General features: G+C 61.5%; 44 protein-coding genes, 2 pseudogenes and 1 riboswitch (1 of these 47 only partly in view). Of the genes and pseudogenes, 33 read left to right on the top strand and 13 right to left on the bottom strand.

Annotation, left to right across the window (positions count from 1 at the left end; translation table 11 throughout):
- On the top strand, window positions 1-209 hold the 3' portion of the coding sequence (locus tag ACL0K2_RS16075; protein WP_045163894.1) for a 23S rRNA (adenine(2030)-N(6))-methyltransferase RlmJ. Its footprint begins 634 nt before the window's first position; the window shows 209 of its 843 coding nt (coding positions 635-843); its start codon lies beyond the left edge, outside the window; it ends in the stop codon at window positions 207-209.
- Between the two features lie 94 nt (window positions 210-303).
- Here the strand turns inward: ACL0K2_RS16075 and ACL0K2_RS16080 are convergent, their stop codons facing one another.
- Entirely contained in the window at window positions 304-1,278 is a 975-nt protein-coding gene (locus tag ACL0K2_RS16080) for a serine/threonine protein kinase (RefSeq protein WP_045163893.1), read from the bottom strand.
- Between the two features lie 69 nt (window positions 1,279-1,347).
- On the bottom strand, window positions 1,348-2,055 hold the full coding sequence (locus ACL0K2_RS16085) for a ComF family protein (RefSeq protein WP_413043018.1): 708 nt from the start codon (window positions 2,053-2,055) through the stop codon (window positions 1,348-1,350).
- 84 nt (window positions 2,056-2,139) lie between these two features.
- Between ACL0K2_RS16085 and bioB the strand changes: the two genes are divergently transcribed.
- The 10 genes from bioB to ACL0K2_RS16135 all read left to right on the top strand — a co-directional run bounded on the left by bioB (window position 2,140) and on the right by ACL0K2_RS16135 (window position 14,432).
- Entirely contained in the window at window positions 2,140-3,195 is a 1,056-nt protein-coding gene (gene bioB / locus ACL0K2_RS16090) for a biotin synthase BioB (protein WP_045163891.1), read from the top strand.
- An 84-nt stretch (window positions 3,196-3,279) separates the two neighbouring features.
- Window positions 3,280-4,461, top strand: coding sequence for an 8-amino-7-oxononanoate synthase (bioF, locus tag ACL0K2_RS16095; RefSeq protein ID WP_413043019.1), 1,182 nt, complete (start codon window positions 3,280-3,282; stop codon window positions 4,459-4,461).
- On the top strand, window positions 4,454-5,176 hold the full coding sequence (locus ACL0K2_RS16100; protein WP_413043020.1) for an alpha/beta fold hydrolase: 723 nt from the start codon (window positions 4,454-4,456) through the stop codon (window positions 5,174-5,176). The genes bioF and ACL0K2_RS16100 overlap by 8 nt, the downstream gene beginning before the upstream one ends.
- A complete protein-coding gene (gene bioC, locus ACL0K2_RS16105) occupies window positions 5,173-5,997 on the top strand; it encodes a malonyl-ACP O-methyltransferase BioC (RefSeq protein ID WP_413043021.1) in 825 nt (274 codons plus the stop codon). The genes ACL0K2_RS16100 and bioC overlap by 4 nt, the downstream gene beginning before the upstream one ends.
- Window positions 5,994-6,677, top strand: coding sequence for a dethiobiotin synthase (bioD, locus tag ACL0K2_RS16110; protein WP_413043022.1), 684 nt, complete (start codon window positions 5,994-5,996; stop codon window positions 6,675-6,677). The genes bioC and bioD overlap by 4 nt, the downstream gene beginning before the upstream one ends.
- A gap of 95 nt (window positions 6,678-6,772) precedes the next feature.
- Complete coding sequence (locus ACL0K2_RS16115; RefSeq protein WP_413043023.1) at window positions 6,773-7,030, top strand: hypothetical protein; 258 nt, start codon at window positions 6,773-6,775, stop codon at window positions 7,028-7,030.
- A gap of 227 nt (window positions 7,031-7,257) precedes the next feature.
- A complete protein-coding gene (locus tag ACL0K2_RS16120; RefSeq protein WP_239611163.1) occupies window positions 7,258-9,063 on the top strand; it encodes a phenylacyl-CoA dehydrogenase in 1,806 nt (601 codons plus the stop codon).
- A gap of 150 nt (window positions 9,064-9,213) precedes the next feature.
- Window positions 9,214-10,518 carry a GGDEF domain-containing protein gene (locus ACL0K2_RS16125; protein ID WP_413043024.1) on the top strand — a complete coding sequence of 435 codons (1,305 nt, stop codon included), beginning with the start codon at window positions 9,214-9,216 and terminating at the stop codon, window positions 10,516-10,518.
- 108 nt (window positions 10,519-10,626) lie between these two features.
- Entirely contained in the window at window positions 10,627-12,420 is a 1,794-nt protein-coding gene (locus tag ACL0K2_RS16130) for an acyl-CoA dehydrogenase C-terminal domain-containing protein (RefSeq protein WP_045163883.1), read from the top strand.
- Between the two features lie 233 nt (window positions 12,421-12,653).
- The gene (locus tag ACL0K2_RS16135) at window positions 12,654-14,432 is read left to right on the top strand and encodes an acyl-CoA dehydrogenase C-terminal domain-containing protein (protein WP_413043025.1); all 1,779 of its coding nucleotides are present in this window, start codon (window positions 12,654-12,656) and stop codon (window positions 14,430-14,432) included.
- A 392-nt stretch (window positions 14,433-14,824) separates the two neighbouring features.
- Here ACL0K2_RS16135 and msrA read toward each other — a convergent pair whose 3' ends face one another.
- Together msrA and ACL0K2_RS16145 are read right to left on the bottom strand one after the other, a co-directional pair.
- On the bottom strand, window positions 14,825-15,472 hold the full coding sequence (gene msrA, locus ACL0K2_RS16140; protein WP_045163881.1) for a peptide-methionine (S)-S-oxide reductase MsrA: 648 nt from the start codon (window positions 15,470-15,472) through the stop codon (window positions 14,825-14,827).
- A gap of 99 nt (window positions 15,473-15,571) precedes the next feature.
- A complete protein-coding gene (locus ACL0K2_RS16145) occupies window positions 15,572-18,247 on the bottom strand; it encodes an EAL domain-containing protein (protein WP_413043026.1) in 2,676 nt (891 codons plus the stop codon).
- A 111-nt stretch (window positions 18,248-18,358) separates the two neighbouring features.
- Between ACL0K2_RS16145 and ACL0K2_RS16150 the strand changes: the two genes are divergently transcribed.
- Window positions 18,359-18,886 (top strand): hypothetical protein, encoded by a 528-nt coding sequence (locus tag ACL0K2_RS16150; protein WP_230623706.1) that lies wholly within the window; start codon window positions 18,359-18,361, stop codon window positions 18,884-18,886.
- Window positions 18,887-18,992: 106 nt separating this feature from the next.
- Here ACL0K2_RS16150 and aceF read toward each other — a convergent pair whose 3' ends face one another.
- Together aceF and aceE are read right to left on the bottom strand one after the other, a co-directional pair.
- On the bottom strand, window positions 18,993-20,990 hold the full coding sequence (aceF, locus tag ACL0K2_RS16155; protein WP_239611160.1) for a dihydrolipoyllysine-residue acetyltransferase: 1,998 nt from the start codon (window positions 20,988-20,990) through the stop codon (window positions 18,993-18,995).
- Window positions 20,991-21,017: 27 nt separating this feature from the next.
- The gene (gene aceE / locus ACL0K2_RS16160) at window positions 21,018-23,663 is read right to left on the bottom strand and encodes a pyruvate dehydrogenase (acetyl-transferring), homodimeric type (protein ID WP_045163879.1); all 2,646 of its coding nucleotides are present in this window, start codon (window positions 23,661-23,663) and stop codon (window positions 21,018-21,020) included.
- 278 nt (window positions 23,664-23,941) lie between these two features.
- Here aceE and glnE point away from each other — a divergent pair, with 278 nt between their 5' ends.
- The 15 genes and pseudogenes from glnE to ACL0K2_RS16235 all read left to right on the top strand — a co-directional run bounded on the left by glnE (window position 23,942) and on the right by ACL0K2_RS16235 (window position 41,225).
- Window positions 23,942-26,887 carry a bifunctional [glutamate--ammonia ligase]-adenylyl-L-tyrosine phosphorylase/[glutamate--ammonia-ligase] adenylyltransferase gene (glnE, locus tag ACL0K2_RS16165; RefSeq protein ID WP_413043027.1) on the top strand — a complete coding sequence of 982 codons (2,946 nt, stop codon included), beginning with the start codon at window positions 23,942-23,944 and terminating at the stop codon, window positions 26,885-26,887.
- A 45-nt stretch (window positions 26,888-26,932) separates the two neighbouring features.
- A complete protein-coding gene (ilvE, locus tag ACL0K2_RS16170; RefSeq protein ID WP_045163877.1) occupies window positions 26,933-27,856 on the top strand; it encodes a branched-chain-amino-acid transaminase in 924 nt (307 codons plus the stop codon).
- Window positions 27,857-27,937: 81 nt separating this feature from the next.
- Window positions 27,938-28,972: a lipopolysaccharide heptosyltransferase II gene (gene waaF, locus ACL0K2_RS16175; RefSeq protein ID WP_413043028.1), complete on the top strand. Its 1,035-nt coding sequence runs from the start codon at window positions 27,938-27,940 to the stop codon at window positions 28,970-28,972.
- Entirely contained in the window at window positions 28,973-29,974 is a 1,002-nt protein-coding gene (gene waaC, locus ACL0K2_RS16180; protein WP_413043029.1) for a lipopolysaccharide heptosyltransferase I, read from the top strand.
- Entirely contained in the window at window positions 29,974-31,095 is a 1,122-nt protein-coding gene (locus ACL0K2_RS16185; RefSeq protein WP_413043030.1) for a glycosyltransferase family 4 protein, read from the top strand. The genes waaC and ACL0K2_RS16185 overlap by 1 nt, the downstream gene beginning before the upstream one ends.
- Window positions 31,092-31,907 carry a lipopolysaccharide core heptose(I) kinase RfaP gene (rfaP, locus tag ACL0K2_RS16190; RefSeq protein ID WP_413043031.1) on the top strand — a complete coding sequence of 272 codons (816 nt, stop codon included), beginning with the start codon at window positions 31,092-31,094 and terminating at the stop codon, window positions 31,905-31,907. The genes ACL0K2_RS16185 and rfaP overlap by 4 nt, the downstream gene beginning before the upstream one ends.
- Complete coding sequence (locus ACL0K2_RS16195; RefSeq protein WP_413043032.1) at window positions 31,904-32,641, top strand: lipopolysaccharide kinase InaA family protein; 738 nt, start codon at window positions 31,904-31,906, stop codon at window positions 32,639-32,641. Before rfaP ends, ACL0K2_RS16195 begins: the two co-directional genes overlap by 4 nt.
- Window positions 32,638-32,772 (top strand): hypothetical protein, encoded by a 135-nt coding sequence (locus ACL0K2_RS16200; RefSeq protein WP_413043033.1) that lies wholly within the window; start codon window positions 32,638-32,640, stop codon window positions 32,770-32,772. The genes ACL0K2_RS16195 and ACL0K2_RS16200 overlap by 4 nt, the downstream gene beginning before the upstream one ends.
- The gene (locus tag ACL0K2_RS16205) at window positions 32,762-34,186 is read left to right on the top strand and encodes a lipopolysaccharide kinase InaA family protein (RefSeq protein WP_413043034.1); all 1,425 of its coding nucleotides are present in this window, start codon (window positions 32,762-32,764) and stop codon (window positions 34,184-34,186) included. Before ACL0K2_RS16200 ends, ACL0K2_RS16205 begins: the two co-directional genes overlap by 11 nt.
- A gap of 106 nt (window positions 34,187-34,292) precedes the next feature.
- Window positions 34,293-36,078, top strand: a pseudogene (locus ACL0K2_RS16210) (carbamoyltransferase).
- Window positions 36,032-37,150 carry a glycosyltransferase gene (locus ACL0K2_RS16215; RefSeq protein ID WP_413043035.1) on the top strand — a complete coding sequence of 373 codons (1,119 nt, stop codon included), beginning with the start codon at window positions 36,032-36,034 and terminating at the stop codon, window positions 37,148-37,150. The pseudogene ACL0K2_RS16210 and the gene ACL0K2_RS16215 overlap by 47 nt, the downstream one beginning before the upstream one ends.
- 175 nt (window positions 37,151-37,325) lie before the next feature.
- Complete coding sequence (locus ACL0K2_RS16220; RefSeq protein WP_413043036.1) at window positions 37,326-38,147, top strand: hypothetical protein; 822 nt, start codon at window positions 37,326-37,328, stop codon at window positions 38,145-38,147.
- Between the two features lie 22 nt (window positions 38,148-38,169).
- On the top strand, window positions 38,170-39,129 hold the full coding sequence (locus tag ACL0K2_RS16225) for a glycosyltransferase (protein WP_413044481.1): 960 nt from the start codon (window positions 38,170-38,172) through the stop codon (window positions 39,127-39,129).
- Between the two features lie 53 nt (window positions 39,130-39,182).
- On the top strand, window positions 39,183-40,049 hold the full coding sequence (locus ACL0K2_RS16230) for a DUF6625 family protein (protein ID WP_413044482.1): 867 nt from the start codon (window positions 39,183-39,185) through the stop codon (window positions 40,047-40,049).
- A gap of 27 nt (window positions 40,050-40,076) precedes the next feature.
- Window positions 40,077-41,225: a glycosyltransferase gene (locus tag ACL0K2_RS16235; RefSeq protein WP_413043037.1), complete on the top strand. Its 1,149-nt coding sequence runs from the start codon at window positions 40,077-40,079 to the stop codon at window positions 41,223-41,225.
- Here the strand turns inward: ACL0K2_RS16235 and ACL0K2_RS16240 are convergent.
- Entirely contained in the window at window positions 41,150-41,779 is a 630-nt protein-coding gene (locus ACL0K2_RS16240) for a toluene tolerance protein (RefSeq protein WP_413043038.1), read from the bottom strand. The two genes, ACL0K2_RS16235 and ACL0K2_RS16240, sit on opposite strands and share 76 nt — an antisense overlap.
- 406 nt (window positions 41,780-42,185) lie before the next feature.
- Here ACL0K2_RS16240 and ACL0K2_RS16245 point away from each other — a divergent pair.
- The 3 genes and pseudogenes from ACL0K2_RS16245 to hldE all read left to right on the top strand — a co-directional run.
- A pseudogene (locus ACL0K2_RS16245) lies at window positions 42,186-42,797 on the top strand (O-antigen ligase family protein); the annotation flags it as partial.
- 261 nt (window positions 42,798-43,058) lie between these two features.
- Entirely contained in the window at window positions 43,059-44,876 is a 1,818-nt protein-coding gene (gene msbA, locus ACL0K2_RS16250; RefSeq protein ID WP_413044483.1) for a lipid A export permease/ATP-binding protein MsbA, read from the top strand.
- A gap of 156 nt (window positions 44,877-45,032) precedes the next feature.
- Complete coding sequence (gene hldE / locus ACL0K2_RS16255) at window positions 45,033-46,454, top strand: bifunctional D-glycero-beta-D-manno-heptose-7-phosphate kinase/D-glycero-beta-D-manno-heptose 1-phosphate adenylyltransferase HldE (protein WP_045163863.1); 1,422 nt, start codon at window positions 45,033-45,035, stop codon at window positions 46,452-46,454.
- A gap of 42 nt (window positions 46,455-46,496) precedes the next feature.
- Here the strand turns inward: hldE and ACL0K2_RS16260 are convergent, their stop codons facing one another.
- The 4 genes from ACL0K2_RS16260 to ACL0K2_RS16275 form a co-directional block, all read right to left on the bottom strand.
- Complete coding sequence (locus ACL0K2_RS16260) at window positions 46,497-47,384, bottom strand: hypothetical protein (protein WP_045163862.1); 888 nt, start codon at window positions 47,382-47,384, stop codon at window positions 46,497-46,499.
- 38 nt (window positions 47,385-47,422) lie between these two features.
- Window positions 47,423-48,235, bottom strand: a complete 813-nt coding sequence (locus ACL0K2_RS16265) for an aldo/keto reductase (RefSeq protein WP_413043039.1) — start codon at window positions 48,233-48,235, stop codon at window positions 47,423-47,425.
- On the bottom strand, window positions 48,232-49,407 hold the full coding sequence (locus ACL0K2_RS16270) for an NAD(P)/FAD-dependent oxidoreductase (RefSeq protein ID WP_413043040.1): 1,176 nt from the start codon (window positions 49,405-49,407) through the stop codon (window positions 48,232-48,234). Before ACL0K2_RS16270 ends, ACL0K2_RS16265 begins: the two co-directional genes overlap by 4 nt.
- A gap of 77 nt (window positions 49,408-49,484) precedes the next feature.
- Window positions 49,485-49,817, bottom strand: a complete 333-nt coding sequence (locus ACL0K2_RS16275) for a DMT family transporter (RefSeq protein WP_045163859.1) — start codon at window positions 49,815-49,817, stop codon at window positions 49,485-49,487.
- A gap of 145 nt (window positions 49,818-49,962) precedes the next feature.
- Between ACL0K2_RS16275 and waaA the strand changes: the two genes are divergently transcribed.
- Complete coding sequence (gene waaA / locus ACL0K2_RS16280) at window positions 49,963-51,234, top strand: lipid IV(A) 3-deoxy-D-manno-octulosonic acid transferase (protein WP_239611153.1); 1,272 nt, start codon at window positions 49,963-49,965, stop codon at window positions 51,232-51,234.
- Window positions 51,235-51,359: 125 nt separating this feature from the next.
- Here waaA and ACL0K2_RS16285 read toward each other — a convergent pair whose 3' ends face one another.
- Complete coding sequence (locus tag ACL0K2_RS16285) at window positions 51,360-52,817, bottom strand: TolC family outer membrane protein (protein ID WP_045163857.1); 1,458 nt, start codon at window positions 52,815-52,817, stop codon at window positions 51,360-51,362.
- Between the two features lie 196 nt (window positions 52,818-53,013).
- A riboswitch (TPP riboswitch) is annotated at window positions 53,014-53,119 on the top strand.
- 102 nt (window positions 53,120-53,221) lie between these two features.
- On the opposite strand from ACL0K2_RS16285, the gene thiC reads away from it, so the two are divergent.
- Window positions 53,222-55,102 carry a phosphomethylpyrimidine synthase ThiC gene (thiC, locus tag ACL0K2_RS16290; protein ID WP_045163856.1) on the top strand — a complete coding sequence of 627 codons (1,881 nt, stop codon included), beginning with the start codon at window positions 53,222-53,224 and terminating at the stop codon, window positions 55,100-55,102.
- A gap of 359 nt (window positions 55,103-55,461) precedes the next feature.
- Window positions 55,462-56,757, top strand: coding sequence for a putative hydroxymethylpyrimidine transporter CytX (cytX, locus tag ACL0K2_RS16295; RefSeq protein WP_413043041.1), 1,296 nt, complete (start codon window positions 55,462-55,464; stop codon window positions 56,755-56,757).
- Here the strand turns inward: cytX and ACL0K2_RS16300 are convergent.
- On the bottom strand, window positions 56,729-57,457 hold the full coding sequence (locus ACL0K2_RS16300) for a DUF3298 domain-containing protein (protein ID WP_413043042.1): 729 nt from the start codon (window positions 57,455-57,457) through the stop codon (window positions 56,729-56,731). The two genes, cytX and ACL0K2_RS16300, sit on opposite strands and share 29 nt — an antisense overlap.
- Window positions 57,458-57,671: the final 214 nt, after the last annotated feature.

Here is a 57,671-nt window from a genome sequence, read left to right on the forward strand (position 1 = left end):
GCAGCGGCGCGCCGAAACTGCTGCGCGCCGAACTCCATGTCCATCCCACCGACGAAGCGCTGCGCTTGAATGGCTCCGGTCTGGCCATCAGCAACCCACCATGGGGCCTGGAAGAGGAACTGCGCGAGCTGCTGCCGTGGCTGGCCAAGCTGCTCGGGCAAAGCGAGGGAGACTGGCGGCTGGACTGGCTGATCGATGAGAAGCAGTAGCGGCTGGAAGCGGTAAGGTGGTCGATTTTTACATCCACCGAGACTCCGCCCGGTGGGTCGGTGAAGCGTGGCCCACCCTACGCGAGCTTCCCGTTCAGAACAGCTTCAGCGGCTCTTCCTGCAGCGCGGACATCTGCTCGCGCAGGGTCAGGATCTGATTGCCCCAATAGCGCTCGGTGCCGAACCAGGGAAAGCTCATAGGAAAGGCGGGATCGTCCCAGCGGCGTGCCAGCCAGGCGCTGTAGTGCATCAGGCGCAGCGCGCGCAGGGCCTCGATCAGTGGGAGTTCGCGCGGGGCGAAGTCGTGAAATTCGTTATAGCCATCGACCAGCTCAGACAACTGTCCGAGCCGCTCGTGACGTTCACCGGCGAGCATCATCCAGATGTCTTGAACCGAAGGCCCCATGCGGCAATCGTCCAGGTCCACCAGGTGGAAGGCGTCATCCCGGGCGAGAATGTTGCCCGGGTGGCAGTCACCGTGTAGGCGGATCGGTTGGAACTCGGTGCGGGCGAACACGTCGTCGACTCGCTTGAGCAGGTCGCGGGCCACCGATTCGTAGGCCGGCAGCAGGCTTTTCGGAATGAAACCGCCGTCCAGCAGCGTGGTCAGCGAGTCGTGGCCGAAATGCTGGGTGGTCAGGGTTTCGCGGTACTCGAACGGACGGCTGGCGCTGACCGCATGCATACGGCCGAGCAGCTGTCCGAGGCGGTAAAGTTGGTCGAGATTGCCGGGTTCCGGTGCGCGACCGCCACGCCGAGGGAACAAGGCGAAGCGAAAACCGGCATGTTCGAAAAGCGTCTTGCCGCCGTGCTCCAGCGGGGCAACCACCGGTATTTCGCGGTCGGCCAACTCCTGGGTGAACTGATGTTCCTCGAGTATGGCCTCATCACTCCAGCGGCCGGGGCGATAAAACTTCGCCACGATGGGCGTCTCATCTTCGATGCCCACCTGATAGACGCGGTTTTCGTAACTGTTCAATGCCAAGACGCGGGCATCGCTGATGAAGCCGGCGCTTTCCACCGCATCGAGCACAAGATCGGGTGTGAGTGTGTCGAAAGGGTGGCTCATGGTCGGCTCCGTAAATGGGTCGGCCAGTGTATTGCACTGGCGCGTTTACACAACCGCGGCTCTGGCCGCCTAATCGCCCGGCCTTGGCGTACGCGCCAGGCAGTAAATATCGACCCGCTCGGCGCCCGCGCGTTTCAACAAGCGAGCCAGCGCTTCGGCGGTTGCGCCAGTGGTAAGCACGTCATCTATGACCGCCACATGGCGACCCACGATCTGCAGCTCGTTTGTCAGCGCAAAGGCCTGGCGTAGGTTTTGGCGCCGGCTGGCGGCATCCAGCGCTTGCTGCGATGGGGTCTCATGAATGCGCTGCAACAGCTCGCGCTGGACCGGGATATCCAGCACCGGGCTCAGCCAGTTGGCGAGCATCTGTGCCTGGTTGAAGCCACGCTGGCGCAACCGCTTGCGAGCCAGGGGGACCGGCAGCAACATGTTCGGGCGTGGCAAGCCTTCGTCGAATCGGTGCTGCAGGTAGCGCGCCAGCTGCTCCGCCAGCAAACGACCGAAAGGCCAGCGTGACTGATGCTTGAAGCGCGTAACCAGGCTGTCCACCGGAAAGGCGAAGCGCCAGGGCACGGCCACATGGTCGTAGGCGGGGGGATGCTTGAGACACTGGCCGCAGATCGCGCCGGTCGCTGGCAACGGCAGCGCGCAGATCGTGCACTGCCCGCCGAGCCAGGGCAGTTCGGCCTCACAGGGACCGCATAGTGATTGCCCGGCTTCGCAGCGCTCGTCGCAGAGCTGGCAGAATTGCTCTAATTTTAACCAGTTGTAAACCATGATTCCTTTCCAGGTTGACAGCGCCTTTGGCTTGGCTAACCATTTCGCATCCGTGCCAAAGAATTCTATTACAAGGAATGCCTCATGAGCGCCACAGCCGCTTGCGCCACGCGTCACGATTGGAGCCTCGCTGAAGTCAAGGCGCTCTTCGAACAACCCTTCAACGACCTGATCTTCCAGGCTCAGGCCGTGCACCGCCAGCACTTCGATGCCAACCGCGTGCAGGTGTCCACGCTGCTGTCGATCAAGACCGGTGCCTGCCCGGAAGACTGCAAGTATTGCCCGCAGTCCGGCCACTACAACACCGGGCTGGATAAAGAAAAACTGATGGAAGTGCAGAAGGTGCTGGAGGCGGCTGCCGAAGCCAAGGCAATCGGTTCTACCCGTTTCTGCATGGGCGCGGCCTGGAAGCACCCCTCCGCCAAGGACATGCCCTATGTGCTGAAGATGGTCGAAGGCGTAAAGGCGTTGGGTCTGGAAACCTGCATGACCCTCGGCAAGCTCGATCAGGAGCAGACCAAGGCGCTGGCGGCGGCGGGGCTGGACTACTACAACCACAACCTCGACACCTCGCCGGAGTTCTACGGCAACATCATTACCACCCGCACCTACGCAGACCGTCTGGAAACGCTGAGCTATGTGCGCGAGTCGGGCATGAAGATCTGCTCCGGCGGCATCCTGGGTATGGGCGAGTCGTTGAACGACCGCGCCGGCCTGCTAATCCAGCTGGCCAACCTGCCCGAGCATCCCGAGTCGGTGCCGATCAATATGCTGGTCAAGGTCAAGGGCACGCCGCTGGCCGACGAGCAGGACGTAGACCCCTTCGACTTCATCCGCATGCTCGCCGTGGCGCGGATTATGATGCCCAAGTCCCATGTGCGCCTGTCCGCCGGTCGTGAGCAGATGAACGAGCAGATGCAGGCGCTGGCCTTCCTCGCCGGTGCGAACTCGATTTTTTACGGCGAGAAGCTGCTGACCACCGGCAACCCGCAGGCCGACAAAGACATGCTGCTGTTCAAGCGCCTGGGCATCCAGCCCGAAGCGCGCGAAGAGCACGACGACGAAATCCACCAGGCCGCCATCGAGCAGGCACTGGTCGAGCAGCGCGATTCGAAGCTGTTTTATAACGCGGTCGTGTGAACACGGAGCTGGAAGTTCGAAGCCGGACGCATGAAGCGATTCGGCCGTGCTTCCAGCGTCAGGCTTCCAGCTTCGAGTGAATCCATGCCTTTCGATCTGCAATCCCGCCTCGTGGAGCGCCGCGCGGCCCATCTCTATCGCCGTCGCCCCCTGCTGGATACACCGCAGCAGCCGGAGGTGACGGTCGATGGCGAGGCGCTTCTGGCGTTCTGTTCCAATGACTACCTGGGGCTGGCCAGCCACCCCGAAGTGATCCGCGCGTTGCAACAGGGCGCCGAACGCTGGGGCGTCGGCGGCGGCGCCTCGCATCTGGTGATGGGTCACAGCACACCGCATCATCAACTCGAAGAAGCGTTGGCCGAATTCACCGGCCGGCCACGGGCGCTGCTGTTTTCCACCGGCTACATGGCCAACCTGGCGGCGGTTACCGCACTGGTGGGGCAGGGCGATACCGTGCTCGAAGACCGGATCAACCACGCCTCCCTGCTCGACGCCGGACTGCTCAGCGGCGCGCGGTTTTCCCGCTATCTGCATAACGATGCGGCCAGTCTGGCCAAACGCCTGGAGAAGGCGACCGGCAATACACTGGTGGTGACGGACGGCGTGTTCAGCATGGACGGTGATCTGGCCGACCTGCCAACGCTTTGTGCCACCGCGAAAGCTCGCAACGCCTGGGTAATGGTCGATGACGCCCATGGTTTCGGTTCGCTGGGTCAAACCGGCGGCGGCATCGTCGAGCATTTCGGCTTGGGCATCGCTGACGTGCCGGTTCTTGTCGGCACGCTGGGCAAGGCGTTCGGTACCGCAGGGGCCTTCGTGGCCGGCAGTGAAGAACTGATCGAGACACTGATCCAGTTCGCGCGGCCATACATCTACACCACCAGCCAGCCACCAGCGGTCGCCTGCGCCACCCTGAAGAGTCTTGAGCTGCTGCGCAGTGAGGGTTGGCGCCGCGAGCATCTGCAGCGCTTGATTGCACGCTTCCGCCGCGGCGCGACCGAGATCGGCCTGACGCTAATGGATAGCCCGACGCCGATTCAGCCAATCCTGGTTGGCAGCAGCGAGCGTGCCTTGAAGCTATCCGCTGCCCTGCGTGAGCGGGGGATTCTGGTCGGTGCGATCCGCCCGCCCACTGTGCCGGCCGGCAGCGCGCGTCTGCGCGTCACCGTCAGTGCGTCGCACAGTGAGGCGCAGGTGGAACGACTGCTGGATATCCTGGCCGAATGCTGGAATCGATTGGCCGAGGAGCCTGAAGCGGATGCGTGATCAGCTGATTTTGTTGCCCGGCTGGGCGTTCGGCCCGGCGGCGCTGCAACCTTTGTGCGAGGCGTTGGTCGAGCTCGCACCCAGCCTCGACGTCGTAGTCGAGCCCTTGCCCGAACTGAGTGCAGCGCATGCCTGGCTCGACGAGCTGGACCAACGCCTGCCGCGCGACAGTTGGCTGGCCGGCTGGTCGCTGGGCGGCATGCTGGCCTCGCAATTGGCGGCGCGGCGTGTCGATAGCTGTCGTGGGTTGATTACCATCGCCAGTAATCCCTGCTTCCGTGCCCGACCACAGTGGCCGGAAGCCATGGGTGCGGACATCTTCGACGCCTTTCACGAGGCGTTCCGGCTCGATCCCGAGGAAACCCTTAAGCGCTTCCGTTTACTCTGCAGCCGGGGCGGCTACGATCCGCGGACACTGGCTCGGCAGTTGGAGGTGAGTCAGTCCCAGTCGTCGTCGCAGGTGTTGGATGCGGGTTTGCAGTTGCTGGCGGAGCTGGACGGGCGTGGTGCGCTGCACGGCTATTTCGGCCCGCAGTTGCACCTGTTTGCCGGTAACGATGCGCTGGTGCCGGCAGCTGCCTGCGAGGCGCTGCGGCGTTGGATGCCGGGCATCAAGGCCGAGCTCATAACCGGCGCGAGCCATACCGTTGCACTGGAGCGGGCCGACGACGTCGCGGCGGCGATGGTGGCCTTCATCAAGGGCGCCTCGGCATGAGCGACTCGGTCGCGGTACAGGTGCCAGGTGCCGAATCTGCGCTGCCTGATAAGCGTCACGTGGCCGCGTCGTTTTCCCGCGCCGCGGCCAGCTACGATTCGGTGGCCGAGCTGCAGCGTGCTGTCGGCAACGTGCTGTCCGAGCGCTTGCCTGGTGATCTGCGCCCCGCGTGTTGGCTCGATCTGGGTTGTGGCACCGGCCATTTCTCCCGCGCCTTGGCGAGCCGTTTTCCCATCGCCAATGGTGTGGCGATGGACATCGCCGAAGGCATGTTGCAGCACGCGCGACCGCAAGGCGGCGCTGACGCATTTGTGGCGGGCGATGCCGAGTGTCTGCCGTTGCGCGACGCATCGGTCGACTTGATTTTCTCCAGCCTGGCGCTGCAATGGTGCGAAGATTTTTCCGCGGTGCTGAACGAGGCTCGCAGGGCGCTGCGCCGCAATGGGGTGTTCGCCTTCAGCAGTCTGTGCAGCGGCACCCTGCAGGAGTTGCGCGACAGCTGGCAGGCGGTGGATGGTTTCGCCCACGTCAACCGTTTCCGCAGTGAGCAAGCGTACCGGCGGCTTTGCGCCGCCAGCGGTTTGAGTATCCTGAGCCTCGATGTGCAACCGCAGGTGCTGCATTTCGCCGAGCTGCGCCAGTTGACCGCTGAACTCAAGGCACTTGGTGCCCACAACCTGAACCCAGGCCGGCCGGGCGGGCTTACTGGCCGGGCTCGTATTCGCGCGCTGATCGATGCCTACGAGCGCTTCCGCACCCCAACCGGGTTGCCGGCGACCTATCAGGTGATCTACGGCGTGCTGCGCAAGGATGATCGATGACAGCGTTTTTCGTGACGGGTACCGACACCGAAGTCGGCAAGACGACCATCGCCGCCGGGTTGCTGCATGCCGCTCGTCTTGCGGGGCTCAGTACCGCGGCGGCGAAGCCGGTGGCGTCGGGCTGCGAGATGACCGTCGACGGGCTACGCAACAGCGATGCGCTTGCGTTGCATGGCCAGTGCACCCTGCCGATGCGTTACGAGGAGGTCAATCCGTTCGCCTTCGAGCCGGCCATTGCGCCGCACCTGGCCGCACGTGAGGCGGGCATCGATTTGAACGTGGCGCGGCTGGTCGACCCGGTCCGGCAGATGCTGGCGCTGCAGGCGGACTTTTCGTTGGTAGAAGGGGCCGGTGGCTGGCGTGTCCCCTTGGCGGACCGCGAAACGCTTTCCGAACTGGCCGTGCAGCTCGGGTTGCCGGTGATTCTGGTGGTTGGGGTGCGCCTCGGTTGCATCAATCACGCGCTGCTCAGTGCCGAAGCCATCGAGCACGACGGGCTGCAATTGGCAGGTTGGGTCGCCAACATCATCGATCCCTCGATGTCGCGGCTGGATGAAAACCTCGCTACGCTGGCCGAACGCTTGTCAGCGCCTTGCCTGGGTCGCGTCCCGCGCCTGCCGGCCGCCTCCCCCGGCGATGTGTCGTCTTATCTTGATCTTGGGCCGCTCATTCCTGCCTGACAGGGTTCGTCGGTCCGCTTATCGCCATCCGGCACTGGCGACAACGCGTCGGCTCTGCTTCAATGGTGGCTAACTGATCGCACGGGAATCGCAACATGCAGATCAATAACAACCTCCTTTCTGTCGGACTGGGCGCATACCAGGCCGGACAGCAACGTGTCGATAACGCCGGCGCTGCGCTCGCCGCGAGCACCTTGCCGGCTGCCGAGAATTCCCAGACGGTCGCCGATGCGATCGAGCTGACCGAGCAACTGGTTCAGATGAAAGTCGGTGAGCACACCGCAAAAGCTGGCGTGCGACTGTTGCAAACGGCCGATGAAGTGCTCGGTACCCTGATCAATACCAAAGCCTGACAGCGCTGGCCGCTCTGGCCGGCGTTCTTTGCCCTAGCGGCGCTTTCTCTCTTATCTCGATATTCATGGCGCCCGACCAACGGCGTCCTGGCCCCTGCTTGACATCGTGCAGGCCTAAACGTATGTTTCAAACGCCTGTTTGACCTGCCGTGTTGGCGGTCACAATCCAAATCCAAGAGTGGCCGGTCGGTCACCTGAACCAAGAACCCACCGCTGAGGTTTACGCTATGCCTGACTACAAGGCTCCCTTGCGCGATATCCGCTTTGTACGTGACGAACTGCTCGGCTACGAAGCGCACTACCAAAGCCTGCCGGGTTGTGAGGACGCCACCCCGGACATGGTCAACGCCATTCTCGACGAAGGCGCCAAGTTCTGTGAGCAGGTGATTGCCCCGCTGAACCGTGTGGGTGACATCGAAGGCTGCACCTGGAGCGAAAGCGGCGTGAAGACGCCGACCGGCTTCAAGGACGCCTACCAGCAGTTCGTCGAAGGCGGCTGGCCGAGCCTGGCCCATGACGTCGAGCACGGCGGCCAGGGTTTGCCGGAGTCGCTGGGTATGGCGATCAGCGAGATGATCGGCGAAGCCAACTGGTCATGGGGCATGTACCCCGGCCTGTCCCACGGTGCGATGAACACGCTTCACGAGCACGGTACGCCCGAGCAACAGCAGACCTACCTGACTAAGCTGGTGTCCGGTGAGTGGACCGGCACCATGTGCCTGACCGAGCCGCATTGCGGCACCGACCTCGGCATGCTGCGCACCAAGGCTGAGCCTCAGGCCGATGGCAGCTACAAGGTGTCCGGCACCAAGATCTTCATTTCCGCTGGCGAACACGACATGGCCGATAACATCGTCCATATCGTTCTGGCCCGCTTGCCCGATGCCCCGCAAGGCACCAAGGGCATTTCGCTGTTCATCGTGCCTAAGTTCCTGCCGAACGCAGAAGGCGGCGTGGGTGAGCGTAACGGTGTGTCCTGTGGCTCGCTGGAGCACAAGATGGGTATCCACGGCAACGCCACCTGTGTAATGAACTTCGACGGCGCCACCGGCTTCCTGATCGGCCCGCCGAACAAGGGCCTGAACTGCATGTTCACGTTCATGAACACGGCGCGCCTGGGTACAGCCCTGCAGGGCCTGGCGCATGCCGAAATCGGCTTCCAGGGTGGCATCAAATATGCGCGTGAGCGTCTGCAGATGCGTTCGCTGACTGGCCCGAAAGCGCCGGAAAAAGCCGCTGATCCGATCATCGTGCACCCGGACGTACGCCGCATGCTGCTGACCATGAAGGCCTTCGCCGAAGGCAATCGTGCGATGCTCTATTTCGCCGCCAAGCAGGTCGATATCGTCCAGCGCAGCACCGACGAAGCGCAGCGCAAGGCCGCTGACGCCATGCTCGCCTTCCTCACTCCAATCGCCAAGGCGTTCATGACCGAAGTCGGCTTTGAAGCTGCCAACCACGGCGTGCAGATCTACGGCGGCCATGGCTTCATCGCTGAGTGGGGCATGGAACAAAACGTTCGCGACAGCCGCATCTCTTGCCTGTACGAAGGCACCACCGGCATCCAGGCACTCGACCTGCTCGGCCGCAAAGTGCTGATGACCCAGGGCGAAGCGCTGAAGGGCTTCACCAAGGTGGTTCACAAGTTCTGCCAGGCCAACGAGGGCAATGAGGCGGTCAAGCAATTCGTCGAGCCGCTCGCCAAGCTGAACAAGGAGTGGGGCGACCTGACCATGAAGGTCGGCATGGCCGCGATGAAGAACCGCGAGGAAGTCGGTGCCGCTTCGGTGGACTACCTGATGTACTGCGGTTACGCCTGCCTGGCCTACTTCTGGGCCGACATGGCGCGTCTGGCCTCGGAGAAGATCGCTGCCGGTGAAGACACCGACGGTTTCTACACCGCAAAGGTGCAGACTGCACGCTTCTACTTCCAGCGCATCCTGCCGCGCACCCGCACTCACGTGGAAACCATGCTGTCCGGTGCCGACAACCTGATGGACATGGACGAAGCTCACTTCGAACTGGCGTACTAAGGTTCAGGTGAAATCAAAACCGCTGCTTCGGCAGCGGTTTTTTTTGGCTTCGATAATCCAATTCGTACCGATGCTGTTCCTGCCGGGTGATTGGCTGGTCGAGTGCTGGCACAATGCTTGTCTTCTTCACGGCTATTTGCCGGAGCTGTCGTGTCTCGTCTGAACGCCGCACGCTTTTTCAGCCATTTCTATGCGCCGCTGGCGTTGTTGTTCGGTGCCTTGGTGGCCGCACGACAGCCGAACCTGAACGAGTTCTTCATCTCGCTTTTCAACGTACTGCCTACCGTCTTGCTGCTACTTGGCGGGGCGTTTTGCATCGCCTATGGGCGGCTGCGCGAGACTTGCCTGCTGCTGACGGTTTACATCGTCTATTTCCTGCTGGATTCCCAGGCGGACCATTATCGCCTCAATGGCGCGCTGTTACCTGAAGCCGCATTGACGTTCCATCTTTGCAGCCTGCTGTTGCCGGTGCTCTATGGGCTGTACGGGTTGTGGCAGGAGCGGGCTCATCTGCTGCAGGATGGCCTGGCGCGGATTGCTGTACTGTTTGCTGTGGTGGCGGTTGCGTTGGCCCTGGCGCGGCGTTTTCCGCAAGCATTGCTCGACTGGCTGATAGACGTCCGGTGGCCATCGTTGGCGGCGGACTGGCTGCAGCTGATCCAGCTAGCCTATCCGGCGTTCCTGCTGGTGCTGACCGGCTTGCTGATCCAGTACGTGCGCCGACCCAGGCCGGTCCATGCGGCTCAGTTCGTGGCCCTGATTGGCTTGTTGTTGATGCTACCGCAAATGTTCAGTCGGCCCGGCGCGCTCAACGTCATGAGCAGCCTGATGATGCTGATACTGGTGGTGGCGATCGCGCAGGAGGCCTACCAGATGGCCTTTCGCGACGAACTCACGGGACTGCCTGGGCGCCGTGCACTCAACGAGCGTCTACAACGGTTGGGACGGCAATACGTCATCGCCATGGCCGACGTGGATCGTTTCAAGGCATTCAACGATACCCACGGTCACGACGTCGGCGACCAGGTGCTACGGCTGGTGGCGAGCCGGTTGCGCAAGGTGGGTGGCGGCGGGCGTGCCTATCGTTACGGCGGCGAAGAGTTCGCTTTGGTTTTCCCAGGGCGCGATCTGCAACATTGTCTGCCTCACCTGGAGGCGGTCCGGCAGGCGGTCGAGGGTTATCCACTGCAATTGCGCGACAAGACCCGCCGGCCGAAAGCCGCCGAGCAGGGGCGGCAACGTCGCGGCGCTGGTACCGCTGGCGCAGTTTCGGTAACCATCAGCATCGGCGTCGCCGAGCGGTCGGTGACGCAGCGTACACCGGAAGAGGTCATCAAGGCGGCGGACCAGGCGCTTTATAGCGCCAAGGGCGCGGGCCGCAACTGTGTGCGGGCACATGGCGAGAACCGCCGCGGTGCGGTACGCACCTCCAAACAAGCGGTCACCGACGCCTAAGCAGTTATGACGGCGCATTCATCGTCTGCAATGTGATTGTTGAGCGGCCTGGTCTGCCGGTAGCGTGCTGCCTATAACAATGCACCGCGCTGTCTTCTGGAGAACGATATGCCCGCTTACAAGGCTCCCCTGCGCGACATGCGCTTCCTGATCGATGAAGTGTTCGACTTCCACGGCAGCTATGCTGCCAACGGCGCAGAGGACGCCACTCCGGACATGGTTAGCGCCATCCTTGAGGAGGGTGCCAAGTTCTGCGAGCAGGTTCTCTCGCCGCTCAATCGCAGCGGTGATGAAGAGGGCTGCCATTTCGACAACGGCGTGGTGACGACTCCCAAGGGCTTCAAAGAGGCCTTTGCCCAGTACGCACAGGGCGGGTGGATGGGGCTGGCCTCGGACCCGACCTATGGCGGACAGGGTCTGCCGCATTCGCTGGGACTGGTCATCGGAGAGATGGTCGGCTCGGCCAATACCTCCTTTGGCATGTATCCAGGGCTGACGCACGGCGCGATGGCCGCGATCGCTGCTCACGGCACCGACGACCAGAAACACGCCTATCTGACCCACATGACCGAGGGCCGCTGGACCGGCACCATGTGCCTGACCGAGTCCCACTGCGGCACCGATTTGGGCTTGATCAAGACTCGCGCTGTGCCTAAGGCTGACGGTAGCTACGCCATCAGCGGTACCAAGATATTCATCTCCGCCGGTGAGCACGACATGAGCGAAAACATCGTGCATCTGGTGTTGGCCAAGCTGCCCGATGCGCCCGCCGGTACCAAGGGGATCTCGTTGTTCATCGTGCCGAAGTTCTTGCCTGACGCTTCCGGCGAAGCGGGCGAGCGCAATGGTGTCGCCTGTGGTTCCATCGAGCACAAGATGGGAATCAAGGCGTCCGCTACCTGTGTGATCAACTTCGACGGCGCCACGGGCTTTCTTATCGGCGAGCCGAACAAGGGCCTGAACTGCATGTTCACCATGATGAATCATGCACGTCTTGGCACGGGCATGCAGGGGCTCTGCAATGGCGAGGCGAGCTATCAGGGCGCCGTCCAATACGCCAACGAGCGCTTGCAGATGCGCGCACTGAGCGGGACAAAATATCCAGACAAGCCAGCCGATCCGATCATCGTCCACCCGGACGTGCGGCGCATGCTGCTCACCATGAAAGCCTTCAACGAAGGCAACCGCGCGTTGGCCTATTTCACCGCACAGTTGCTCGACCAGATCCACAGCCCCGATGAAGGTCAGCGCCAGGAGGCCGAGGCCCTGCTGGCTTTTCTCACGCCGATCTGCAAAGCGTTCATGACCGACACCGGCCTGGAGGTGACCAACCTGGGCATGCAAGTGTTCGGCGGCCATGGTTATATCCGTGAATGGGGCATGGAGCAGCTGATGCGCGATTGCCGCATCGCGCCGATCTACGAAGGCACCAATGGCATTCAGGCACTCGACCTGCTTGGCCGCAAAGTCCTCGGCAGCCAGGGTAAGCTGATGCTTGGCTTCACCAAACGAGTGCATCGGTTCTGCGAGACCAACGCCGAGCATCCTCAGTTGCAGAGCTATGTGTCGCAGCTGGCCGTCATAAACCGCGATCTGGGCGAGATGACCCAGCGAATCGGCATGGCCGCCATGAAGAACGCTGACGAAGTCGGCGCAGCGTCGGTCGATTATCTGATGTACTGCGGCTACCTAATTCTCGGCTACTTCTGGCTGCGCATGGCCGTGGTTGCCCAGAGCAAACTGGAGGCGGGAGATGGCGATGCCGCGTTCTACCAAGCGAAGTTGATCACCGCTGAATTCTATTTTGCGCGCTTGCTGCCGCGTACCGCGGCGCACAAATCGGCTATCGAAGCCGGTGGTGCAAGTCTGATGAAACTGCCTGCCGACCAGTTCATTTTCTAATCCAACGGTTTGCCTAGCGCCCGCCCTGTGCGGGCGTTTTTATTGGACGTGGCCGGGAATCTTAGGCCTCAATCGGTATGCAGCGACGCCTGAAAAACAGGATGGAAGCACTGTCGTGACGAGAACCCGTTAGTCACTTTAAGACCCTTCGGGCGTCTACAAGTCTTCAGTTAGACTCGCAGAACTGCTCCGGCCAACCGGCCAGGCGACACGTTTCTGCGAGGTCCTTTTCCATGGCTGACTACAAAGCACCGCTGCGCGATATGCGATTCGTCCTGAATGAAGTCTTCGATGCCCCGAAGCTCTGGCAGACGTTGCCAGCGCTGGCGGAGGTCGTGGATGCGGAAACCGCCGAGGCGATTCTCGAGGAAGCAGGCAAGATTACCGCCAACACCATCGCTCCGCTCAATCGTAGCGGCGATGAAGAAGGCTGCCACTTGGTTGACGGGGCGGTCAGCACGCCGGCCGGTTACGCAGAAGCCTATCGTTTGTATGCCGAAGGCGGCTGGGTTGGCGTCGGCGGCGATCCGGCCTATGGCGGCATGGGCATGCCCAAGGCGATCTCGGCGCAGGTCGAGGAGATGATGAACTCCGCCAGCCTGGCCTTCGGCCTCTATCCGATGCTGACCTCCGGTGCATGTTTGTCGATCTACGCCCACGCCAGCGAGGAGCTCAAGCAGAAGTATCTGCCGAACATGTACGCCGGCATCTGGGCCGGCTCCATGTGCCTGACCGAGCCGCATGCCGGCACCGATCTCGGCATCATCCGCACCAAGGCCGAGCCACAAGCCGATGGCTCCTACAAAGTCAGTGGCACCAAGATCTTCATCACTGGCGGCGAGCACGACCTGACCGACAACATCATCCACCTGGTGCTGGCCAAGTTGCCCGATGCGCCGGCCGGCTCACGCGGCATTTCCCTGTTCCTGGTGCCCAAGGTCATGGTCAACGAAGACGGCAGCCTGGGCGAGCGCAACAGCCTGAGCTGTGGTTCGATCGAGCACAAGATGGGCATCCAGGCCTCGGCCACTTGCGTGATGAACTTCGACGGCGCCACCGGTTGGATGGTTGGCGAGCCGAACAAGGGCCTCGCGGCGATGTTCACCATGATGAACTACGAGCGTCTGGGTGTCGGCATCCAAGGGTTGTCGACCGGTGAGCGTTCGTACCAGAGCGCCATTGAATATGCGCGTGAGCGCATTCAGAGTCGCGCGCCGACCGGCCCGGTGGCGCAGGACAAGGCCGCCGATCCGATCATCGTGCATCCAGACGTGCGCCGCATGTTGTTGACCATGAAGGCCTTGAACGAGGGCGGCCGTGCATTCTCCAGCTACGTCGCGCTGCAATTGGATATCGCCAAGTTCAGTGACGACGCCGAGGCCCGTCAGCGTGCCGAAGCGCAGGTGGCATTGCTGACACCGGTGGCCAAGGCCTTTCTGACTGATATGGGCCTGGAAACCACCATTCACGGTCAGCAGATTTTCGGCGGCCACGGCTTCATCCGGGAGTGGGGTCAAGAGCAACTGGTGCGTGACTGCCGGATCACGCAGATCTACGAAGGCACCAACGGGATTCAGGCCCTGGATCTCCTGGGGCGCAAGGTAGTGGGCAGCGGCGGCGAGCTCTACAAGGCTTTCACCGACGAGATCCGCCGCTACTGTGCGACAGCCGATTCGGAGCTAGAGGAGTTCATCGCGCCGCTCAAGGCCGCCGTGGCTAATCTCGACGAGCTCACAGCCTTCATTCTCGACAGCGCGAAGAACAACCCCAACGAGATAGGTGCCGCCTCGGTGGAGTATCTCCATGTGTTCGGCTACACCGCCTACGCCTATATGTGGGCACGGATGGCGAGCGCTGCGCGGGGCAAGGAAAGTCAGGACGATTTTTACGCGAGCAAGCTGGGCACGGCGCGCTTCTTTTTCGCGCGCCTGCTGCCGCGTATCCATTCGCTGAGCGCATCGGCGCGGGCCGGTAGCGCTTCGCTGTATCTACTCGATGCAGCACAGTTCTAAACAGCTTAACCCGTGAAGGCATAATGAAATTAATTAGCCATGTTTGGGAACGATGCGCCACTACGCCAGTCATAGACCTGCATCGTTTGTAGGCAATCACTTACATGCCGAGCCATGGATCGGCTTCCTTGTAAGTGATTGCTTACAAATCGTGGTGCAAAATTGCTACTACTGGTCCTGGCGACCGAGCGGTAGTCTTTTGCGCTATGGACGCGGCGTAGGGAAGCGCATAAGAAAATACGGAAGCGTAACGGAACGACGCCAGGAAGGCGCAAGTCACGGATGTCAGGATTCAGTCTGCAAAGGCCCCGCTTCGGCGGGGTTTTCTTTTTTTACCAGCCGAGACGCCGACTGGCCAGCGTCACACTGGCCTTGCATGCGGAGCTTAATGCTCAGGCTGGCATACATACTCCTGTGCCACCGAGTCCACAGTAACCACCGGGATTCTTCGCCAGATACTGCTGATGGTAGGCCTCGGCATAGTAAAACGCTGGAGCATCGGCAATTTCCGTGGTGATACTGCCCAGCCCGTGCTTGCTCAGCTCTTCCTGAAAGCGCCTTTCGCTGGCGCGAGCCTCTTGCTGCTGGGCGCTATCGAGGCAGTAGATGGCCGAGCGATACTGGGTGCCGATGTCATTGCCCTGGCGCATGCCTTGAGTCGGGTTGTGCGCCTCCCAGAACAGCCTGAGCAGCTCCCGGTAAGTGATCTGCTGCGGATCGAATACAACCAATACGGCTTCGGTGTGTCCGGTGAGACCGGAGCAGACTTCCTCGTAAGTCGGATTTGGCGTGTGACCACCGGCGTAGCCAACAGCCGTACTCCATACGCCGGGCTGCTCCCAGAACCGCCGTTCGGCACCCCAGAAACAGCCCATGGCGAATATCGCTTGCTGCAGGTGAGCGGGAAAGGGCGGTTGTAGCGGGTTGCCATTGACGAAATGGGCCTCGGGAACAGGGACTGCCGTGGCGCGTCCGGGGAGGGCTTGTTCCGCGTCGGGTAGCGCCTGTTTGTGAACGAGAATTTGCGAACGCAGGGTCATGGTGGTCCTCAAGCCTGAATAGAAGGGCTGCTGGTAGCCTAGGCTACCAAGCGCGCAAAACCAACGCGTGGTGACTAAGGCGCTACGCGGACGAAAGGTTTAGAGCCAGTGCGGATAACGGCGCAGTGAAACGAGTAGTTGGTTGCCAGGGATGGGCTTGTCGAACAGATAGCCTTGGCCGATATCGCAGCGCTGATGGCGTAGAAATGCCAGCTGCTCGGGCGTTTCGATGCCTTCCGCGACTACTTTCAGGTGAAGGTTGCGGGCCATGGCTATCACGGCGGAGGTGATTTCGATGTCGTCCTGGCTGTCCGGAATGTCCTTGATGAAGCTTCGATCTATCTTGATCACGTCGATGGGGAATTTCTTCAGGTAACTCAATGACGAATAGCCGGTCCCGAAGTCGTCCATCGCCAATGTCACCCCGAGCGCCTTCAGGCCGATCAGCTGCTGACGCGTCTCCTCGGTGGCTTCGAGCAGCAGGCTCTCGGTCAGCTCCAGTTCCAGGCTGCCTGGGCGCAACCTCTCTTCGGACAGAATGGTAGCGATCGAACCGACCAGCTCGGGGTCGGAAAACTGCTTCGGTGAAAGGTTGATCGCGATCTGTGGCGAGCCGATACCCAGCGCAGCAAGCTGTAGGCCCATCCGGCACGCTTCACGGGCAACCCATTTGCCGATGGGAATGATCAAACCGGTTTCCTCGGCCACACTGATGAACTGATCGGGCCGGATCATGCCTTTTTCCGGGTGGTTCCAGCGCAGCAATGCCTCCAGCCCCTGCAATCGACCGCTACGCAAGCAGAGCTTGGGTTGGTAGAAGACTTCGAGTTCGTTCTGCACCAGTGCGCGGCGCAGGTTGTTTTCCACGAACAGCTTGTAGTTGGCTTCGGCGTGCAGGGCTTCGGTGAACACCTGCACCTGATTCTTTCCGTTGGCCTTGGCCTTGTGCAGGGCCTGGCCTGCATGTTTCATCAGCGTTTCCGGGTCGCGACCATGCAGTGGTGAGCAGGCAAGACCCAGGGAACCGCTGACGCTGATCAGCTGCTTGTCGACGAACAATGGCTTGTCGAGGATGCGCAGCACCTGATTCGCCAGATGCTGGCCTTCTTCCAGATCCATGTCGTCGAGTAGAAGGGCGAACTCGTTGCTGGCGAAGCGTGCCAGGACGCTGTCCCGGTTCAGGCTGTTGCGCAGACGCCGGGCGAGGCTTGTCAGCAGCTTGTCGCCGGTCTGGTGGCCCAGGCTGTCGTTGATCCGCTTGAAGTTGTCGATGTCTACCAGTAGCAGACACAGCTGGGGCTGCTTGTCGTTGGCGAAGCGCTCTTCGATGCTGCGGATGAAGAATGGGCGGTTGCCGAGGCTGGTCAGATTGTCGGTGTAGGCCAGGCGCTCGATATGTTGTTGCGCCAGCTTGCTTTGAGTGATGTCTTCATAAATGCCGATGTAATGTGTCAGTTCGCCATTCTCACCGTACACCTTGGAGATCGACAGCTGCCCCCAGTACGGTTCGAGATTCTTGCGCCGGCTGCGAAACTCACCTTGCCAGCTATTGTTTTTCGCCAAACTGGATGAAGTGTCGAAAAGCAGCTCGCTGAGGTTTTCCAGCGAGGTCAGCTCCGTGAGACGGCGTCCGCGGACCTCGTCGGCGGAAAATTGCGTGATGGCGGTAAAGCTCGGGTTGACGTAATCGACGACGCCGTTCTTATCGACCAGAATAAAGGCGCTTGCGCTTTGCTCCACTGCTCGCTGGAACAGGTGCAGGGTATGTGTGGCGCTGAGTCGCTGCTGGTTGGCCAGCACCTGCGCGTACTGATCCGCCAATTCCCCCGCGAACGCCACTTCATCGGCATGCCAGACGCGTGCGCTACCGGAATGCTCCAGGCAGAGCACACCGATGACTTCCCCTCCCACCCGTATGGTTGCGTCCAGAATGGAGGTGATGCCCCGCGGCTTGAAGAAGCCTTCGATCAATTCCTGGGTGCGGGGATCTTCCAGGACGTTGGGTACGTCGATGGCGCGGCCGCCATGCAGCGCTTCCATGTAACGAGGGCAGGCGGACATATCCAGCGCCGACGGGTATTCCTGGCTGTCGTTGTCACGCCGGTATGCGGCAATGGCTTCGAGCTGATTGCCGTTCAGGTGCCAGATCGCCGCTCGCGCGATGCCATAGGCTTCGCAAGCGGCCTGGGTGACCAATCGCGCGGCTTCCAGCTGTGGATCGGCTGAGCTATAGCGATGCCGGGCCAGACGCACGATCAGGCTCTGCTGGGCCCGTGAACGAATCATGTGCTCGAGATGTACGTCAGCGGTTTGCGAATAAACGTCTGCTGACTGATTGAGTGTCGTCGCGGGTAATTCCAGAGCAGGCAGCACGTCAGCCGAACGTGGCTCTACGACCAGATAGCCCCGGAGCAGCTCGCGGCCATACTGCTGGCAGAGTTCGCCGATCTCCAGGAGATCCAGCACGCCGTTAGCCGAATGCAGGCAATAGCGGATGGAATAATGACCCTGGGTGGCCAGTTGAGCCTGGACGATATCGTGCGTTCTTAGCCGCACTGCCGGCTCCATCAGGCTGGCGTAGGGCGAATCTATCAATGAGCACAGCTCGTGGGCCGGCAGACCAAAGTGGCGCTCGCAAGCGGGATCCAAGTAAAGCAATGCCCAGCTGGATTCGTTCAAACGCTCGAAACGCAGCATCCCGAGCCTGGAAGGCACTGGCAACTGCGTCACAACCTCGGTCGCCAAACGGCTGGCGGCATCGGTATGTATTTTCATCGAGCGGTTTGCTTCCAGTATGCTGCGGGAGTCGCCTCGCAAGCCGCAGATCACGGCGCTTCCTGGGCGAAACGATGGCTAAATAATATTAAGCTACAGCAAGGGTGCATCATGCGACAGGGACTGACAAGCCTGCTTTCGAAGTTACTGTTGATCTCGTTTTTTCTGGGTGCCAGCGTACCGCTGCAGGCCGCTGAAACGGGCACTTTCGGCTCCGAGGAGGCGACAAAATATCTGGCGGAGCTGAAGGCGCTCTATCTTACTTCGGATGAGCGGAAAGCCCTGCTCGCGCACAGTAATGCCTTGCTGGAGACCCACACGTTAAAAGCGGCGTACCAAGTCGGACAAGCCCATCCGCAGGACCTGAGTTACCGTTTGAGCCTGGGGGCTCCCGGCGAACTGCGTATCCGCGAAGAGCGGCGCGATGCGTCTGGCAATGTCGCCGTGCGTAATCGCAGCCTTTCGGTTTTCGGAATGGATCCCTATTTGCAGTATCAATGTCCACCACAAGGCATCGTTTGTTCGTTTACCAGCCCAAACGGTGGCGAGCCCTGGTTGACCATACTGCGCGATTCCAAAGGAGCCGAGGAGCTAGCCAAGGCACTGTCCTTTCTGTTTCGCAATTTGCAGAAAGGCTAGGCCGCTCTCCAGAAGCAAGAAGCCTCAAGTTTTGAGGCTTGAGGCTTGAGGCTTGAGGCGTTGATATGAACAGCCCCGTCGGGCAGGGCTGTTCAGTACCAGGCGATCACAGCAGCATCGTGCGGATATCCGCCAACAGCTCGGACAGGCGCTTGGTGAAGCGCGCCGCCGCGGCGCCGTTGATGACGCGGTGGTCATAGGACAGCGATAACGGCAGCATCAGGCGGGGCTGGAAGGCCTTACCGTCCCACACTGGCTGCATGGTTGCCTTTGAAACGCCCAGAATCGCCACTTCCGGTGCATTGACGATCGGCGTGAAGCCGGTACCGCCAATGTGGCCGAGGCTGGAGATGGTGAAACAGGCGCCCTGCATGGCATCCGGGGACAGCTTCTTGGTGCGGGCCTTCTCGGCCAGCTCCGCCGCCTCGCCTGCCAGCTGCAGCAGACTCTTCTGGTCGACGTTCTTGATGACCGGTACCAGCAGGCCGTCCGGTGTATCCACCGCAAAGCCGATGTGCACGTACTTCTTGCGAATCACTGCCTTGCCGCTAGGTGCGAGCGAGGCATTGAATTCTGGAAGTTCCTTGAGCAGGTGAGCACAGGCCTTGAGCAGAAGCGGCAGCACCGTCAGCTTGACGCCGGCCTTCTCCGCGACCGATTTCTGCGCAACGCGGAAGGCTTCCAGCTCGGTGATGTCCGAGGACTCGAATTGGGTCACGTGCGGTACGTTCAGCCAGCTGCGATGCAGGTTGGCGGCACCCACCTGCATCAGGCGGGTCATCGGTACTTCTTCGATTTCGCCAAACTTGCTGAAGTCGACCTCAGGAATCGGCGGGATACCCGAACCACCCGCGGCGCCTGCTGCTGGGGCCTGCTTGGCCTTGTTCATCATGGTCTTGACGTAGGCCTGAACGTCTTCCTTGAGAATCCGCCCCTTCGGACCGGTGCCCTGGACATCGGCCAGCTCGACACCGAATTCACGTGCGGTCATGCGAACCGCGGGGCCGGCGTGAACCTTGGCGCCGGCTTTGCTTGGGCCGCTTACCGTCGGCGCTGGCGTCGCGGCAGCCTTGGCTTCCGGTACGCCCTGCTTGTTCGGCGCGACCGCCTGCTGCTGTGGTGCAGCCTCCTGCGGCTTGGCTTCGGATTTCTTCGCAGGGGCTGCGCCTGCCACCTTGAGTGTCAGGATCAGGTCGCCTGTCTTGGCTTCGTCACCGACCTTGATCGACACAGACTCCACCACGCCCGCCTTGGGCGCCGGAATTTCCATGCTGGCCTTGTCGGATTCGAGTGTGATCAGCGACTGGTCCGCCTCGACGCTGTCGCCGGCCTTGACCATGACTTCAATGACATTGGCGCTGCCGCTGGAGCCGATGTCCGGAATGCGAACCTCTTCCACGGACTCGCCCGCAGGTTCTTCGGCTGCTTGTTCGGCTGGCTTCTGCTGCTGGCTTTGCGCCTGAGCTGCCGGTGCGCTGCTCGCTGTCGCCGGCTTGCTTGCAGCTGCACTCTTGAGGATCAGGATCAGATCACCGGTGCCGACCTCATCGCCGATCTTTACGGAAATGCTCTCGACCACGCCGGCCGCGGGAGACGGAATCTCCATGCTGGCTTTGTCTGATTCGAGAGTGATCAGCGGCTGCTCGGCGTCGATGGTGTCGCCGACGTTGACCGAAATCTCGATCACACTGGCTTTGCCCGAGGAACCGATATCCGGGACCTTGATCTCCTGCGATTCACCCTCGTTGGCGGAAGCTGATGGATTGTCATCGCCGGGAGGGGTAGCCGCTTCGGCTTCATCGGCCGGGCCGCCGGCTGCTGCGCCAGCCGGCTCGGCAGCGGCTTGCGCCGGTGCTTCGCTGCTCTGACCCTCTTCGCTTTCCAGCTCCAGCAACTCGTCGCCTTCCTTCAGGCGGTCGCCCAGCTTGACCTTCAGACTCTTCACCACGCCGGCCTTGGGCGCGGGGATCTCCATGCTGGCCTTGTCGGATTCGAGCGTCAGGATGCTCTGGTCGGCTTCGATACGGTCGCCGACCTTGACGAACAACTCGATAACTTCACCCTCACCGCTGCCGATGTCGGGTACGCGTATGGTTTCACTCACAATAGGTTCTCCTGTGCGCACGCAGCATCAGCAATCCAGCGGATTGCGCTTCTCGGGGTCAATACCGAACTCGGTGATGGCTTCGGCCACGACCTTGCGTTCGATGGCCCCGCGATCGGCGAGTGCCTGCAGTGCGGCGACGGCGACCCAGCGACGGTCGACTTCGAAGAAGTCACGCAACTTGGCGCGCGAGTCGCTGCGGCCGAAGCCGTCGGTGCCCAGCACCTGGTACTCGCGAGAAGGTACCCACTGACGGATCTGGTCGGCGAACAGCTTCATGTAGTCGGTCGAGGCCACAACCGGGCCTTCGCGGCCTTCCAAGCACTGCTGGACGTAGGTCTTGCGCGGCTCTTCGGTTGGGTGCAGACGGTTCCAGCGATCCACGGCCAGGCCGTCGCGGCGCAGTTCGTTGAAGCTGGTGACGCTCCAGACATCGGCGCCGACGCCCATCTTAGCGAGGATGTCCACAGCAGCGCGTACTTCACGCAGGATGGTGCCCGAGCCCAACAGCTGCACACGGTGCTTGAAGTCGCCCTTGGCTTCTTCGAGCAGGTACATGCCCTTGATGATGCCATCCTCGACACCCTGCGGCATGGCCGGCTGCTGGTAGTTCTCGTTCATCACGGTGATGTAGTAATAGACGCTCTTCTGCAGCTCCATCATCTCGTGCATGCCGTGATGCATGATCACCGCCAGCTCGTAGCCGTAGGTGGGGTCGTAGCTGCGGCAGTTGGGGATGGTGCTGGCGAGGATGTGGCTGTGGCCGTCCTCGTGCTGCAGGCCTTCGCCGTTGAGCGTGGTGCGCCCGGACGTGCCGCCCAGCAGGAAGCCGCGAGTCTGTGCATCGCCCGCCGCCCAGGCCAGGTCGCCGATACGCTGGAAGCCGAACATCGAATAGAAGATGTAGACCGGCAGCATCGGCTGGTTGTAGTTGCTGTAGGCGGTACCGGCAGCCATGAAGGAAGAGAACGCGCCGGCCTCGTTGAGACCTTCCTGCAGGATCTGCCCGTCCTTCTCTTCGCGGTAGTACATCACCTGATCGCGGTCGACTGGCTCGTACAGCTGCCCTACCGGCGAGTAAATGCCCAGCTGACGGAACATCCCCTCCATGCCGAAGGTGCGCGCCTCGTCCGCGAGGATCGGCACGATGCGTTTGCCGAGGTCCTTGTCCTTGACCAGTTGCGACAGGATCCGGCCGAAAGCCATGGTGGTGGAAATTTCACGCTCGCCGGAACCGTCGAGGACGGCTTTGAGGGTTTCCAGCGGCGGTGTCGGGATGCTGAAGCTCTTCGGCCGGCGCTGCGGTAGCGAGCCACCGAGCTTTTCGCGGCACTTGCGCAGGTACTTCATTTCCGCGCTGTCTTCGGCTGGACGGTAGAACGGCAGTTCTTCGAGCTGCGAATCGTTGACCGGGATATCAAAGCGATCGCGGAATTTCTTCAGACTGTCGATATCGACTTTCTTGGTGTTGTGGGCGATGTTCTTCGCCTCACCGGCACCGGTGCCGTAGCCCTTGATGGTCTTGGCCAAGATGACTGTCGGCTGGCCCTTGTGGTTGACCGCCTGATGGTAGGCCGCATAGACCTTATAGGGGTCGTGACCGCCACGGTTGAGCTTCCAGACTTCCTCGTCGGACATGCTCTCGACGCGCTTGAGCAGTTCCGGGTCGGCGCCGAAGAAATGCTTGCGCACGTAAGCGCCGTCTTTGGCCTTGTAGTTCTGATATTCGCCATCGATTGCCTGGTCCATGCGGCGCTGCATGCGACCATCTTCGTCGGCGGCGAACAGCGGATCCCACAAGCGGCCCCAGACGACCTTGTTGACGTTCCAGTTGGCGCCTTTGAACACGCCTTCCAGTTCCTGGATGATCTTGCTGTTGCCGCGAACCGGGCCGTCCAGGCGCTGCAGGTTGCAGTTGATGACGAATACCAGGTTGTCGAGGTTTTCGCGGCCGGCCAGGGAGATGGCGCCAAGCGTTTCCGGCTCGTCGCACTCTCCGTCACCGATGAAGCACCAGACGCGCTGCTTGCCTTTGGGAATGAAGCCGCGGTTTTCCAGGTACTTCATGAAGCGTGCCTGGTAGATCGCAGTGATCGGCCCCAGACCCATGGAAACGGTCGGGAACTGCCAGAAGTCGGGCATCAGATGCGGGTGCGGGTAGCTCGACAGGCCTTTGCCATCGACTTCCTGACGGAAGTTGAGCATCTGGTCTTCGCTCAGGCGGCCTTCGAGATAAGCGCGGGCATAGATACCGGGGGAAGCGTGGCCCTGGTAGTAGATCAGATCGCCGCCGTGCTCCTCGGTAGGAGCCTGGAAGAAGTAGTTGAAGCCGATGTCGTACAGCGTCGCGCTGGAGGCGAAGGTGGAAATGTGTCCACCCAAGTCCGGGTCCTTCAGGTTCGCACGCATCACCATTGCCAGTGCGTTCCAGCGGACCAAGGAGCGAATGCGGCGCTCCATGAACAGGTCGCCGGGCATCTTGGCTTCGCGGGTGACGGGGATAGTGTTGCGGTACGGCGTGGTGATGCCATAAGGAAGTGGCGTGCCGCTGCGGGTGGCCAGTTCCCCCATCCGGGTCATCAGATAGTGGGCGCGGTCTTCACCTTCGCGGTCGAGTACTGACTCGAGGGCGTCCAGCCATTCCTGGGTTTCGACGGGATCGAGATCTTGCATGGCTTGCTCCAGGGCGGAAAGGCTTCCAGAATCGGTTGCCTGCTTCGCGGCCGGCTTTGTGGGCCGGTGCGTATATGTTCTTGGATGTTTGGCCGGGGGTAGGGCCGGGCTCTGTAGTTTTACTACAAAACAACGGTTGATTCAGCCCCCTGCAACATTCTTTCGTAGTAAAACTACATCTCAGCGGTTCGGCCTGACTCGCTGGCGCCGGCGGAAACTGCTCTAGTACGGGCGCCTCCGCTTCTCCAGCAGCCAATCAAGGCATTAAGGAACTTTTTATGAGCCTGCCAGTACTGGTTGCATTGCCAACGTCGCTCCAATCTTTGGTCACCCGTGCCGAGGAGACGTTCCTCAGTGCGGTTCACGACTCACCGGCGCAGGCGAAGCAGCAATTCGCCGCTTGGCCGTCAGCGCGTCGCGAGGCATTTGGCCGGGTCTGTGCGGCCAGTGACTTCGTCAGCGAACAGGTTAGCCGAGATCCCGGCATGCTGCTGCAGCTGGCCGAGGCCGGGCTGTTGGAGCGATCACTGCAAGGCGCGGAAATGCGCACGACACTTGCCGAGATACTCCGCGAGTGCGCCGACGAAGACAGTCTGGGGCACGAACTGCGGCGGTTTCGCAATCTGCAGCAGGTGCGGATCATCTGGCGCGATCTTACGCGTCAAGCGGATCTGGCCGAGACGTGCGGCGATTTGTCCGACATGGCCGACGCCTGTATCGATCTCGCCTACCAATGGCTTTATACGCGCCACTGCGAGCAGTTCGGGGTGCCGACCGGACGGCGCAGCGGTGACGCGCAGCAGATGGTCATCCTCGGCATGGGCAAGCTGGGTGCGCGCGAGCTCAATCTGTCCTCCGATATCGATCTGATCTTTGGCTATCCCGAAGGGGGCGAAACAGTCGGTGCCAAACGGTCACTGGATAATCAGGAGTTCTTCATCCGTCTCGGCCAGCGACTGATCAAGGCGCTGGATGCGCCGACTCTGGACGGCTTCGTCTTTCGCGTGGACATGCGTTTACGGCCTTACGGCTCCTCGGGCTCGCTGGTGCTGAGCTTCAACGCGCTGGAGCAGTACTATCAGGACCAGGGCCGCGACTGGGAGCGTTACGCGATGATCAAGGCGCGGGTAGTCGCCGGTGATCAAGGGGCCGGCAAAGAGCTGCTCGATATGCTGCGGCCGTTCGTCTATCGGCGTTACCTCGACTTCTCCGCCATTGACGCGCTACGCAGCATGAAGCAGCTGATCCAGCAGGAAGTCCGACGCAAAGGCATGGCTGCGAACATCAAGTTGGGTTCCGGCGGTATCCGCGAGGTGGAATTCATCGCGCAGGCGTATCAACTGATTCACGGCGGGCGCGACCTGAGCTTGCAGCAGCGGCCGTTGCTCAAGGTGCTGGCAACGTTGGCCGGGCAGGGCTACCTGCCGTCGGCCGCCGTCGACGAGCTGCGCGAGGGCTATGAATTCCTGCGCTACACCGAGCATGCGCTGCAGGCCATCGATGACCGCCAGACGCAAATGTTGCCGGACAGCGAGATCGACCGTGAGCGCGTCGCGTTCATGCTGGGATTCGAAACCTGGGAAGCCTTCCATGAACGCCTGTTGCATTGGCGCGGTCGGATCGACTGGCATTTCCATCAGGTGATCGCTGATCCCGACGAAGATGAAAATGCTGAGGGCGAGGCGCTCGTCGGTGGCGAATGGCTGCCCTTGTGGGAGCAGGATTGGGACGAAGAGTTCGCCTGCCGTCAGCTGGCGGAGGCGGGGTTTCATGATGGCCAGGCCGCCTGTCTGCGTCTTGCCGCGCTGCGCGGCGGTAGTCAGGTACGAACCATGCAGCGCCTCGGGCGGGAGCGGCTCGATGCCTTCATTCCTCGCTTGCTGGCGCAGGCGGTCGAGCAAGATGATCCGGATCTGGTGCTCGAGCGAGTGCTGCCGCTGGTCGAAGCCGTGGCGCGGCGCTCAGCCTATCTGGTCTTGCTGACGGAAAATCCCGGTGCGCTGCAGCGATTGCTGGAGCTCTGTGCCGGCAGCCCCTGGATCGCCGAACAGATCGCTCGTTTTCCATTGCTGCTCGACGAATTGCTCAATGCCGGGCGGTTGTTCAGTCCGCCACAGGCCCCGGAACTGACGGCTGAGCTACGTGAGCGGCTGGCGAGAATTCCCGAAGACGATCTTGAGCAGCAGATGGAGGCGCTGCGGCATTTCAAGCTGGCGCATCGGCTGCGCGTGGCAGCATCGGAGATCGCCGGTACGTTGCCCTTGATGAAGGTCAGCGACTACCTGACCTGGCTCGCCGAGGCGATTCTCGAGCAGGTGCTCGCACTGGCCTGGCGGCACACCGTGGCCCGTCACGGCCAGCCGCGGCGCGCGGACGGCTCTTTGTGCGATCCGGCGTTCGTGATTGTCGGCTACGGTAAGGTCGGCGGCATCGAACTCGGCCACGGCTCCGACCTGGATCTGGTGTTCATCCATGACGGCGATCCCAACGCCGAAACCGATGGCGTCAAGCCCATCGACGGCGCCCAGTTCTTCACCCGCCTGGGACAGCGCATCATTCACCTGCTGACCACTCAGACTACCTCTGGTCAGCTCTACGAAGTCGACATGCGGCTGCGGCCGTCCGGGGCTTCCGGGCTGCTGGTCAGTTCGCTGAGCGCTTTCGACCGCTACCAGGGCCAGGAAGCCTGGACCTGGGAACATCAGGCACTGGTCCGGGCTCGCGTGCTGGTCGGCTGCCCTCAGCTTACGGCGGACTTCGAGAAGGTTCGCGCGGCGGTGCTCGGACGACCACGCGATCTCGAGCAGTTGCGCCGCGAGGTCAGCGAGATGCGCGCCAAGATGCGCGACAACCTCGGCACCCGTGCGACACAGGCGGGCCTAGCCGAAAAAGCGTTCGAGGCGGAGGGCGAGTTCAATCTCAAGCAGGATGCCGGTGGTATCGTGGATATCGAATTTATGGTGCAATACGCGGCTTTGGCGTGGTCGCACCAGCATCCGCAACTGCTGCGCTATACCGATAACATCCGCATTCTCGATGGGTTGGAGCAGGCCGGGTTGATGACCGGCGATGAGGTCAGACTGCTGCAGGATGCCTACAAGGCATACCGCGCGGCTGCTCACCGGCAATCACTGCAAAAACTGCCCGGGGTCGTGAGTGGGGACCAATTTCATGACGAGCGTCGCGCAATAATGCGCATCTGGCGTGAGCTGGGGCTCAGCTGATCTCGTCTGCAAACACAGCATTTATCGAATTCCGAGGTGGCAACAATGTCGATGGCCGATCGTGATGGCGTGATCTGGTATGACGGTGAGCTGGTGCAGTGGCGCGACGCGACCACCCATGTACTGACTCATACCCTGCATTACGGCATGGGCGTTTTCGAGGGCGTGCGCGCCTACGACACACCGGCTGGCACCGCGATCTTCCGCCTTCAGGCGCACACCGATCGTCTGTTCGATTCGGCGCACATCATGAACATGCGGATGCCGTATTCGAAGGAAGAAATCAACGAAGCGACCCGCGCCGCCGTGCGTGAGAATAATCTGGAAAGCGCCTACATCCGCCCGATGGTCTTCTACGGATCCGAAGGCATGGGCCTGCGCGCCAGCGGCCTGAAAGTTCATGTGATCGTCGCTGCCTGGCATTGGGGTGCCTACATGGGTGACGAGGCGCTGGAGATGGGCATCAAGGTGCGCACCAGCTCCTTTACCCGTCACCACGTCAACATCAGCATGACCCGCGCCAAATCCAACGGTGCCTACATCAATTCGATGCTGGCCCTGCAGGAAGCCATTTCAGGCGGCGCCGACGAGGCGCTGATGCTGGATCCGGAAGGCTACGTGGCCGAAGGCTCCGGCGAGAACATCTTCATCATCAAGAACGGCGTGATCTACACCCCGGAAGTGACCGCCTGCCTCAACGGCATCACCCGCGGCACCGTATTGACCCTGGCCGACGAGCTGGGCATCAAGGTGGTGGAAAAGCGCATCACTCGCGACGAGGTCTACATCGCCGACGAAGCTTTCTTCACCGGCACTGCCGCCGAAGTCACGCCGATTCGCGAAGTCGACGGCCGCAATATCGGCATTGGTCGTCGCGGCCCGGTCACCGAGCGCATCCAGAAGGCCTATTTCGATCTGGTGTCTGGCAAGACCGATGCGCACGCCGAGTGGCGGACGCTGGTCAAATAAAGCCTGAAGCTGGAAGCCAAAAAGCCGGATTGAAATAACCCCGGCGCTCGCTTCCAGCTTCGAGCCTATGGCTTGTAGCTTATGAATATTCTGATTGTGGGTCCCAGCTGGGTCGGCGACATGGTGATGGCGCAGACGCTGTTCGTCTGCCTGAAACAGCGCCATCCGGATTGCCAAATCGACGTGCTCGCACCCGAGTGGAGCCGGCCGATCCTCGAACGGATGCCAGAAGTACGTCAGGCGCTGAGCTTCCCGGTGGGGCACGGCGTGCTGGACATGACGACCCGGCGCAACATTGCGCAAAGCCTGCGAGGCCAGTATCAGCAGGCGATCCTGCTGCCCAATTCGCTGAAATCGGCGCTGGTGCCGTTTTTCGCCGGGATTCCCAAACGCACCGGCTGGCGCGGCGAAATGCGCTTCGGCTTGCTCAATGACATGCGCAAGCTGGACAAGCAGCGCTATCCGCTGATGATAGAGCGCTTTATGGCGCTGGCCTTCGAACCTGGTGCCGAGCTGCCCAAGCCCTATCCGCGGCCGTCACTGCGCATCGACGCTGAAAGTCGCGACGCTGCGCTGGTGCGTTTCGACCTGAGCATGGATCGGCCCGTGCTGGCGTTGTGTCCGGGCGCTGAATTCGGCGAATCCAAGCGCTGGCCGACCGAGCACTTCGCCGAGGTGGCCGAAGCGAAAATCCGCGAGGGCTGGCAGGTTTGGCTGTTCGGCTCGAAGAACGACCATGCCGTGGGCGAGGATATTCGCCAGCGATTGATCCCTGGATTGCGCGAAGAGGCGCGCAATCTTGCCGGCGAAACCAGCCTGGCTGAAGCAATCGATCTGCTGTCGTGCGCCGAGGCGGTGGTCTCGAACGATTCCGGGCTGATGCACGTGGCTGCCGCTCTCGGCCGCCCGCTGGTGTCGGTCTATGGTTCCACCTCGCCAGCGTTTACTCCGCCGCTATCCGATCAGGTCGAGGTCGTGCGCCTGGGCCTCGATTGCAGCCCATGCTTCGAGCGCACCTGCCGTTTCGGTCACAACAACTGCATGCGCGAACTCGGGCCGCGTTCGGTGATTGACGCACTGGATCGCCTGGTGCCACAGCCGGTCGAGGTGCGTTGAGTGAGGGTGTTGTTGATCAAGACATCCTCGTTGGGTGATGTCGTGCATACGCTTCCGGCGTTGACCGACGCGCAGCGCGCGATACCTGGCATTCAGTTCGACTGGGTCGTGGAGGAGGGCTTCGCCGAGATTCCGGCCTGGCATCCGGCAGTGGCCCAGGTCATTCCCGTGGCGATCCGCCGTTGGCGAAAGCATCCCCTGCAAACGCTTCGTTCTGGTGAATGGCGCCGCTTCAAGACGCGTCTGCGTGAGGCCCGCTATGACTTGGTCATCGATGCACAAGGTCTGCTCAAGAGCGCCTGGCTGACCCGTTACGTTCAAGCCTCGGTCGCCGGTCTGGACCGGGACTCGGCGCGGGAACCGCTGGCGTCGCGTTTTTACGATCGCCGCTACGTCGTGCCACGTGATCAGCATGCCCTTGAGCGTGTGCGGCAGCTGTTCGCGCAGTCACTCGGTTATTCGGTCCCCGAAGCGACTGCCGATTACGGGCTGGATCGCAGCCTGCTGGCGACACCCAACGAGCAGCCCTATCTCCTGTTTCTGCACGGCACTACTTGGCCGAGCAAACATTGGCCGGAACCCTACTGGCGCGAATTGGCCGAGCGTATGAGCGATTTCGGCTGGGCGATCCGCCTGCCGTGGGGCAATGCTGACGAGAAGGCGCGTGCCGAGCGTATCGCGCAGGGACTGGATAGCGTATCGGTATTGCCCAGACTGAACCTCGGTGGAATCGCTAAGGTAATCGCCGGTGCGCGTGCCTGCGTCGCCGTCGATACCGGGCTTGGACATCTGGCCGCTGCGCTGGATGTTCCGAGTATTTCGCTTTACGGCCCCACCTTGCCGGGCCGCGTTGGCGCCTATGGCCGCGCACAGGTGCACCTGTGCGCGACGGGCCCGAACGCCGGTAAAGGCGATCGCCACAAACCTTGCTTCGACGACTTGCCGCCCGAGCGTGTCGCCAGCGAACTCAAGGCCCTGTTACGGTCATCGGAGACACCCTGATGCAGCTGGCCTTCATTTTGTACAAGTATTTCCCGTTCGGCGGCCTGCAGCGCGACTTCATGCGCATCGCACTGGAATGCCAGCGTCGCGGCCATGTCATTCGGGTCTACGCGATGATCTGGGAAGGTGAGGTGCCTGACGGTTTCGAGGTGCTGATCGCGCCGGTCAAGGCAATCTTCAACCACACCCGTAACGAGCGCTTCACCACCTGGGTCGAGGCGGATCTGGCAAAGCGTCCGGTGGATCGGGTGGTCGGCTTCAACAAGATGCCTGGGCTCGACGTCTACTACGCGGCCGATCCCTGTTTCGAAGACAAGGCGCAGACCCTGCGCAATCCGATCTATCGTCGCTGGGGCCGTTACAAGCATTTCGCCGAGTACGAGCGCGCGGTGTTCGAACCGCGGTCAAAGACCGAAATACTGATGATTTCCGAGGTTCAGCAGCCGCTGTTCGTCAAACACTACGCGACACCCATCGAGCGCTTCCACCTGCTCCCGCCAGGCATTGCGCAGGATCGGCGTGCGCCGAGCAATGCTGCTGAAATTCGCCTGGCGTTCCGCGACGAATTCGCACTGGGCGGCGACGAGCTGTTGCTGGTGCAGATCGGCTCCGGCTTCAAGACCAAAGGCCTCGACCGCAGCCTCAAGGCGCTGGCGTCGCTCCCACGCGAGTTGAAAAAGCGCGTGCGCCTGTTCGTTATCGGGCAGGACGATCCGAAACCCTTCCAGATGCAGGCCAAGACGCTGGGGGTGTCCAGTCAGGTCGAGTTCCTCAAGGGGCGCAGCGACATCCCGCGTTTTCTGCTCGGGGCCGATCTGCTGATCCATCCGGCCTATAACGAGAACACCGGAACGGTCCTGCTGGAAGCGCTGGTCGCCGGATTGCCGGTGCTGGTTACCGATGTCTGCGGCTACGCCCACTACATCGCGGACGCCGACTGCGGTCGCGTGGTGTCCAGCCCGTTCGATCAAAACCAGCTCAATCGCATGCTGGCCGAGATGCTCGCCGATGACGCGCAGCGCAATCGCTGGGCACACAACGCATTGGCTTATGCTGACCGCGCCGACCTTTACAGCATGCCCGTACGGGCGGCCGATGTGATTCTGGCGGAGCGACCATGATTTTGATCCTTGCCGAGCCCTTCCAGACGCTCTGGGCGGACGTTGACCCGTTCGAGGCGGTCGAGCAGCTTCAGGGCCAGGTCTATCGTGAGCTCGACGGCCGGCGCACTTTGCGTACCGAAGTCCAGGGGTGCGGTTACTTCGTCAAGATCCACCGCGGTATTGGCTGGGCGGAGATCGTCAAGAATCTCGCGACCGCCAAGCTGCCGGTGCTCGGTGCCGGACAGGAGTGGCGCGCCATCCAGCGCCTGCACGAGGTCGGCGTGCCGACAATGACGGCGGTGGCCTATGGCGAGCGCGGCAGCAATCCTGCAGCTCAGCATTCGTTTATCGTGACTGAAGAGCTGGCGCCGACGATCAGCCTCGAGGACTACAGCGCCGATTGGCTACAAGCCCCACCTGAGCCCCGACTCAAGCGCGCACTGATCGCCGAGGTCGCGCGTATGGCCGGAACCATGCACCGCGCGGGTGTCAATCATCGCGACTGCTACCTCTGCCACTTCCTGCTGCATACCGACAAACCGGTGATCGCCAGTGATTTTCGCCTGTCGCTGATCGACCTGCATCGTGCCCAGGTGCGCCGCGAGACACCGCGTCGGTGGCGCGACAAGGACCTGGCTGGTTTGTATTTCTCAGCGCTGGGCATCGGCCTGACCAATCGCGACAAATTGAGATTTCTAAGGGGCTATTTCCAAGTGCCGCTGCGCCAGATCTTGCGTGATGAGGTGGCACTGCTGTCGCGTCTGGAGCGCAAGGCCGGACAGTTGCAAAACCGCTTCCAGCGCAAATACGCACCTGGAGCCCAGGAATGAGCGATTGGCAAACCGTCGGCGAGCTAAGTGCTGACGTCGCTCATGCGTTTGGTGATCTGGATGCCGTTTTCGCGCTGGATGGCGAGCGGATTGCCAGTGACCCGCTGTCCGAGGTCATCCGTGTGAACATTTCCGGCAAGTGCTTCTACGTGAAGCGTTACTGGACGGCGGGCAAAGGCTTGCGGCGTTTCGTGGGGCGCCCGCGTGTCGAAGCCGAGTGGCAGAATCTCCAGTACTTCAGCGAGTGGGGCATTGCCGTTGCGCCGCTGGTTGCCTGGGGGATGCAGCGTCGTGCAGGATTCTTCCAGCGTGGCGCCCTGGTTACCTCGGAAGTACCCGGCACCACGGACATGGCGGCCATCGCATGCGCAGGTGACCCGAGGTTGGCGGACCGCCGGTGGGTGCGCGGGGTCAGCGAGCAACTGGCCCATGCGACGCGCACGCTGCACGATTATCGCTTTGCGCATAACGATCTGAAATGGCGGAACCTGCTGGTCAACGAGGCGGGCAAGTTGTTTCTGATCGATTGCCCGTCAGGGGATTTCTGGCGCGGCCCGTTTCTCCATCGCCGCATCATCAAGGACCTGGCTTGCCTGGACAAGGTGGCACGCTACAGGTTGTCCCGTACACAGCGCTTGCGCTTCTTTCTGCTCTACCAGAGACGGACGCGAATGACAGCAGGCGACAAGAAGATGATCCGCAAGATCCTCGCCTACTTCGAGGGCCGCGAATGATCGATTCCGTGTGGGAGCTGGCCGGTGCCACGGGTTGTGCCTGTCCTGGTGGGCTGCCGATGCGTGCCACGCGCAGGGCCGGCGCATCGCCTTTCGACGCCTTGCACCGGGAGTTCGCGCGTGACAATTGAACAATTGCGCCGGGCTGGGCGGCATCCAGCGCTGCCCCTGAGCATCGCGCTGGGCGCTGACGAACTGCATATAGCGTGCTGGCTACGCGTTCTGCCTGGCCAGCGCTATGTAGCGAAAGCGCAGTGGCGAGGGCGTCCGGTGCTGGCCAAACTGATGGTGGGTGACCGCGCGCGCCGCCATTTCGAGCGTGAACGCCATGGCGCGGAGTTGCTCGCCGAGCAGCACCTGACCACCCCCGCATTGCTGGAGCAGGGCTTCGAAGAGGGGGCCGGCGGTTGGCTGTTGTTCGAGCTCCTGGAGGGCGCGCGCGGCCTGCATGAAGCATGGTTGGAGGTATCTCGGCAGTTGCCACTGAGTGACGATCAACGGTCGGTGCTGGGCAGTGCGCTGGCGGAGATCGCTCACCTGCATGCGAAAGGGCTCTGGCAGAGCGATCTGCACCTGGACAACCTGATGCGCCACGACGGGAGGCTGTACCTGATCGATGGCGGCGGCGTTCGCGCCGAAGTGCCCGGCGAGCCTTTGTCGCGAGAGCTTGTACAGGACAACCTCGCGCTGTTCTTCGCGCAATTGCCCGCGTCGCTGGAACCCTTCATCGAAGAGTTGCTGGTGGGCTATCTGCTGGCCAACAGCACCCACGCGCTTGCGCTCGAAGCCTTGCTCGACAAGGTGCGCACGGCGCGACGGCAGCGGCTCGCCGACTATCTGAAAAAGGTCGGCCGCGATTGCACGGCCTTCAGTGTGCGCCACGACCGCCACGGTCTGGTCGCGGTGCGTCGCGAGCGCGAGGCGCAGTTGAAAACCCTACTAAGTGCCCCGGATGAGTTCATAGCAGAAGGTTCGGCGCTTAAGGAAGGCGGGAGCGCCACGGTTGCGCGTGTCGATGTGCTGGGCGAAGCGCTTGTCATCAAGCGCTACAACATCAAGAACCTGGCCCATTGGCTGAAACGCTGCTGGCGGCCGTCCCGAGCTTGGCACAGCTGGGTCGAAGCACACCGTCTGGATATGCTGGGCATCGCCACACCCCAGCCGCTAGCCGTAATCGAAACGCGTCGCTGGGGACTGCGCGGGCGCAGTTATCTGATTACCGAGTATGTAAGTGGGCAGGATATAATCGCGCGTTTCGAGCCTTACGTGGACGCCACGCCCCCCGAACGCGAACTGCTGGCATTGGAGCAACTTTTCGCTGCCCTGATTCGCGAGCGTATCAGCCATGGGGACCTTAAAGGCACCAACCTGCTCTGGCGAGATGGCTGCTGGGCTTTGATCGATCTGGATGCGCTACGTCAGCATCGTAGCGTGGCTAAGTTCCGTCAGGCTTTCGCGAAGGATCGTGACCGTTTATTGCGCAACTGGCCGGCAGATAGCGTTTTGTGCCGTCTGCTGGATCAACGTTTACCGAAGACGGCCTGAAGCAGAATGCCGAGGCTGAAAAGAATGCCCACGGGCTGTGTATTACAACGCAGGGCTACAGGCTTCAGGCTTTAGGCCCCAAGCTGATTTCAAGAGGCTTTTTACAGTGACATTGACGATTCTCGGCCTTTCCGGCGCCCTCAGTCACGATCCTTCCGCGGCGCTGTACATCAACGGCAAGTTGATCGCTGCAGCGGAGGAGGAGCGATTCGTGCGCGACAAGCATGCCAAGAATCGCATGCCTTATGAGTCGGCCAAGTTCTGCCTGGAACAGGCGGGGATAAGTCCGTCCGACGTAGACGTGGTGGCGATCCCTTTTGCGCCGATCAGCATCTTGGAGAAGGCCCGCTGGCATTACGCCAAGCGCTACTGGTACGCACCCGATCGCGCACTCGATGCCATTCTCTTCGGCAATCGTCGCTACAAGCGCTACCACAAGCGTATCCAGTGGTGCCTGCAGCAGCTCGGCTTCGATCTGAAAAAAATCAAGATCGAGCCGGTCGAGCATCATCTTGCCCATGCATCAAGCGCTTATCACTGTTCAGGCTTTACGGAAAAAACCGCGATTCTTGGCATCGATGGAAAGGGTGAGTACGCAACCACGTTCTTTGGCTATGGCGAGAACGGCCGGATCCACAAGATAAAAGAATTCTACGATCCGGATTCGCTGGGAGGCCTTTATGGTGCCATCACCGAATTCCTCGGTTTCGAGATGCTCGACGGCGAATTCAAGGTCATGGGCATGGCGCCATACGGCGACGCGACCAAATATGATTTTTCCCGCCTGGCTAAGTTTGAGAACGGCGAGCTGACCATCAATACCGATTACGCCAATGTCATCGGTTTTCGCCGCTACAAGGAAAAGGGCAAGGGTTATTACTTCTCGCCCAAACTGATCGAGTGGCTAGGGCCGAAGCGCGAAGGCGATATTGCCGACGATCCCTACATTCACTATGCGGCGGCGATGCAGGCGCTGTTCGAAAAGCTCGCCCTGCAAATGATGGACTACTACTTGGGTGACATCATTCGTGAGACCGGCAAGATCGCTTTCGCCGGCGGCTGCGCGCTGAACGTCAAGCTCAACCAGAAGATCATCGCCCGCGACGAGGTCAAGGAGCTCTTCGTTCAGCCAGCCTCTGGTGACGCTGGTACTGCCGTTGGTGCTGCGGCCTATGTATCGGTGCAGCGCGGCGTGCCGGTGGAGAAGATGGAGCACGTCTATCTTGGGCCGTCCTACTCAAATGAGGACATCATTGCGGCATGCGCGCGCCATCCGAACAAGCCGACCTGGACGCAGATCGAAGACATGCCGCAGCGTATCGCAAAGATCATGGTCGAGGGCAACCCGGTTGCCTGGTTTCAGGGTCGCATGGAGTTTGGCCCGCGTGCATTGGGCGGGCGCTCGATCATTGGTTGCCCAAGCGTGCCCGGTGTCGCCAACCGCATCAACGAGCAGATCAAGTTCCGTGAACGCTGGAGACCCTTTTGCCCGTCGATGCTCGACACCGTCGCGCCGCAGATGCTCAAGGTCGATCATCCGAGCCCGTTCATGACGTTCACATTTGAAGTGAACGAGGGCTGGAAGGAGCGCGTCGGCGAGGTGGTACACGAAGACGGCACATCGCGAGCGCAGGTCCTCGAGCGTCGCCACAACCCGCGCTGGTATGACCTGATGCTCGAACTGGAGAAACTCACCGGCAACGGCGTCTCGCTCAACACGTCGCTCAACCGTCGTGGGGAACCGATGATCTGTTCCCCGACCGATGCGCTGAACATGTTCTATGGTTCGGATCTGCAGTACCTGATCATGGAAGATGTGTTGGTTGTAAAGGGTGACAAGCTGGCATGACGGCGTCCGATCCATGGGTTTTGCAGTTCTGCCATGGCTATGACGGTCCGTTTCTGGATTGTGCGCGTCAGTACGCCGCGCTTTTCACAGGCACGCCGTACAAGGTCTGTACCGTCTACCTGACCGGGTCGCCGAGCGACGAGGTCGTTCGCGGTTCGGCTTCGGATGAGGTGATCTTTCTCGGCTACGACAGCAAGGATGTGCGTGGGCTCAAAGTCGGTGCCATGCGCCGGCTTCGCAGCATCGCGGCCAAGCGAGATTATCGGTTCTGCATCGCCCATCGGTTCAAACCGATCTACATTGCGTTGCTGGCGACCGGGCTGCCGGTGATTGGCGTACATCATGCCTTCGGCGTTTATAGCCGGCCCATGCGGCGCTGGTTCGTCAATCGTTTCCGTGCCCGCTTGCTGTTGCTTGGCGTTTCCAACGCGGTGCGTGACGAGATGCGTGCTGATCTTCCCGGCTGGGAAAGCGCGCGTATCGAAACCCTTTACAATCGCATCGACGTCGCCGCCGTGCAGGCCGAGCAGGTTTCCCGCCTCGACGCCCGCGCGGCGCTGCAGCTGCCTCCGGACGCCTGGGTGGTTGGCAATGCCGGCCGCCTGCACCCTGACAAGGATCAGGCCACCCTGATCCGAGGTTTCGCCCGGGCATTGCCGCGACTACCCGCCAACAGCCTGCTTGCGATCATGGGCAGCGGCCGGCTGGATGCGCAACTTCGCCAACTGGCCGGGAACCTGGGTGTCGCCGATCAGGTGCGATTTCTCGGGCAGGTGCAGCACGGCAGACGCTACTTCAAAGCGTTCGATCTCTTTGCGTTGACCTCAGACCACGAGCCGTTCGGCATGGTGCTGCTGGAAGCCATGGCGGCCGGGGTGCCGGTGGTCTGCACCGATTGTGGCGGCGGGCGTGAGGTGGTGGAGGGCGTCGGAAAGGTATTTCCTTTGGGAGACAGCGCTGCCTTAGCCACCGAGTTGGTGGCAGCGGCGCAACCGGATAAGGGATCGGCTCCACCGGCAGCGACCGCTCTGTTGCATCTCACGGAAGTTTTTTCCGATGCGCGTGCGCAGCGTGATTTCAATACAATTCTATCGAACGGGTTCTTTGACGAATGATCGCCAATCTCACGCCTGTTAACCGGGGATTCGCGCAATCGAACGTCACGCCAAGGCAATGCCATGCTTCTTTGCCGCTGTCAGCGTATAGCCAGACTTTCGACTGTGCCCACAACCTGCCGTTGGATATGGATCCAGCGCTGCGCAGCATGCGAACTTACGCGTTGAATAATGCATGAAGCTAGCAGTCGCATTTTTTGGAATTCCCCGCAACAGTTCCATCTGCTTCCCGTCTATTGAGCAGAATATCTATCAGTACCTGCCAAGAGAGGCGCAGGTGCGGTCTTACTACCACTTATACGAGCCCCAGTTGGTCAATAACCCGAGGTCCGGGGAGAACGGCTTCATTGGCGAGTCCAATTACCTGCCTTTCGCCCGTATGGACGGTCGTCTCGAGGAAGCTGGCGCCTGCCTGAGGCGCTGGGATTTCGACGAAGTCAAGAAACACGGAGATGTATGGCGGGACGATTTCAAGTCCTTATCCAACCTGATCCATCAGTTGAACTCTCTGCATGCGGTAACCGCGCTGGTCGATGGGTTCGATCCCGACGTCGTGCTTTTTGTACGTCCCGACCTGCTCTATCACGATGCCCTGCCCCGGTTCGCGCTCAACGCCTGTGCATCGGACCGCCGCGCGGTCTACATCCCTCATTGGCAATGGTGGAACGGTTTGAACGACCGTTTTGCCGTTTGCGGTCGTGACGTCTATGGCGCCTACGGCCGTCGTGCAGAGCTTATGATTCCGTTCTGTCTGCAGGAGCAGCGTGGCCTGCATGCCGAGCGGTTGCTGCGTTTCTCCATGGGCCGGGTGGGGGCCTTGGTGCGCACGCTGGATGTGCGGGCATCCCGGGTTCGACTGAATGGGGAGCTGGTCGAGGAAACGTTCTCATCCAAGCATTCCATGGGCCGTCGGGAAAGTCGTTTCGTGCTGCCGATGGCGCGTTTGCGCTCGCAATTCGACAAACTACGGTATCGGCAGGGCGGTACGCTTGGCTGATTTTATGGAAGACCGTCCAATGCTGAAAGTTCTGCTACTTGTGCAAAAAGAACAGCGCGTCATGCTTGACCGCTTGTATGAAAGCATTGCGCGCAATTGCGAATGCGACACGCGGTGGCTGAGCCGTGATGAACAGGCCAATCTGAAGCGCTACTTCGCCGAGAGCGTAAACCTGCAAGCGTATGAGCGCATTGTGTTCTTTGTGCGCTTCAAGCAGGAGATTCGGCAAGTTGGGTTCATTCGCAGTGTGCCGAATCTGGTGGTACTGGAACACGACGCCTATCAGAACTACATCGCCTGCAAGTACACCGGAAAGTTCAGCGCCCACTATCGGCGCTTGCCGTGGGTGCGTGTGATCAGCTCCGGTTACATGGTCAGCGAGCGGCTTCGCCAGGAAGGTTTCGATGCAGTCTTCGTTCCCAAGGGTTACGACCAGGCATTGCTGCGCGATCTGGGGCAGGTGCGCGATATCGAACTGGCCTTCGTCGGCAGCACTAAAAGCGGCGCCTATAGCGAACGCAAGGCGCTGCTCGATGAGCTGGCAAAATTCGAGGATCTGGTCGTTACCCGCACCCATTCAGGCGAAGACTATTGCAATACTCTCAACCGCATTCGCTTCTTCGTCAGTGCCGACGTCGGCATGGGCGAATATATGATCAAGAACTTCGAAGCGATGGCCTGCGGCTGTGTGTTGCTGGCGTGGGATCAGGGCGAGGCAGAGAACGAGGCGCTGGGTTTCGTCGATATGGAAAACCTGGTGCTTTACCGCAGCGTCGATGAATTGCGAAGCAAGCTTGTGATGTTGCGTTCGGATCCCGACCTGGCGGCGCGCATCGCTGCTGCGGGGCGGGCATTGGCGGAGCGGGAGTACAGCTTCTCGCGCATCGGGCAGCGTATCGTTCAGGCGTTGGATAAGCCGCTACGGGACCGCCCGCAGATGGGCCTGCTGAATCGACTGCGCCTGTACTGGAGGCTGAAGTGAATCAATCACGTATTCGCTTGCTGATCCCCTATTTCGGCCGATGGCCGTTCTGGATGCCGTTTTTCCTGCAGACCTGCAAGCGGAACGCCGACATCGACTGGCTCTTTTTCAGCGATTGCGGAACGCCGGACGACATACCGGATAACGTACGGATCGTTCCGATTTCGTTTGCTGGCTACTGTCAGCTAGTCAGCGAGCGTCTGGGGATGTCCTTCAAACCGAGCAATCCTTACAAGCTCTGCGATATCAAGCCTGCGCTAGGGCATATCCACGCCGAGTACTTGGATGGCTTCGACTTTTGGGGATTCAGCGATATCGATCTTGTCTACGGTGACCTGCGTGGTTATTTTTCCGAGGAGCGGCTCGCCCGATACGATCTGCTGTCTACCCATGCACGTCGCGTATCGGGGCATTTGTGTTTGCTGCGCAATAACGAACGCATGCGCCAGGCGTTCATGCGTGTTCCCGGTTGGCAGGCCTGTTTCGAAGATCCCGAGCACCGTGCGTTCGACGAAGCGGCATTCAGCCGATTGTTCATTCGACGGAAAAACTGGCCCGAGGCGCTTCGGCGAGTGGCCGATCGCTTCAATCCGTGGCGTCGAAGCAGCGAATTCAACGAGGCGTTCAGCACGCCGCATGCGCGGGTTCCATGGCTCAGTGGTGGTTTCGATTTCCCCGATTGTTGGATATGGAACGATGGGCGGCTGACCAACAACCGGGATGGTGCGCGAGATTTTCCCTATTTCCACTTCATCACCTGGAAGAACGCCAAGTGGTCCGGCCGTTCCCCGGATTCGCTGATGCAACCTCAGGATCTCGCCGCTCGGCCATCGTGGTGCGTTACCGAGCAAGGGTTTCGCATGCCTGATGGCGTGTTTGCCGCTACCGAACGGAGAGCGAGTGCCGATGACTCACGTTGATTCCAGAGCCATCATGGAGTACTCGGCTTGAGCATCGTCAGTATCGTGTGGTCTTCCGGCAAAGCGCATGCCTCGATCCATCAGGTGCATGAGCAGATTCTTTCCCTAGTGGCTGACAAGAGTGAGGTGCACACCTGGATGCTGATGGGCCGCGAGGCTGGCAGGGACCCGGGTTGCGGGCAAACACTGCATTGGCGGTTGAGCGCGAAGGCGCTTAAAGGCCGGGGCGTCTGGAAGCTTTCGCAGTGGTGGCTACAGCGGCGCCTCGCCCGCGAGATCGAACGGGTCAATCCGAAAGCGTTGTTGCTCGATGGCATTGGCGTGGCACGGCTGATCATCCCGGTGGTGTCGAGGCTGAACCCCGGCATTCAGGTCGTCGTAGTCTTCCATGGGCAGAGCCGCATACGCCGCAGCGATCCGAGGTTATTCAGCGCGATCGCTGCGCATCGCCTGAAGCTCGTCGCGGTGTCCGGGGCGCTCGCCGAATCCCTGGGCGCGAAGTTGGGGAGAACGGTCGCCGCTACGCGAACAGCGATGAACCCGAATGCATTCAAGCAGGCATTGCTTCCGCGAGACGAAGCCAGGATGAGGCTGGGGGTTGATAGCGCGAGCATCGTCCTCGGCGCTGTCGGGCGGCTTGTCGAGGAGAAGGGCTTTCTGCCTATGCTCGATGTGCTGAGCGAGTTGTCGCGTACGCGCACGGACATCCACCTTGTGCTCGTCGGTGACGGGGAGCAGCGGCCGGAGCTGGAGTCGCGCATCCGGTGCCTGGGCCTTGAACGCCTGGTGACACTGGCGGGGCATCGTCACGACGCTGCGCAGCTGTACCAGGCGTTCGACGTAATGCTGATCCCGTCCCGCAGCGAAGGGTTGGGCCTGGTTTTGCAGGAAGCGGTACTGGCGCATGTGCCGGTCGTGGCCAGTGATCTACCGGTCTTCGTCGAGCAGTTGGGGCTCAGTGGCATTTACGTCTCGCCGTACGATGTGCCCGGTTGGGTCGCCGCCATCGAGCACGTGCTCGACTCGGATCGGCGATCGTTCGCCGATGAGCAGGATCGACGCCTCGCACCGGAGGACGCCTGGGAGCAGTTCTGCAACGGCTACGCGGAACTGCTGACCGATGACTCGAACCCGGTCAGGGCATCGGAGAACTGTGAGAACGGAAAGGCATTCTGAAACTTTTCACGCTCCAAGTACCGGCTGAAGTGCGCCAGATTGCGCCGGACCATGTGGTTTGGGAGCGATCGACCCAGGAAACGCATATCGGCAATATCGATCAGCCCCAGGGAGCCTTGCGGGGTAAGCACGATGTTGCCCAGGTGCAGCGAGCGGAAGTAGATGCCCTTGCGGTGCAACTCGCGTACGAAGCGGATCAATTCAGGCAGTATCGGCGTCCAGCTGAATCCCGGCTGCCTGGCGAGTTGGCTCAGGGAGTCGCCTGGCAGCGGGGCGTAGAGCACCGCGCTGGCCGACTTGTCAGGCAATTCGTACAGCGCCTGGACGTCTAGTGTGGCGATACCGAGTCCCCTGAGGCGTTCTGCGTTGTTGATGAAGCGGCGTGAGTAGGGCCGTAGCAGGGCGGAAGAAAGCCAGCGCTTGCGACGGAATATCTTCAGGAACTGACCGTTCTCGAGCTGCAGGACTTTAGGGCCCAGGGCATCCGCTTCGAGAATCGCCGCATTATGGGTGAGCTGTTGCAAGTCTCGCTGGCATAATTGGCTTACGTGCATTGTAAATATGACCTTGAGCGATGTGCGGACGTCTAGCAGGGCGTGCATTCTAACATCGCTGTAACTGGCGCATTTCGCCGTTTTCCGAAGGGGTAGTATGGATAGCCGTCGTATAGGGCTTGCCTGGCTGACGCTGGGTCTGCTCTGGTTCTTGCTGGGCATAACGTGGATATCGACGGCCAAGGTATACCAACAAGGCTTGATTGCATTGTTCTGGCTTCCGGCGATCTGGGTGTCCTGGTCCAGCCGGACGCTGCTGCTCGACCTCTGGCGGTGGGAAAAGCTGCTCGTGACGGCACTGATCGCGCTGGTCGCGTGGGCCGCTCTCAGCGTCTCCTGGAGCGTTGCTGAGGAGCCCGCGCGCGAAGCCAAACGGCTGATCTACGTCGTGTCCTTCTTGCTGGGTATGGTCTGTCTGGGCCAGACGCCGTCGCGCGTCGTCTCTGTGCTGGGCTGGGCCGGTTTCGGGCTGGCGCTGTCGGCGCTGGCGGCGCTGATTCAGCACTATGGGTTCGAGTCGAAGCCCTGGGCATGGCGGGCCCACGGCTTCGGCCTGCTCGATCATCCGATTATTGGCGGCTACGTATTCGGTCTGGCGCTGGTCTGGTGGTTCTGCCTGCCACCCAGGCGGATCGCGCTGCGGTGGGTCTGGGCTGCCGGCTTGTTGGCGCTGTTCGCATTCATCGTGATGACGCAGAGTCGCGGCGTATGGGTTGCCTTGCTGGCCAGCGTGCTGTTGATGCCCGCCTGGCGCGCCGGACGCGCCGGCCTGATCGCCGCTGTCCTGGTGCTGATCGTGGCAGCCTTGGGTTACTGGTTATTCGGCAGCTATGTGGTCGCCAGGGGCACGTCTTACCGCCCCGAGATCTTTGCTGCGAGCCTGGCCATGGTCGGCGATCGTCCCTGGCTGGGTTTAGGACTGGGGAGCGAGTACCGGGTCCAGGCTTTGGGGCGCCTGTTCGATCATACGCATAACCTGTTTACCCATGCGGCGCTGGAGCTCGGCCTGCCTGGCCTCGTCCTGTGGTTGGCGATCTGGGCCCGCTGCGCTGTCATTGCGGTGCGTGAGCGGGCCACGCCATTGGGCGGGGCCTTGTTGGGCATGCTATCGTTCAGCACCCTGGCGCTGTTATTCGATGGCGCTAGCCTGTGGGATTCACCGCGCCCGGAGTGGTTACTCACCTGGCTACCGGTGGGGCTGGCGCTTGGGCTGAGGGCGGGGTCGGCTACCTCGCTGTGTTACCATCGCCGCCCTCCGACACATGAGTTGCATTCGCCCATGAGTGGCTCGCCCGAGAAAGCCGAGACGGCTTCCAGCCTAAGCATCTATCTGCGGTTGCTGCGCTACGTGCTTCCCTATTGGGGGCTGTTCGCGGTCAGCCTGTTCGGCTTCCTGATTTTCGCCTCCACCCAGCCGATGCTGGGTTATATCCTCAAGTTCTTCGTTGATGGGCTGAACAATCCGGATGCCAGCTTTTTCGCTCAAGTGCCCTATCTTCGAGATCAGGCCTGGCTGGCCGACTTGAAGTTGCTGCAGGCCGTGCCGCTGCTGATCGTGCTTATCGCCGTCATGCAGGGCATCGGCTCGTTCCTCGGCAATTACTTCCTTGCCCGGGTTTCGCTGGGGCTGGTGCATGACCTGCGTGTATCGCTTTTCAACAATCTGCTGATGCTGCCCAACCGCTATTTCGACAGCCACAACTCCGGTCATCTGATTTCGCGTATCACCTACAACGTGACGATGGTCACCGGGGCCGCTACGGATGCGATCAAGGTGGTGGTGCGCGAAGGCATGACCGTGATCTTCCTGTTCGCGACGCTGTTATGGATGAACTGGAAACTGACCATCGTGATGGTGGCGATCCTGCCGGTCATTGGTGTGATGGTGTCCAGCGCCAGCAAGAAATTTCGCAAGCAGAGCAAGAAGATTCAGGTCGCGATGGGCGATGTCACCCATGTGACTTCCGAGACCATTCAAGGTTACCGCGTCGTGCGCAGCTTTGGCGGTGAAGCGTACGAGCAGGCCCGCTTTCTGGGCGCCAGTCGGGACAGCACCGGCAAGCAGTTGCGGATGGTCAAGACCAATGCGATCTATACCCCGACGCTGCAGCTGGTGATCTACAGCGCGATGGCCGTACTGATGTTCCTGGTTCTCTACATGCGCGGCGACTCATCGGCCGGTGACCTGGTGGCCTATATCACCCTGGCCGGCCTGCTGCCCAAGCCGATCCGCCAGTTGTCTGAGGTGAGTTCGACCATCCAGAAGGGCGTGGCGGGGGCTGAAAGTATCTTCGAGCAACTGGACGAGGCGCCGGAGGTGGACAGCGGCGTGGTGGAGCGTGAGCGAGTCGATGGACGAATTGAGATCCAGGGGCTCAGCTTCGCCTACCCAGGCACTGACAAACCGGTGTTGCACGACATCAGCTTCACGGCCGAGTCGGGGCAGATGGTAGCGCTGGTCGGCCGCTCGGGTAGCGGCAAGTCGACCCTGGCGAACCTAATACCGCGTTTTTATCATCATGAGCACGGGCGCATTTTGCTCGACGGCGTCGAGGTCGAAGAATACAAGCTGCGCAACCTGCGCCGGCATATCGCCCTGGTCACGCAACAAGTGACGCTGTTCAATGACACGGTCGCCAATAACATTGCCTATGGCGATCTGGCTGGCGCGCCGTTGGAGGATATCCAGCAGGCGGCCCGTGATGCCTCTGCCGACGAGTTCATACAGCAGATGCCCCAGGGCTACCAAACGCCCGTTGGCGAGAATGGCGTGCTGCTTTCTGGCGGCCAACGCCAGCGGTTGGCGATTGCCCGTGCCCTGTTGAAGAACGCGCCGGTGCTGATTCTGGACGAGGCGACCTCCGCGCTTGATACCGAGTCCGAGCGCCACATCCAGGGCGCGCTGGATCATGTGATGACAGGGCGTACCACGCTGGTCATCGCGCATCGCCTGAGCACCATCGAGAAGGCCGATCTGATTCTCGTGATGGAGCAAGGGCGTATCGTGGAGCGCGGAACGCACGCGCAGCTGCTGGCGGCCAATGGTGCTTACGCCGGGCTGCATGCCAATCATTTCAAGGATGACGACGAAGCTTAGGGCTAATGCGCTCTTGCCCGGCCAGGACGGTCGCGTTGCGCCGTCCAGTTGGATGCCCTCGGAGCTCGCTGCGGTCTTGCCCCGGCTCCGGTTAGTCCCGGTACAGTTTGGCGCCATGTTATGATCCGCGACGTTTTTGCCGCCCCCGGAGCCCCAATGAAGCTATCCATGCCCCGATTCGACCAAGCCTCCGTTCTGGTGGTTGGCGACGTCATGCTCGATCGTTACTGGCATGGCGGGACTTCTCGGATATCGCCGGAAGCGCCGGTGCCGGTAGTCAGGGTCGATCAGGTGGAGGATCGGCCGGGTGGTGCGGCGAACGTTGCGCTCAACATCGCCGCGCTGGGTGCGCCGGCGGAATTGGTTGGCGTTACCGGTGTCGATGAGGCGCAGCAAAGTCTGGCGGATAGCTTGGCGGCGGCCGGGGTCAAGGCGCATTTTCAATCCATCGAGCATCAGCCAACGATTATCAAACTGCGGGTCATGAGCCGTCATCAGCAGCTGTTGAGGATGGATTTCGAGGAGCCCTTCGACACCGACCCGGCTGCTCTGTTGAAACAGGTCGACGCGTTGCTGGATGGCGTCAAGGTGTTGATCCTCTCCGATTATGGCAAGGGTGCGTTGCGTAACCACCAGGCGTTGATCCAGGCTGCGCGCCAGCGCAGCATTCCGGTATTGGCCGATCCGAAGGGCAAGAATTTCGAAATCTACCGTGGTGCTTCGGTGATCACACCGAATCTCGGTGAGTTCGAGGCCATCGTCGGGCATTGCGCGGACGAAGCCGAATTGGTGACCAAGGGTGCCGAGTTGATGCATGACCTGGAGCTGGGGGCCTTGTTGGTGACGCGTGGCGAGCATGGCATGACACTCCTGCGCCCGCAGCATTCTCCGCTTCACCTGCCGGCGCGCGCGCGCGAGGTATTTGACGTTACCGGCGCTGGCGATACCGTTATATCCACACTGGCTGCGGCGATCGCAGCCGGAGAGGAATTGCCGCAGGCCGTTGCGCTGGCCAATCTGGCCGCTGGTATCGTTGTCGGCAAGCTGGGTACCGCCTGTATCAGCGCTCCCGAATTGCGTCGTGCCGTACAGCGTGAGGAAGGTTCCGAGCGTGGCGTGATGACGCTCGAGCAGTTGCTCACCGTTATCGACGACGCCCGCGCCGAAGGCGAGAAGATCGTCTTCACCAATGGCTGTTTCGATATTCTGCATGCGGGGCATGTGACCTATCTGGAGCAGGCCCGTGCGCAGGGCGATCGTCTGATCGTCGCGGTCAACGACGATGGCTCGGTGAGTCGTTTGAAGGGCCCCGGGCGCCCGATCAATTCGGTCGACCGCCGCATGGCTGTCCTGGCCGGTCTCGGCGCGGTGGATTGGGTCGTTTGCTTTGCGGAAGACACGCCGGAAAATCTCCTGGCGCAGGTGAAGCCGGACATCCTGGTCAAGGGTGGCGACTATGGTGTCGATCAGGTTGTGGGCGCCGATCTGGTCACCGCCTACGGTGGTGTCGTGAAGGTTCTGGGGCTGGTGGAAAACAGCTCGACCACCGCAATCGTCGAGAAGATCCGCAGCCGCTGAAGCGTATCGGCGAGCGCCGAGCTCGCCAGCCGGCGTTGGCTGTTATCGACACGCAGCGGAGGTGGTCGTATCGATCCAGTCACGCCAGCGGATGCGCTCGTCCCGCACGATCCATTCATGTTGCGGCGCAAAGCTTTCCGATAGCCACAGCCCACGCGTGCTTGCCGGTATCGGCTGGCCCTTGCGCAGGGTCAGCAACGCCGCGGTCGGTCGCCCCTGGTGCAGCGGAATCAGATACAGGTCTGGGCGGCTGCGATCGAGCTGCGCAACCAATTTGCCGTCCTCGAGACGCTCATCGACGTGGAACAAGCTCAGTTCCCGGGTTTCCTTTGGCAGCTCCAAGCGCATGTCGTAGACCAGCTGCAGCGATGCAGTTGGCAGATGCACGTATGCCCTCGGGCGTTCCATCAGTGTCATCTGGCCGCACTGGACCGGTCGGGCCGAGCCGGACAGCGACGCTAGATTGAAATGCACCGCTTCGCGATAGCGCAAGCTGCCCTGATAGGGCGCGGGTAGCCAGATATCGCCGAAGCGACCGGCAAGCCAGCCTTCCGGGGTTTCCAGCAGGCATTCTTCGGCGACCTCCTGAATGGCTGTCAGCAATGGCAGGCTGAGTTCATGTGCCGGCACATAGCCGGAAATCAGCTTCAGGACCACATCACCGCGATCCAGCCGCTGCTGACGCACCAGCACCCAGTACTCCTGGCCCTGCCAGCAGAGCGTCAGGCGTACTGATACGCCGAGGTTAGCCAATTCGAGGCTGAACCGCGCCGGATCCTCGATATGGACCGATCGCCGCCGTTCGAGCATCTCACTGAAGTTCAGTGGCCGGCCGAGGCTCTGGTAACGGAGATGCTCCGGGCTGGCCTCTACGAGTAACGGTAGCGTCTTGAATGCGGTGGGGTTCTTGCGGATCAGCACGCGCGGCATTCGGCTCCTCCTGGCAGTAGGCGGCCGTTTGGCCGTGTTTATTGTTGTTGGGATAGAACGGCTGCGGCGGTACGCACGTTATCTGACAAGTGTTGTGGGGTGATGGTGCCGATGATTGCTGCGCCCACACCCGGATGCGCAAACAGCAGCTCGAAGCTTGCTCGCACCGGGTCCTCGCCTGATTTCAAGCAGGCGTGACCGCTGGCCAAGGCCTTTTTTATCAGGATGCCCTTGGCGTGGCATGCAGCGTAGTCGAGTATCGGACGTTCGGTCTGCTCGTTGAGGTTGTAGGTCACCATGGCGCAGTCGCCCTGTTCGAGCGCCAGCAGGCCGCCTTCGATGGTTTTGCCGGAGAGGCCATAGCCGAGAATCTTGCCCTCGCGCTTGAGCTCGGCAAGCGTCTCGTAAACGCCGCTGTCTCGCAGAATTTCGACGTCGCGCCCATCGGAATGCACCAGCATCAGGTCGATCCGGTCGGTCTGCAGCCGCTTGAGGCTGCGTTCGACGGAGAGGCGAGTGTGGGCGGGCGAGAAATCGAAATGCGACTGGCCGTCGATGAATTCTTCACCCACCTTGCTGACGATGACCCAATGATCGCGCTGGCCTTGCAGCAAGGGCCCCAGACGCTGCTCACTGACCCCGTAAGCCGGCGCGGTGTCGATCAGGTTGATGCCCAGATCGCGGGCCAGTTCGATCAAATGGCGCGCCTGCGCATCGTTCGGGATGCTGAAGCCGCTGGGGTATTTGACACCTTGATCGCGGCCCAGCTTGACGGTGCCGAGGCCCAATGGCGAGACCGTCAGGCCGGTGCTGCCCAGTGGCCGATGCAGGTCGTGCAGTGTCGCAGTCATGGCAGCAGCCCCTCCCAAAAGGGTCCTGTGACCGAAGGCTGAGGCAACTCGGGTAACGGAGAGTGCTGCTGAGGGCGGATACCGTCGCGAGTCAGCGCCGTTTGAACACGGTCGGCGAAATCTGGCGATAACGCCAGCTTGGTCGGCCAACCGACCAGTAACCGCCCCTGTTCCGCGAGAAAGGCGTTGTCTGGTCGTGCTTGTGCAGATTGGGCTGGCTCGGCGCGATCGATGCGCAGCGTGGCCCATTGCGCTGAGGAGAGATCGATCCAGGGCACCAGTTCGGCCAGCTCTTTCTTCGCCGCTGCGATCTGAGCCGCGTCGTTGCGCGCGACACCGCCCGCTTCGGCCAGATCGCCGCCCAGGTACCAGACCCATTCGCCGTCGGCGGCCGGATGGCTGGTTACGGTGATTCGTGGTTTGGAGCCGGCGCCGAGACAGTGGGCATAGAGCGGCTTGAGCGTGGTCGCCTTGACGATGACCATATGCAGCGGGCGTTTTTGCATCGAAGGTTGGGCGAGACCCAAGGCGTTCAGCAAGTCGGCGTTGCCGGCGCCCGCGGTCAGGACGATGCGCTGCGCGCGGATGGCGCGGCCATCGATGACCAGCCCGGTCAGCTCGCCGTTGTCTCTGAGCGGTTCGACCCGGTCTGCCTTCAGCAGGCCGGGGCCAGCCAGCTCCGCCAAGCGTTGAATGAGGCTGGGTACGTCCAGCACCAGCTCGCTGAGCCGATAGACCTTGCCTTTGAAACGTGGGTCCTGCAGTGCTGGGGGCAGCTCGTCACCCTTGACCTGACCGACGCGCGAGCGCACCGCCTTGCTGGCGAAAAAACTGGTGAGATTGCCGGTCAGCGTGCCGGGAGACCATAGATAGTGTGCATCGGAGAGCAGCTGGACGCCGGAGAGATCCAGCTCGCCGTCGCCGGCCAAGGCGTCGCGCCAGCGGCGCGGCATGTCGGCGATGGCTTCCGACGCACCCGTCAGCGCACCACTCAATGCGTACTTGGTACCACCATGGATGATCCCTTGCGATTTGACGCTTTGCCCGCCGCCGAGTACGCCTCTTTCGACCAGCAGGGTCGAATACCCTTGCTGACGCAGGCGCGCGTTCAGCCAAAGGCCGGCGACGCCACCTCCTACGATCAGGACGTCGGTGCTCAGGGAATCGGACATGGGCGGGCCTCATTGAGAAATCAGGCGCGCAGTATAACCGCTCGCCAATCGGCTTGATCTGTCGCCTGGCGGCGGCCTCAGTGGCCCGTGCTGCTGGAAAACAGCTGTATCACCACCACACCAGCGACGATCAGGGCCATGCCGAGCACGGCCGGCAGGTCGAGCTTCTGCTGATAGATCAGTGCGGCCGCGACGCTCACCAGGACGATGCCGAGGCCGGCCCAGATGGCGTAGGCAATTCCCACCGGGATGGTCTTGACCACCAGGGCAAGCATCCAGAACGAAAGGCTGTAGCCCGCGATCACCAGAAACAGCGGCAGCGGGCGGCTGAAGCCGTCCAGCGCCTTCATGGACGTGGTGGCGATCACCTCGGCGGTAATGGCGATGGCGAGATAGATGTAGCCAGTCATAGAGTCTCCGGACGGGTAAGGGAGCGCTATATGCGCTACGGTTCATTCGGCTGCGGCAATGCGGACAAGTTCTCGACTGCCGCTGCGGTTTCTCGCCGTCATCGCTGTGGCCGTTGCGTAGATGCCTTTGCTAAGCTCCGCGGCCATGAATCGTACCCTCTATACCCTGCTTTTCCATCTCGCCTTGCCGCTAATCCTCGTACGGCTGTTATGGCGCTCCCGGCGTGCTCCGGCCTATTCGAAGCGCATTGGTGAGCGCCTCGCAATTGGTTTGCCAGCGTTCAAGCCTGGCGGTATCTGGATCCATGCCGTGTCGGTGGGTGAAAGCATCGCCGCCGCGCCGATGATCCGTGAGCTCAGCGCGCGCCATCCTCAATTGCCGATTACCGTGACCTGCATGACGCCGACCGGCTCCGAGCGGATCAGGGCCCTGTTCGGCGATACGGTGCAGCACTGCTATTTACCCTACGATCTGCCCTGGGCGGCCTCGCGTTTTCTGCAACGGCTGCAGCCGAAACTGGCGGTGGTGATGGAAACCGAGCTGTGGCCTAACCACATTCATCAGTGTGCACGTCGCGATATTCCCGTGGCGTTGGCCAATGCCCGATTGTCCGAGCGCTCGGCACGGGGGTACGCACGTTTTAAGCGGTTGACCGCCCCGATGCTGGCCGAGTTGAACCTCATCGCTGTGCAGACCGAGGCCGAGGCCGTGCGCTTTCGCCAGCTCGGCGCACGCGACGCGTGCGTGAAGGTGACAGGTTCGATCAAGTTCGACCTGAGTATCGACTCGGCCCTCTCGACGCAGGCGGAGACGCTGCGGCAGCAGTGGCGTGCTTCGGATCGACCGATCTGGATCGGCGCCAGTACCCATACCGGCGAGGACGAGATTTTGCTGGCCGCCCATCGGCAGTTGCTAAGCACGCATCCCGAAGCCTTGCTGATCCTGGTGCCGCGCCATCCGGAACGCTTTGGGGCGGTGTACGAGCTGTGCCGAAAACAGGGCTTTGCCACCGTTCGACGCTCGCTTGGCGAGCCGCCGCTGGCTCAGACGCAGGTGCTGCTTGGCGATACCATGGGCGAGCTGCTGTTTCTGTTCGCGTTAGCGGATGTGGCGTTTGTCGGCGGCAGCCTGGTGCCCACCGGCGGGCACAACCTGCTGGAGCCCGCCGCGCTCGGCAAGCCCGTGCTGACGGGGCCGCACTTGTTCAACTTCCTCGATATTGCCGCGCAGTTGCGAGATGCCGGTGCGCTAAAGGAGATTGACAGCGCTCCGGAGCTGACGGCTGAAATCACGGCGTTCTGGGACGAGCCGGAGCGAGCCGAGCGGGCCCGAGCCGCGGGATACGACGTGTTGAAAAATAATCAGGGCGCGCTGGAGCGGCTACTAACGGCGCTGGGGCGGTTGCTCGAACGCTGAGGCGGGAGCCGGTATCAGAAGCTTTCTGGGGTGGATGCGGTTCCTCTGCATCACCTTTACTTTCGCTCGGCGGGTCGATCGGGCATACAGACTGTGCCTTTCACCGGCGCCGCCGTCAGGCTGGTCTACTCCACGCGAACCGGCTTGCCGATGTTCTCTGAAAGATCCGGCGGCAGGAAGTCGCTGTCCGGGTCGTAGTCGGCCTTCAGGTAGCGTTGCAGATCCTCCAGGTCGCCTGGACTGAGTGTGCCGGCGGCCTGCTTCAGGCGCAGGTTGTCGAGGATGTAGTCATAGCGCGCATTGTTGTAATCGCGTACGGCGGCGAACAGACGCCGTTGAGCATCCAGGACATCGACGATGTTGCGCGTGCCTACCTGGTAGCCGATATCGGTCGCCTCCAGTGCGCTCTGGTTGGACACGATCGACTGCCGGCGTGCCTCGACCTGTTCCACATCCGTATTGACTGCGCGATGCAGATTGCGGGTGGATTCCACCACCTGGCGGCGCAGACTCTCGCGCTGTTGCTCGGTCTGAGTCAGTTGGTAGAAGGCTTCACGACCTTGCGAGGTAGTCAAACCACCGCTGTACAGTGGAATGTTCAGTTGCAGCCCGATGCTGGCCTGTTCGACGTCACCGTTGTAACGCGGCACATCGAAGCCTGGGATATCCATGGTGCCGGTATTGGTGAAGCCCAGGCTGTCGTTATCACCTTTGCTGTAGCGGGCAATGGCATCGACCGTCGGGGCATGGCCGGCACGGCGCTGGCGTAGGGTTTCTTCGGCAGCAATCACCGCCTGGTCGACCGCTTGCAGATTGAGATTCTGTCGCGCGGCCGTCTCGACCCAGGCGCTGGCGTCATTGGGAACCGGTGGCAACACCGGCAGGCTGTGCTCGATGCCTTCCAAGGCCAGGTATTCGTGGTTGGTCAGGGTGAACAGTGCCTGGAAGGCATCATCGACCTGGCGTTGCGCGATCATCCGGTTCGCGCGAGCAGTATCGAAGCCGGCCTGGGCCTCGAGCACGTCGGTACGATCGGACAGGCCGACTTCGAAGCGTTCATCGGCCTGATCGAGCTGCCGCCGGAAGGCCGCTTCTTCGGCCTTGGCGGCGGCAAGGTTGTCCTGCGCGCGCAGCACGGCGAAGTAAGCCTGAGCTGTCAGGCGGATCAGATCCTGCTCGGCAATGGAATATTCAAGCGCGGCCTGCTCGCTGACGGCTTCGGCCGCCTGCAGCTGGAACCAGCGATCGGCACGAAAGATCGGCTGGCTCAGCGTCGCCTGATAGACAGTGCCGCTGCGTGACAACGAGGTCGAGCCGGCGCTGGTGTCGACGTCGGTGCGGGTATGGCTGGTCTCGGCTCCAGCACTAAGGTTCGGCAGTAGGCCGGCGCGGGCCTGCGGCACGATCTCCTGCGTAGCCTGGTACTGAGCTCTGGCCGCTGCTAGATCGGCGTTATTTTCGACGGCCTGACGATAGACGCTGATCAGGTCGGTGCGGCTGGAAAGCGAGGGTGCAGTCTCGGCCCATGCCAGCCCCGACGAGGCGGCGGTCACGGCGAGTGCCAGCGTGAGTCTGCGCAGCATGTGCGTCTTTCCTTGAAGCGAAGTGATGGGCAAGGCTATGCGCCGTCAGGCGAGCGGTCAAGGTGCTTGGCGCCGCCGCGCCAGGTCCGATGGAGACGGAACTGAGCCGGCTGGATGGCGCTTGGAGATGTGACCCGACGGTCGCATACGGCTGGTTCGGCGTGGCTTTCCCTCGAGCTCTTGATTACACTCGATCCTGTTCTTGTCGGGGTGCCTTGAGTGAAAGGCTGAGATCGGATAATCCGGATCCCGTTGAACCTGATCAGGTTAAGGCCTGCGTAGGGAACAAGATGTGCTCGCCAGTCTTTCGGCCAGCTCTCTCGGCGCCAGTCCCGGCGCGCCCGATGCCCTTTTCCCGCCGTGTTTTTCAGGTTCGCTCCGACAACTTTCGAGGAGCTAGCCTGATGCGTGCAGAACAACAAAACCTAAGTGAATCAGCCCAGGTCGACCAGGGGTCGATTCAGCCTTTCCCGCGTTCGCAGAAAATCTACGTCCAGGGTTCCCGCCCGGACATCCGCGTGCCGATGCGTGAGATCACTCTGGACGTGACACCTACTGATTTCGGTGGCGAGATCAACGCGCCGGTGCTGGTCTACGACACCTCCGGCCCTTATACCGACCCGAACGTACAGATAGATGTACGCAAAGGCTTGGCCGACGTGCGTTCGGCCTGGATCGACGACCGTGGCGACACCGAGCAGCTCGATGGGCTGACTTCACATTTCGGCCAGCAGCGCTTGGCCGACGCCGAGCTGACCAAGATGCGCTTCGCCCACGTACGCAACCCGCGCCGCGCCAAGCCTGGCAAGAACGTCAGCCAAATGCATTACGCGCGTCAGGGCATCATCACGCCCGAGATGGAGTTCGTCGCCATCCGCGAAAACATGAAACTGCAGGAAGCACGCGCCGCCGGCCTGCTCACCGAGCAGCACGCCGGGCAAAGTTTCGGCGCCTCAATCCCTAAGGAGATCACCGCCGAGTTCGTCCGTGACGAAGTGGCCCGCGGTCGCGCCATCATCCCGGCGAACATCAACCACACCGAGCTTGAGCCGATGATCATCGGCCGCAACTTCCTGGTGAAAATCAACGGCAACATCGGTAACTCGGCGCTGGGCTCCTCGATTGAAGAGGAGGTGGCCAAGCTGACCTGGGGCATCCGCTGGGGCTCTGACACGGTGATGGACCTGTCCACCGGTAAGCACATTCACGAAACCCGCGAGTGGATCATTCGCAACTCACCGGTACCGATCGGAACCGTGCCGATCTACCAGGCGCTGGAGAAGGTCAATGGCGTCGCTGAAGACCTGACCTGGGAGCTGTTCCGCGACACGCTCATCGAGCAGGCCGAGCAGGGCGTGGACTATTTCACCATCCACGCCGGCGTGCTGCTTCGCTACGTACCGCTGACCGCCAAGCGCGTCACCGGGATCGTCAGCCGCGGCGGCTCGATCATGGCCAAGTGGTGCCTGGCGCATCACAAGGAGAATTTCCTCTACACCCACTTCGAGGAAATCTGCGAAATCATGAAGGCCTACGACGTCAGCTTCTCGCTGGGCGACGGCCTGCGTCCGGGCTCGATCGCCGATGCCAACGATGCCGCGCAATTCGGCGAACTGGAAACCCTCGGCGAGCTGACCAAGATCGCCTGGAAGCACGACGTGCAGTGCATGATCGAAGGCCCCGGCCATGTGCCGATGCAGATGATCAAGGAAAACATGGACAAACAGCTGGAATGCTGCGACGAGGCGCCGTTCTATACCCTCGGTCCGCTGACCACCGACATCGCGCCCGGCTACGACCACATCACCTCCGGTATCGGTGCGGCGATGATCGGCTGGTTCGGTTGCGCCATGCTCTGCTACGTCACGCCCAAGGAGCACCTGGGCCTGCCGAACAAGGATGACGTCAAGACCGGCATCATTACCTACAAGATCGCCGCGCATGCTGCCGATCTCGCCAAAGGGCATCCGGGGGCGCAGATCCGCGACAACGCGCTGTCGAAGGCGCGCTTCGAGTTCCGCTGGGAAGATCAGTTCAACCTCGGCCTGGATCCGGACACGGCACGCAGCTATCACGACGAGACACTGCCCAAGGACTCGGCCAAGGTGGCGCATTTCTGCTCCATGTGCGGGCCGAAGTTCTGCTCGATGAAGATCACCCAGGAAGTGCGTGAATACGCCAAAGAGAACGGCCTGACTGATGAGCAGAAGGCTATCGAAGCCGGTTTCGCCGAGCAATCCTCGCGCTTCAAGGACGAAGGATCGGTGATCTACAAGCAGGTGTGACGATGCTTTCGTAGGAGCGCGCCATGCCGCGAACGCAGCCTGTGATCCGTCGGGGTCACCTGGTTCGCGGCCGCGGGCCGCTCCCGCGGGCGCGTGTATGCCAGCCTGGATTCGTAGGGTGGATGTCGCTTTTCACATCCACCCGAGATGCCGCCGTCGGTGGATCGATTAAGCGTGATCCACCCTACGTAGGGTCATGGTTTTTTATAACCGTCGGGCGGGTACAACCTGCCGAAGCGGCGCCCGCTCAATCGGGTGATGAGCGCCGCAGCGCGCGCTGCTGGCTAATTCCTTTTGTGAGTCGAAACACTCGCGCTCACGGTTGTGCGCCGGGCAACCGGCTTCTTTGAGATAACAATGTGAACATTCCAGGTCGTTATTCCCCGCACCAGATCATCGCCGCTGAACACCGTGTCTTCGGCGGGCGTGATCTGTTTTCCTTGTGGTTCTCCCTCGGTATCGGTCTGATGGTGCTGCAGCTCGGCGCTTTGCTGGCGCCGGGACTAGGCATGAGTGACGCTTTGCTGGCGATCGTCAGCGGCACCACAGTCGGTGTGCTGTTGCTGGGTGCAGTCGCGGTAATCGGCAGCGATACCGGCTTGTCGTCGATGGCCAACCTGAAGCGCACGCTGGGTGATCGCGGTGCGGTATTGCCCGCGCTGCTCAATCTCGTCCAACTGGTCGGCTGGGGCGCGTTCGAAATCATCATCATGCGTGACGCGGCGAGCCTCCTCGCTGCCCGTGCGTTCGGTGAGCAGAGCTGGCTGCTCAGCCCTGCATTCTGGACGCTGTTTTTCGGTGCCCTGGCCACGCTGCTGGCGATCACCGGGCCGCTGACGTTCGTGCGCCGAATCCTGCGCAAGTGGGGGATCTGGCTGTTGGTCGGTGCCTGCGTCTGGCTGACCTGGAACCTGTTCGACAAAGCCGATCTTGGTGCGCTCTGGGGGCGTAAGGGTGATGGCTCGCTGCCCTTCGCGCTGGGCTTCGACATTGCTATTGCTATGCCGCTGTCGTGGCTGCCGCTGATCGCCGATTACTCGCGCTTCGGCAAGGCGGCGCGGCGCGTCTTCGGCGGTACCGTACTCGGATTCTTTGTCGGCAACGTTTGGCTGATGAGTCTGGGCGTGGCCTACACCCTGGCCTTTGCCGATAGCGGTGAAGTCAACGCGTTGCTGCTGGCGTTGGCCGGCGCGGGACTGGGTATCCCTCTGTTGCTGATTCTGCTCGATGAATCGGAAAACGCCTTTGCCGACATCCATTCAGCGGCGGTGTCGGTTGGCATATTGCTGCCCTTCAAGGTCGAGCGGTTGGCGCTGGCCATCGGTGTACTCTGCACCTTTATCGCCTGGCTCGCGCCGCTGGCCGAATATCAGAATTTCCTGCTGCTGATCGGCTCGGTGTTCGCGCCATTGTTCGGCGTGGTGCTGGTGGATCACTACCTGCTCCGGCGCCGTGGCCTGTTGCCGGCGCGCAGCGCGGCCTTTCGCTGGCAGACGCTGTTGGCCTGGGGTTGTGGCGTGGTCACCTACCATGTGTTGGCCAGCGCCTGGCCTGAAATCGGCGCCAGCCTGCCGGCACTGTTCCTGTCCGGCGGGTTGTTATTGTTGCTGAGCCTTTTCGGTCGAGTTACGGCAGGTACGCCGGTTTCAGAATAGTGGCGAGTTCCTGGTAAGGAATTTCCAGTTCAGGATGACCGCTCGAATACGGTGCGATGCTGTAGACGTCATATTTGAGCAGCACCTTGTCACGTAGCAGGGCGACATTGGCGGTCCGCTGGAACGGCCACTGTCGAGCAAACGCGGCGTCATGCTGGTTGGCCGCCAGCCAGCGCTGATGCGCTTGAGCGGCGACGCGCCAGAAGGCGCCTTCCTTGCCGGGAAGGAGGATGTCGGCAAGCTCCAGTTCGTGGTCCTGTTCGCGGTCATAGTTGATGAAGCCGCGGCCCGGCATGCCGTGGGCGCCCCCGGTGTACAGATAGCTCGACAGCTCGATGACCAACAGGGCGTCATGCTGATCGCGCAACTTGGCCTGCAAATAGCTGCTCCAGCCGCGCTCGGCGTCGCGCAGAAAATCCCGCTGATAGCCCTCCAGAGTGGCCGGCACCTTCGCATCTGGGCTGTTCACGGTCATCTTGCGCAGGCGCTGGTCGATCAGCGCGTTCAAGGCTGGCTCATCGGCGAATAGCTGGGTATCGATATTCACCAGCGGGCAACCATCGTCCTGTTCAGGGCAGCCGGCGGGGCGTTGCTCGCTGATGATCTGTCGAACCTCGACGGGCCGCTCCCCGCCAAAGTGCTGGCAGGCGCTGAGTAACAGGCTAAGGGCGATCAGTGCAAAGGTTTGGCGAACGGGCATCAATGCTTCATGGCTCTTGTGGGGTTGAGGTGCGGTTTCGAGTGCCAACGAGTTGGGAAGTTCGTAAACGGGGCGACAAGCAATTTTTCCCCATGCGAGTGGTCTGCAAAGGGCTGCGCCTGAAGAAACGGCGCGCTAGGATGACACCTGAGAGACCGCTCACGCCGTGACGGTTGCAGCCTTTCCGTCGCCGCAGGCGCGGACAAACCGATAT

It is taken from the genome of Pseudomonas sp. YJ42 (genome assembly GCF_047225135.1).
GTDB lineage: Bacteria > Pseudomonadota > Gammaproteobacteria > Pseudomonadales > Pseudomonadaceae > Stutzerimonas > Stutzerimonas stutzeri_E.

Excerpts from the sequence above, each read along its gene's own strand:
- ACL0K2_RS16240 (WP_413043038.1), bottom strand. The coding sequence starts at position 41,779 with ATGCACGTAAGCCAATTATGCCAGCGAGACTTGCAACAGCTCACCCAT.
- ACL0K2_RS16150 (WP_230623706.1), top strand. The coding sequence starts at position 18,359 with ATGCGACAGGGACTGACAAGCCTGCTTTCGAAGTTACTGTTGATCTCG.
- waaA (WP_239611153.1), top strand. The coding sequence starts at position 49,963 with ATGAATCGTACCCTCTATACCCTGCTTTTCCATCTCGCCTTGCCGCTA.
- ACL0K2_RS16275 (WP_045163859.1), bottom strand. The coding sequence starts at position 49,817 with ATGACTGGCTACATCTATCTCGCCATCGCCATTACCGCCGAGGTGATC.
- ACL0K2_RS16185 (WP_413043030.1), top strand. The coding sequence starts at position 29,974 with ATGCAGCTGGCCTTCATTTTGTACAAGTATTTCCCGTTCGGCGGCCTG.
- ACL0K2_RS16080 (WP_045163893.1), bottom strand. The coding sequence starts at position 1,278 with ATGAGCCACCCTTTCGACACACTCACACCCGATCTTGTGCTCGATGCG.
- ACL0K2_RS16260 (WP_045163862.1), bottom strand. The coding sequence starts at position 47,384 with ATGCCGCGCGTGCTGATCCGCAAGAACCCCACCGCATTCAAGACGCTA.
- glnE (WP_413043027.1), top strand. The coding sequence starts at position 23,942 with ATGAGCCTGCCAGTACTGGTTGCATTGCCAACGTCGCTCCAATCTTTG.
- ACL0K2_RS16130 (WP_045163883.1), top strand. The coding sequence starts at position 10,627 with ATGCCCGCTTACAAGGCTCCCCTGCGCGACATGCGCTTCCTGATCGAT.
- ACL0K2_RS16215 (WP_413043035.1), top strand. The coding sequence starts at position 36,032 with ATGACGGCGTCCGATCCATGGGTTTTGCAGTTCTGCCATGGCTATGAC.
- ACL0K2_RS16270 (WP_413043040.1), bottom strand. The coding sequence starts at position 49,407 with ATGTCCGATTCCCTGAGCACCGACGTCCTGATCGTAGGAGGTGGCGTC.
- thiC (WP_045163856.1), top strand. The coding sequence starts at position 53,222 with ATGCGTGCAGAACAACAAAACCTAAGTGAATCAGCCCAGGTCGACCAG.
- aceE (WP_045163879.1), bottom strand. The coding sequence starts at position 23,663 with ATGCAAGATCTCGATCCCGTCGAAACCCAGGAATGGCTGGACGCCCTC.
- ACL0K2_RS16265 (WP_413043039.1), bottom strand. The coding sequence starts at position 48,235 with ATGACTGCGACACTGCACGACCTGCATCGGCCACTGGGCAGCACCGGC.
- ACL0K2_RS16085 (WP_413043018.1), bottom strand. The coding sequence starts at position 2,055 with ATGGTTTACAACTGGTTAAAATTAGAGCAATTCTGCCAGCTCTGCGAC.
- ACL0K2_RS16200 (WP_413043033.1), top strand. The coding sequence starts at position 32,638 with ATGATCGATTCCGTGTGGGAGCTGGCCGGTGCCACGGGTTGTGCCTGT.
- ACL0K2_RS16230 (WP_413044482.1), top strand. The coding sequence starts at position 39,183 with ATGCCGTTTTTCCTGCAGACCTGCAAGCGGAACGCCGACATCGACTGG.
- bioD (WP_413043022.1), top strand. The coding sequence starts at position 5,994 with ATGACAGCGTTTTTCGTGACGGGTACCGACACCGAAGTCGGCAAGACG.
- ACL0K2_RS16300 (WP_413043042.1), bottom strand. The coding sequence starts at position 57,457 with ATGCCCGTTCGCCAAACCTTTGCACTGATCGCCCTTAGCCTGTTACTC.
- ACL0K2_RS16120 (WP_239611163.1), top strand. The coding sequence starts at position 7,258 with ATGCCTGACTACAAGGCTCCCTTGCGCGATATCCGCTTTGTACGTGAC.
- msrA (WP_045163881.1), bottom strand. The coding sequence starts at position 15,472 with ATGACCCTGCGTTCGCAAATTCTCGTTCACAAACAGGCGCTACCCGAC.
- rfaP (WP_413043031.1), top strand. The coding sequence starts at position 31,092 with ATGATTTTGATCCTTGCCGAGCCCTTCCAGACGCTCTGGGCGGACGTT.
- ACL0K2_RS16285 (WP_045163857.1), bottom strand. The coding sequence starts at position 52,817 with ATGCTGCGCAGACTCACGCTGGCACTCGCCGTGACCGCCGCCTCGTCG.
- bioC (WP_413043021.1), top strand. The coding sequence starts at position 5,173 with ATGAGCGACTCGGTCGCGGTACAGGTGCCAGGTGCCGAATCTGCGCTG.
- bioB (WP_045163891.1), top strand. The coding sequence starts at position 2,140 with ATGAGCGCCACAGCCGCTTGCGCCACGCGTCACGATTGGAGCCTCGCT.
- bioF (WP_413043019.1), top strand. The coding sequence starts at position 3,280 with ATGCCTTTCGATCTGCAATCCCGCCTCGTGGAGCGCCGCGCGGCCCAT.
- ACL0K2_RS16195 (WP_413043032.1), top strand. The coding sequence starts at position 31,904 with ATGAGCGATTGGCAAACCGTCGGCGAGCTAAGTGCTGACGTCGCTCAT.
- ilvE (WP_045163877.1), top strand. The coding sequence starts at position 26,933 with ATGTCGATGGCCGATCGTGATGGCGTGATCTGGTATGACGGTGAGCTG.
- ACL0K2_RS16135 (WP_413043025.1), top strand. The coding sequence starts at position 12,654 with ATGGCTGACTACAAAGCACCGCTGCGCGATATGCGATTCGTCCTGAAT.
- ACL0K2_RS16220 (WP_413043036.1), top strand. The coding sequence starts at position 37,326 with ATGAAGCTAGCAGTCGCATTTTTTGGAATTCCCCGCAACAGTTCCATC.
- msbA (WP_413044483.1), top strand. The coding sequence starts at position 43,059 with ATGAGTGGCTCGCCCGAGAAAGCCGAGACGGCTTCCAGCCTAAGCATC.
- ACL0K2_RS16100 (WP_413043020.1), top strand. The coding sequence starts at position 4,454 with ATGCGTGATCAGCTGATTTTGTTGCCCGGCTGGGCGTTCGGCCCGGCG.
- ACL0K2_RS16115 (WP_413043023.1), top strand. The coding sequence starts at position 6,773 with ATGCAGATCAATAACAACCTCCTTTCTGTCGGACTGGGCGCATACCAG.
- ACL0K2_RS16145 (WP_413043026.1), bottom strand. The coding sequence starts at position 18,247 with ATGAAAATACATACCGATGCCGCCAGCCGTTTGGCGACCGAGGTTGTG.
- waaF (WP_413043028.1), top strand. The coding sequence starts at position 27,938 with ATGAATATTCTGATTGTGGGTCCCAGCTGGGTCGGCGACATGGTGATG.
- hldE (WP_045163863.1), top strand. The coding sequence starts at position 45,033 with ATGAAGCTATCCATGCCCCGATTCGACCAAGCCTCCGTTCTGGTGGTT.